Source organism: Streptomyces sp. NBC_00249 (assembly GCF_026342355.1).
Taxonomy (GTDB): Bacteria; Actinomycetota; Actinomycetes; order Streptomycetales; family Streptomycetaceae; genus Streptomyces.
Genome location: NZ_JAPEMV010000006.1, coordinates 56,249 through 111,929 on the forward strand (window position 1 = coordinate 56,249; position 55,681 = coordinate 111,929).

Below are 55,681 nucleotides of genomic sequence, written 5' to 3' on the forward strand. Positions count from 1 at the left end.
TGGGGTCCAGATGCATGCGTCCGCTGTCGAGGTCCCAGTCGAAGGTGCCCATGCGGTTGAGCGCGAGGCTCAGGTCGGGCCGCGCGGGCCAGTCGACCTCGGGGGGCCGTCCCCGCTGGTCCATGCAGCCAGGGTCTCACTCTTCCCCGACCGGCGGCATTCGGTGGGGAGACGGCCCTACCGGGATCCCGTGGTCCTGGCCCCGGTCCCCGGGTCCGGTCAGGGCATGGGTGGGGGTGGGCTCTGGGGGGTCGCGTCGTGGGCCAGCAGGGCGATCTGGACCCGGTTGTTGAGGTTCAGGCGGGTCAGGATCCGGGACACGTGGGTCTTCACCGTGGGCAGGGCCAGGCGGAGGGCGCGGGCGATCTCCGCGTTGGACAGGCCCTGCCCCACCGCCAGGGCCACCTCGCGTTCGCGTGCGCCGAGGAGTTGGAGGCGGGCCCGCGCGGCGCGGGCCCGGCCGTCGTGGCCCGCGTCGCCCGCCACCTGGTCGACGAGGCGGCGGGTGACGGCCGGGGAGAGCACGGGGTCGCCGGCGGCGACCGTGCGCAGGGCCGTGACGATCTCCTGCGGCGGGGTGTCCTTGAGGAGGAAGCCGGCCGCCCCGGCGCGCAGGGCCCGCAGGACGTGCGCGTCGGTGTGGAAGGTGGTCAGCACCGGTACCTCCGGCGCTCCCGCCCGGGCGCGCAGTGCCTCGGTGGCGGTCAGCCCGTCGACGCCCGGCATCCGGATGTCCATCAGCACCAGGTCGGGGCGGTGCCGGGCCGCGAGTGCGGGTACCTCCGCCCCGTCGGCGGCTTCTCGACGGTGAGGCCTTCGCCGGGCCGGCCGAGGACCCGTACGCGGTTGGGTGTGCGCGGCGCGTGCTTGCGTACGTTGGTCAGTGCCTCCTGCCCGCGCCACCCCGGGCCGAGGTCCTCGGGCACCGGGATCGACTGCGAGCTGACGGCGGCGAAGCAGGCCGCGAAGAGCAGGAGCCCGAGGTCGGCGGCCCAGTCGCGGGGGGGGTGCGGTGGATGCGGTCAATGTCCCGGAATCCACGCGCGCCCCGCGCGGCGGCGGGTGTCCGCGGGCGGAGCCGATACTTAAGTACGAGGGGCTGCGACCGAAGGCCGATCCGGGTCCGCGCCGCGCCCGCCTACGGTCGGGGCATGACCTCCACCCCTGCACGATCACCGCTGGCGGCCCTGTCGGGCCTGCTCTGTTTCGTCCTCGTCGTCGGCGGCGTGAGCGGCCTGCTGCACGAGTGGCTCGGCTGGATCCGTTTCATGGGCTTCGTCCGCTTCCTCGTGCCCGAGGGCTACGAGGTGTACGGGTACGTCGTGATGACCGCCCTCGGCGGCGCGGTGGGCGTGGCGGGCGTGGCGGGCGATGCCCTCGCCCGCCGGGGCCGCCCGTCCTGAGCCGCCCGCCGCGCGGGCAGGCCCGGCGGCCCGGCGAAGACCGGCACCGGCGGCCTGCCCCGCGCGTTCCGGCCGGGGTCACCCGCCGGTGAGCGGCGGCGTCAGCACTTGAGGGTGGTCGACGCGGCATCCACCGTCTGTTCCAGCTTCTGGGCCTGCGGCGTGATCGCCGTGACGGCGTCCTTGCCGGTGGTGTCCCCGGGGAGGTCCTCGTAGGCCTTCTTCAGGTCGTCGGCCGCGCCCTTGACCGCGTCACGCTTGGCCTCCTGCAGGGCGGCCCGGTTGGCTTTGACATTCTCCCAGTCCTTCTGGACGGCGTCGTAGGCCTCCTTGATCTGGTCCTTCGTCGCATTGGCCGGGTCGAGGGCGCGGAGCTTCGCCGTGTCCGCCTTGAGCAAGGCGAGGTCGTTGCACAGGGCACCGGCGGCCTTGGTGGCCTCTTCCGCGGGGCTGCTGTCGTCGGAGCAGGCGCTCAGACCGAGTGCCGCGGTGGCGCAGATCAGGGTGGTCGCCACGAAACGCTTCATGGAGGGGGGCCTTCCTCAACAGGATCCGCGCCGGCGGAGGGCCGTTCGGGCAGGATCCTTTCGGTCAAGTCCGGACAAACCTCGCACAGACCGTCGAGGTCCGCATCCGGTCGCCGGGGGTGCGCACGCCGCTCGCGCGCGCAGTCCCGTACCTGCCGCGACCTGCGGATTCACCCGTTCGGCCCACAAGTGCACGCCCCGCCCCGGTCGTCACCAGTGGCGACCGGGGCGGGGCTCCCGTCCGTGGTGCGGGGGTTGTCAGTGGGTGGCGCGGGTGCGGTCGGTGCACAGGGCCCAGATGACGAAGACGTCGATGGCGATGGACACCAGCGCCCAGATCGGCTGGTAGGGCAGCCAGAGGAAGTTGGCGACCACGCTGATGACCGCGAGGGCGACGCCCATGGCACGGGCCCAGGGGAGGCCCTTGAGGATGCCCACGCCGGTGACGACGAGGACGATGCCGAGGACGAGGAGGATCCATCCCCAGGCGCTGAGGTTGAACTTGAAGACGTAGTCGCCGACTTCGGCGTAGACGTCGTTCTCGGCGATCGCGGCGATCCCCTTGAGGATGCAGAGGATGCCGTCCAGCAGCAGGAGCACTCCGGCGAAGGCGACCCCGCCGGCCGCCCAGGGCGTGGGCGTGCCGTGGTGCGCCGTGCGGTCCGTGTTCTGCTGCGGGGTGCTCGGGGTCGCCCCCGGGGTGGTCGAGGTCATGCTCGCTCCTTGGTGACGGGCCGGCGGCTGCCGGGCCCTCGCAGAAGGGGGTTCACTGCTCTTCGGGCGCGTCCTGCTCCACCGGGACCGACGGCTCGGGGAGCTGGGGCTCGGGGGCCTGCGACGTCCGGACGGTCGGCGGCGCGGGCGGCACCGAGGGGGCCGGCGGGCGCGTGAACCGGGGTGCGGTGGGCGAGGTGCGCGGCCGCGTGGGCGGCTGGGTGGTGGCCGGCGCCGACCGGCGCGGCGCTGCCGAGGTCGAGGGGGCCGCGGTCGGCACCGGCGCGCTCCGCAGGACGGACGGCGGCGCCGAGGTGACCGGCGGGAGCAGCGCCGAGGACCGCGAGGGCGACGGCGACGGCGACCTGGTCACCTTCGGGGAACGGGACGGGGACGCGGACCTGGACGCGGGCTTCGACGCCTCCGAGGCCGACGCCGACGCCGAAGCGGAGGCCGAAGCGGAGGCCGCCTCCGAGGCCGAGGAGGCCGGCGGGCAGGACTCGCCCCGCTCACGGGCACGGGCGCACGCCTCCGCGGAACGGGAATCCGAAGCGGACGCCGAAGCGGAGGCCGAGGTCGAGGCCGAGGCCGAGGCCGAAGCCGAAGCCGAAGCCGACGCCGACGAGGCCGGCGGGCAGGACTCGCCCCGCTCACGGGCACGGGCGCACGCCTCCGCGGAACGGGGGTCCGCGGGCGAAGCCGACTCCGATGCGGACGGGTGGCCCGAGGACGCGGACTCCGAGGGAGTCGCGGACGTCGGCGCCGTCGGGGTGGCGGACGGGGACGCGGAGTCGGAAGGCGTCCTGGGCCCGGACGGTGACGTGGTCGGCGACGTGGACTGCGACGGCGACGTCGGAGGCCGCGAGGAGGCCGGCGGCAGCGGCGGGGTCGGCCCTACCGGCGGCGGCGTCGGGATCACCGGCGGGACGACCGGCGGGGGCACGGGCCTGTCGTTCTTGCCGCGGTGGTCGCCGTGCTCGCGCTGGAACCAGCGCCGGTCCTGGTGGTCGTAGACGACGAACTTGTTCACGACCTTCACCGACGGCGCGACGACGACGACCTGCGCCGGCCGGTACGCGGTCCACGGCTGGCCGTAGCGCTTCGGGTTCGCCTCCAGCGCGACGGGCGCGCCGAGCGGGTTGCCGCACGCGCACCGCACCCTGGGCACGCCCCGGTCGTCCACCAGGACGGCGGTGCCGGCCTGCAGGACGGCCTGGTAGCTGGTGGCCCTGCCGTCGCGGTAACCGTGGTTGGTGACGCGGGTGTCCGCCCGCAGCTGCACGGGGGTCAGGGAGCGCAGGTAGCCGGGTACGGCCGCCGGCTGGATGCCGAGGGCCGAGGCGAAGACGGCGTTCTTGGCGGGCTGTGCGGACAGGACGCGGATCTGCTTCTCCACGTCACAGCTGGCTATGTCCCGCGTGCCGCCGTAGAGGCCGGGGTCGGCGCCGCTGACACTGCGGGTGGCCGTCGCCGGGCTGCTGGCCGCCGCGCTCGTCGAGGGCTGCGGGAGCGGCGGGTTCTCGGGCGGCGGGGGTGCGTCCTTGGCCGCCGTCGACTCGGTGAACGGGTCGGGCCCGGACGCGGCGGCCGGCTGGAGGAAGACCTCGGCCCCGGCACGCTGCGTGGTCCCGTCCCCGCTGGGCCGGGTCAGCACCACCACCAGGGTCACGACCGCCGCCAGGGCCACGATCGCCGTGGCGAGCCGGGGCACGGACCGCCACCACGGTGCCTGCGGCGGCTGCCCGGCACCGCCGGAGGGCCCGCCAGGGGGCCCTCCGGGGGGTGCGGGCGGCGGCGGGGGCGGGGGGCCGTGCTGCCCGCCCGACAGGGGTCCCGAGGGCGGCCCGGTGGGGCGGCCGGACGACGAGGAGGACGGCGGCTGCGACCGCGGGGATGACGGCTGGTTCGGCTGTGGGGGCCGCTCGCCAGAGGGTTGCGTGGTCACGGGCTCTCCTCTTCCCCGGGCCGAGACCTCCGGCCCGAGTGGATGTTCCGCGGGGAATGTCCGAGTTTTTATCCGGAAATTTCCGGAGTTCTTGCATTCCTGCGGACCATTGTGTGCGCCGTCCGGGTGGTGGCCGCAAGCCGGGGGTGCCACGGTTGCAGGGTGAGCCTTACCTTTCCGAGGGCCTGGCGCGACACCCTCGTCGCCGTGGTGGCGGGCTTCGCGGTGATGACCGCGGTGGCCGCCGCCGGCCTGGCCTGCGCCGGGGCCGGCGACCTCCCGGGCGGGGCCTTCCCCCGCGTGGTGGCCGCGGTCGTGGTGATGGCGGCCGGCGGTTCGGTCGAGGTGTCCGGCGGGGCCGGAATGCTGGCCGGGGCCGATGCGAGCCTGTCCGTCCTGCCGCTCTCGGTGAGCCTGGCGGGCGCCCTCACCGCCGGCTGTCTCTTCCTGCGCCCACTACGCCATCACGCTGTGGTCCGAACGGGTGAACTCCTCGGCAGGGCAGCTCGGTTGACGCTGCTGTGGCTGGTCGCGCTGACCGTCTTCGCGCTCCTCGCCCGGCAGACCTTCGGGCTGGCCACCGGCGACTCCCCCCTCGGCGAGATCGGCGAACTCCTCGACTCCGCACCGACGGTGGGTTTCCGGGCGGACCTGCCCGCCACGCTCGCCTTCGGACTCCTGTGGATCCTGGGCCTGTTGCTGATCTCCCTGCTGGTCTCCCGCCGCGCCCCGCTGCCGCCGGAGCTGCTCCGCTTCCACACCGCCGTACGCCCGGCCGCCTTCGCGACGACCGTGCTGCTCCTCGCGTACGTCGCCCTCGCGCTGGCAGCCGGCCTCGTCGTGGCCGTCACCCAGGGGCACGCCGCCCGGACCATGGCCGTGCTGCTGCTCGGCCTGCCCAACCTGGCCTGGCTCGCCCTCACCCTGGGCATCGGCGGGGCGTGGAACGGCCGGGTCGAGGGGCCGTTCGGCCTGCCGATGCCGCAGCTCCTGGACCAGGTCCTGCGCGGCCCCGACCTGTCCACGATCGACGTGGCCTCGCTCGCGCAGCGGGACTCCCGCGCCTGGTGGCTGGTGGCGGTGGCGGCCGTGCTGCTGCTGGGCACGGGCGTGCTGGCCGCCGTACGCTCCCCCGCGCGGGTCCCCGCCTGGCGGCACGCCCTCCACCTCGCGGTGGCGCTGGCGCTGGCCACGCTGACGGTGTGCCTGCTGGCCCGGGTCCAGGCCCAGTTCGGGCTGTCGATCCTGGGCATCGGCGACGCCGACGGCCTGGGCGGCACGGTCGAGCTCACCCCGTCCCTGTGGCGTACGACCGCCCTCGCCCTGCTCTGGGGCGCTGTCGCCGGCTTCCTCGGCGCCCTCCTGGCCCGCCCCCTGCGCCACCGCGGCCCGGCGGAGACCACCCCGCCGTCCTGAACGGACCGCGTCGTCCTGAGCACACCGGCGGAACCGGCACCGGTCAGCGGCCGCCCCCGTCGGGCAGGCCCACGATGCGCGTGGGGGCATGCGGCAGGTCCTCTACGTCTCCCCCTCCGCCGGGGTCCGCACCCCCCGGCGGGGGCTGCGGCGCGGGCGGAGCCCCCGGTTCCCCGGCGACCGCGTAGGTGGCGAGCGGGCCGCCCTCCGCGTACATCCACCGCCGGGCCGTCGTGTCGTAGACCCACACGAACTCCCCGTCGATGACGATCCCGGCCCGCAGGCCCCGTACGGCGCGCCGGAACGCCTCACCGTCGGGGCCCGCCCCGGCGGCCCGCCGGTAGCGCTCCAATGCCTCGGCGGCCCGCTCGAGGAGGGGGCCGGGGTCCTCGGCGCGCGCCAGGGGCCGGCCCGCGGTCGGCGGCGGCTGCGGCACGGCCACCAGGAGCCGGCCGTCGACCCACGCGGACCAGCCGTTGGAGCACAGGACCTCCCCCCAGTCCCCGCTGCGGGACAGCAGCTGCACGGGGAGGAAGGCGTCCAGGGCCACGGTCGGCCGGGACACGTCCGGGTCCTCCCAGGCGGGCAGTCCCTCCTGGGGTACGACGTGGGTGGGGCGGAAGTCGTCGCCGAGCCCTGCCGGGCCGCTCGTGGGGAAGGACATCGCTGGAGCCTACTTCCGCATGATCGCGGGCTCGTGGCGGCGCAGCAGCCGCGCGACGAGCAGTCCGAACAGCGCCGAGAGGACGACGAGCATCCCGAGGTTCAGCAGCCACACCCCGCCGGAGTGGGCGAAGAGGGGGTCGTCGGTGAGCGGTCCCGGCACGATCGCGGCGAGGTCGATGGTGCCGGCCATCGCGCCGAGCGCCCAGCGCGAGGGCACGAACCAGGCCAGCTGCTCGACGACCGGTACGCCGTCGAGCTGGAGCAGCGCCCCGCAGAAGACCACCTGCACGATGGCGAGGAGGACCAGCAGCGGCATGGTGACCTCCTCCTTCTTCACGAGGGCGGAGACGAGCAGGCCGAGCATCATCGCGGTGAAGGCGAGCAGGGCGACGGCCAGGGTGATCTCCAGGAGCGGTGGCAGGAACACCCCGTGGCCGTCGGGTGCCCCGAGTTTCACGCCGAAGAGGCCGACGAGGGTGAGGACCACGGCCTGGGCGACGGTGATGGCGCCGAGGACCACCACCTTGGACATCAGGTAGGCGGATCTGGAGAGTCCGACGGCGCGTTCGCGCTGGTAGATGACCCGTTCCTTGACGAGTTCGCGCACCGCGTTCGCGGCTCCCGTCAGGACGCCGCCGACGCACAGGATGAGCAGGGCGTTGATGGCGGTCTCCTGGGTGAGGGCGCTGCCCGCGAGGGCGCGGGCCATGGCGCCCATCACGAACGGCAGCGCGATCATGATGGCGAGGAAGGTGCGGTCGGCGCCGAGCGCGGCGGCGTAGCGGCGGACCAGGGTGGACAGCTGGGACCCCCAGCTCTGTGCCTTGGGCGGGGCGGGGGCGAAGCCGGCGGGGCCGGGGGTGTCCCCGGCGGGCCGGGCGGGGCGGGCGGCGCCCGCGACGTAGGTGCGGAACTGCGGGGAGGCGGCGTACTGGCCGGCCCAGTCGCGTTCGCGGTCGTTCTCGAAGGCTTCGAAGGCCTCCGGCCACTGTTCGAAGCCGAAGAAGCCGAGGGTCTCGCCGGGCGGGCCGTACCAGGCGATGCGGCCGCCGGGGGCGAGGACCAGGAGCCGGTCGCAGACGTCGAGGCTGAGGACGCTGTGGGTGACCACGATGACGGTGCGGCCGTCGTCGGCGAGGCCGCGCAGCATGTGCATGACGGAGCGGTCCATGCCGGGGTCGAGGCCGGAGGTGGGTTCGTCGAGGAAGAGCAGGGAGGGCTTCGTCAGGAGTTCCAGGGCGACGGAGACGCGTTTGCGCTGGCCGCCGGAGAGGCTGTGGATGGGCTGGTCGGCGCGCTGCTGGAGGCCGAGTTCGCCGATCACCTCGTCGACGCGCGCCTGGCGTTCGGCGCGGGCGGTGTCCTGGGGGAAGCGCAGTTCGGCGGCGTAGGTGAGGGCGCGGCGGACGGTGAGCTGGGAGTGCAGGATGTCGTCCTGGGGGACGAGGCCGATGCGGCTGCGGAGTTCGGCGTAGTCGCGGTAGAGGTCGCGGCCGTCGTAGAGGACGCTGCCCTGGTCGGCGGGGCGCAGTCCGGTGAGGGCGCCGAGCAGGGTGGACTTGCCGGCGCCGCTGGGGCCGACGACGGCGAGCAGGCATTTCGCGCCGACGGGGAAGGAGACGTGGTCGAGGAGGGTCTTGCGGCCGTGGTCGACGGCGACGGCCAGGCCCTGGACGTCGAGGGAGACCTCGCCGCTGTCGACGTACTCCAGGAGCTGGTCTCCGACGAGGCAGAAGGCGGAGCGGCCGATGCCGACGATGTCGCCCTCGGTGATCGTGGCCCGCTCGACGGGGGCGCCGTTGAGGTAGGTGCCGTTGTGGCTGCCGAGGTCGGCGATCTCGTAGCCGCCGTCGGGGAGGGCGCGCAGTTCGGCGTGCCGGCGGGAGACGACGAGGTCCTCGATGACGAGGTCGTTGGCGGGGTCGCGGCCGATGCGCAGGGCGGCCCGGGCGGCGAGCGGCCGGATGCTGGTGGGGCTGCGGAAGGTGCCGGTGTGGGCCGGGTCGGAGACGCGCCGGGGTCCTGCCTCGGCGGCGGCCTGCGGGGTCCGGACGGCGAGAACGGCGCGCGGGCCGTCCTCGCCGCTGCCGAAGCGCAGTTCGCTGCCGGGGCCCACGGTGCAGACCTGCACGCGGTGGCCGTCGGCCCAGGTGCCGTTGGTGCTGCCGGCGTCCTCGAGGGTCCAGTGGTCGCCGTCGGGGCGCAGGGCCGCGTGGTGCCAGGAGACGCGGGCGTCGTCGAGGAAGACCTCGCTGTGGGGGTCCCGGCCGACGTGGTAGGTCCGGCCGGGGCTCATGACGGTGGAGCCCCTGGCGGTTTCCAGGACGAGTTCGGGCGCGGTCGCCGCACCGGGGCGCTGGACCATGGACCGATCTTCCCACGATCCTCCGCGACCGGCATAACCGCAGGTCAGAGCGCGCTTATAGGGAATGACAACGGTCCCCGTTGCAGCCTTTGCCGTATCCGTCGCGGTGCGCTTCACTTCACGCGTCGGATCGAACGGACGGGGGATGCCATGAGCGGGCACGACCACGCGCACGACCGTGTGCACGAGGAGGGCCGGCCGCACGACCACGCCGACCACACGGACCACGACGGCCACAGCGGGCCCGGCGGGCACGCGGACGGGCACGGACACGGACACGCCGGGCACAGCCACGGCGTCGACCCGGACGCCGACCGGCGCTGGCTGGCCATCGCCCTCGCCCTGATCGGCGGCTTCATGGCCGTCGAGGTGGTCATCGGTGTGATGGCGCAGTCCCTGGCGCTGATCTCGGACGCCGCGCACATGCTGACGGACGCCGTGTCGATCGTCCTCGCGCTGATCGCGATGCGGCTGGCGGCGCGCCCGGCGCGGGGCGGGTTCACGTACGGCCTCAAACGGGCGGAGATACTTTCCGCCCAGGCGAACGGGCTGACCCTCCTGCTGCTGGCGGTCTGGCTGGCGTACGAGGCGGTCCGGCGGCTGATGGATCCGCCCGCCGTGGAGGGCGGGCTGGTGCTGGTGACGGCGCTGGCGGGGATCGTCGTCAACGTGGGCGCGGCCTGGTGCATCTCGAAGGCGAACCGGTCCTCGCTGGCCGTGGAGGGCGCCTACCAGCACATCCTGAACGACCTGTTCGCCTTCATCGGGACGGCGGTGTCCGGTCTGATCGTGCTCACCACCGGTTTCGTGCAGGCCGACGCGATCGCCACGCTCGTGGTGGTGGTGCTGATGGTGAAGGCGGGCTACGGGCTGGTCCGCGAGTCCGGGCGGATCTTCCTGGAGGCCGCGCCGGCGCACGTGGACCCGGACGCGGTCGGCGACCGCCTGGTCGGGCACCCGCCGGTGACCGAGGTGCACGACCTGCACATCTGGACGATCACCTCGGGGCAGGCGGCCCTGTCCGCGCACGTGCTGGTGGAGCCCGCGGGCGACTGCCACGCCGTACGCCGGGACCTGGAGCGGCTGCTGGCGAAGGAGTACGGGATCACCCACACCACCCTCCAGGTGGACCACGTCCAGGACGCCCTGCTGTCCGTCGGCCGGGCGGGCGAGGGCCCGGCGGACGGCGACGGGCACTGCGCGGAGGCCCACGGGCCGGTCCACCGGCAGGGCCCGCACGCGCACTGACCCGCGCGCCGCTCCGGGCGCACGCCGTCCCCCGCGCGGCGCACGCCGGTCCCCCGCCCCGCGTCGCCGGGAGACCGGCGGGGCATGCATCACGGCATGACGGGACCGAAGAGGTACAAGCGCAGCGCCGGGCTGCTGCTGTTCCGCCGTACCGGCGGGCCGGGGGTCGAGGTGCTGCTCGGCCATATGGGCGGCCCGCTGTGGGCGGGGCGGGAGGCCGGCAGCTGGGTGATCCCGAAGGGCGAGTACGGGCCGGAGGAGGAGCCCCGGGACGCGGCCCGCCGGGAGTTCACCGAGGAGCTGGGGCTCGCGCCGCCGGACGGGGAGTACCTGCCGCTGGGCGAGGTGCGGCTGACCAGCGGGAAGCTGGTGACCGTCTGGGCGGTGGAGGCGGACCTCGATCCGGCGCTGGTGGTGCCGGGGACCTTCACGATGGAGTGGCCTCCGCATTCGGGGCGGGAGCAGGAGTTCCCGGAGCTGGACCGGGTGGCCTGGTTCTCCCCGACCGCGGCCCGGAAAAATATGATGACCGCTCAATTGCCTTTTCTGGACAGGTTGTTGCCACTCGTGGAGGGTTGACCCGACCTTTACTTGCCAACAAACCCCACCTGCGTGGACATTGCACTTATGACGAACGTCGTGCTGGTGGGAACCCTGGACACCAAGGGTGTCGAGTACGGCTGGCTGCGCGAGAGGCTGCTGCGCGCCGGCGTCGAAGTGGTGCTGGTCGACACGGGGATCATGGGAGAACCCCGGGTCCCCGCGGACGTACCGCGTGAAGCGGTGGCCCGGGCGGCCGGCACGGAACTGTCGGAACTGCGCGCGGCCGCCGACCGGGGCGCGGCCGTGACCACGATGGCCCGGGGCGCCGAGGCGGCCCTCTTACGCCTGCACGCGGAGGGCAGAGTGCACGGGGTGCTCGCGATCGGGGGCAGCGGAGGCACCTCGATCGCGACGCGGGCGATGCGGGCACTGCCCCTGGGCGTGCCCAAGGTGATGGTCTCGTCGATGGCGTCGGGGGACGTGGCCCCGTACGTCGGGTCCGCGGACATCACGATGATGTACAGCGTGGTGGACATCGCCGGGATCAACAGCATCTCGGCGCCGGTGCTCGCCAACGCCGTGGAGGCCGTCGCCGGGATGGCCAAGGGCTTCGCGCGCACCGCCCTGGAGCGGCGGCGCTCGCCCCGGCTCGGCGCGGGCGCCCGGCCGCTGGTCGCGGCGAGCATGGCGGGGGTGACCACCGTCGGGGTGGACGCCGCCCGGGAGCGGCTGACCGAGCTGGGCTACGAGGTGCTGGTCTTCCACGTCAGCGGCACCGGCGGCCGCACCCTGGAGACCCTGGCCGGGCAGGGGATCTTCGCGGGCGTGCTGGACCTCACCCTCAGCGAGCTCGCCGACGACCTGTGCGGCGGGATCCTCACCGCCGGCCCCGACCGGCTCAGCGCGGCCGGGCGGGCCGGGATCCCGCAGGTGGTGAGCCTGGGGGCACTGGACATGGTGAAGTTCGGGCCGCTGGAGAGCCTGCCGGAGCGGGCCCGCTACCGGCGGGTGCGCGTCCACAACCCGTCGATCACGGTGATCCGTACGACCGAGTCCGAATGCGCGGAGCTCGGGCGCCGGGTCGCCGCGAAACTCCGCGCGGCGACCGGGCCGACGGCGGTCTGCCTGCCGCTGCGCGGGCTGTCCACGCTGGGCGCCCCCGGCGGCCCGTACCACGATCCGGGCGCGGACCGGGCGCTGTTCACGGCGCTGCGCGAGGGGCTCCGGGGCAGCCCGGCCCGGCTCTACGACTACGACACCCACATCAACGACCCGGCCTTCGGGCGGGCGGCCGCCGACCGGCTGCACGCGATGATCGGCGCGGTGTCGGCGGCGGCCTGACGGGGCCCGGCGACCCCTCAGGTCACGGTTCGGCACGGGCCGCACGGTTGGGAACCGGCCGTGGCGGAAAGCACGTCCCAAGGTGGTGGCTGGTCGGGGGACGACCGGCCGGCCGCCTTCAGGGGGCCTGTGACGCCACGGACGGGGGCGACGATGAGCAACGGCTGGACCGTTCCGGGATACACCGAGGTCCGGGAGCTCGGCGCGGGCGGCAGCGGCCGCGTCGTGCTCGCCGTCCACGACGGCACCGGTACGCCGGTCGCGGTGAAGTACCTCGCCGACCGGCTGCGCGAGGACCCGGCCTTCGTCCGGGAGTTCCGCGCGGAGGCCCGGCTGCTGGGCGGGCTGGGATCCCCGTACGTGGTGGGCCTGTACGAGTACGTGGAGGCGCCGGGCGGCGCCGCGATCGTGATGGAGCTGGTGGACGGCATCTCGCTGCGCGCGGTGCTGAAGCAGTCCGGCCGGGCGGACGCCGAAGCGGCGCTGGTGGTCCTCAAGGGCTCCCTGCTCGGGCTGGCGGCGGCCCACCGGACGGGCGTCGTCCACCGGGACTACAAGCCGGAGAACGTCCTGGTCGCGGCCGACGGCTCCTCCAAGCTGGTGGACTTCGGGATCGCCGCCGGGCGCGGCACGACCCCGGGGGTGGCGGGTACGCCCGCCTACATGGCCCCCGAGCAGTGGCAGGGGCAGCCGGCCTCGCCGACGGCCGACGTGTACGCGGCCACGGCGACCTTCTTCGAGTGCCTGACCGGCCGCAAGCCCTACGACGGGACGAACTTCGCGGAGCTCGCCGTCCAGCACATCGAGGCGCCCGTCCCCGAGACCGAGGCCCCCGAGCCGGTACGCCCCCTCATCCGGCGGGGTCTGGCCAAGCTCCCGGAGCAGCGGCCGGAGAACGCCGAGGCCTTCGTGGCGGAGCTGGAGGAGCTGGCGGTGGCCGCCTACGGGCCGCAGTGGGAGGAGCGCGGGCAGCGCAAGCTCGCCGCGCTGGCGGCCCTGCTTCCGCTGCTGTTCCCCTCGGCCGCCCCGGCCGCCGAGGGCACCACGGCGCTCGCCACCACCTCGGTCGGCGGCCCCTCGGGCTGGGCGCCCGGGCGCACCGGCTGGTTCGCGGCCGGGCTGGCGCTGGTACTGGGGGCGCTGCTGGTGCTCACCACCGACGCCATCGGCGGCACCCCGCCGGGGGCATCGGCGCTCAGCACCTTCGCCACGACCAGCGCGGCCCCGCCCGGCCCCGGCCCCACCGCCTCCCCGACGGGATCCCCGTCGGCCACGGCCTCCCCGACCGCCTCGGCCTCGCCCTCGGCGAGCCCGTCCGCGCCGGCCTCCCCGACGCCCACGCCCACCTCCGGCCCGACGCCCTCGTACTCGCCGCCCGGCCCTTCGGCGAGCCCGACCCCGAAGCCGACCACGAGCCCCACGCCCAGCCCGACACCGACGCCCTCGCCGACGCTGCGGGTGACCACGCTCGACGTGTCCCTCAAGACCGGGGTCTACCGCGGCGAGGCCACCGTGTCCCTGGCCACCCAGGGCTCCGGCCCGGTCACCGTCGTCCTGGAATGGTTCCTCGGCGACGCGCAGGGCAGTCTGGCCGTCGCGGACGGCACCGACACGGTCGTCGTCCAGTCCGGCGCCCTGGCCCCGGTGGTGCAGAGCCACACCTTCACCCGGGGGCGCGGCTGCTACGGCGGGGTCCGCGTCACCACCAAGCCCGCCGCGGGCAGCGGCGCGGCATCCGCTTCCCAGGTGCTCCTGCGGTGCCAGGACCAGGAGGTCCCGCGATGAGCGGTCCCCGCGCCCCGCAGGGCGACGACGACTACAGCGCCACCGTCCTCGGCAGCCACTGGTTCACCGGACCGCCGCCGCCCGCGGACGCCGCCCCCGACCGGGTGGAGGGGTCGGTGCTGCGCTTCGGGCCGGGGGTGACGGCCGCGATGCCCGCGCCGTTCCCGGTACTGCCCAGCCCCGGCCCCGCCCCGGCTCCCGCCCGGCGCCGGGGCGCGGGCTGGCGGCGGTACACGCTGGCCGTGGTCGTGCTGGCGGCGGTCCTCGGCTACCTGGGCTGGCAGCGGTACGGGCCGGCCGTGCAGGTACGGGACGTGGCGGTCAGCACCGACCCGGCGGGGCCGGGCTGCGACTCGGCCGCCGATGTGGTGGCCGTCGTACGCACCGACGGGCGGCCCGGAGTCCTCACCTACCGCTGGGTCCGCAGCGACGGGACCCGCTCGGCGGACCTCACGGAGCGGGTGCCCAGCGGGCGCACGGAGGCCACCTTGCACCTGCTGTGGACCTTCCAGGGCGCGGGCAGCTACCCGGCGCGGGCCGAACTCCAGCTGATCTCCCCGGTGCGGCGCACGGCGGCGGCGGAGTTCACCTACCGCTGCCGGCCGTAGGCCACCTGGCCGTTCGGCCGGGGTGGGGGTGGCCGTCCGGCCGAAGCGGCGGCCGGTCGCCCGCTGGTTGACTCGTAGAGGTCGAGGAAGGCGTGCAGGACGCCTTCCTCCACCCGCGCGGGTCACGTTCCAGCCGGCGATCACCCCAACCGGAGCGTGGCCGTCCCGTACCGGATCACGAGTCCGTGCGGGAGGCCCGCAGCCGCTTTGGGGAGTGGCTGCGGGCCCTTTCGTCCCTCGCGCCCGGCGTTCGACCGGTTCAGAACCGCGCGTGCGCGGTGATGTCGGCCTCGAACTCCCCGGTCATCGCGGGGGTCACCGTCGGGCGGCACTGGGCGACGGCCGCCAGGTAGTCCCCGGTGGTCGCCCCGAGCTGCGCGGCCGCCGCGCCGCGTGCGCCCACCGCCTCCAGGTCCCGTTCGAAGGACACCTGCGCGGCGATCCGTGCGGCGTGCTCGATGTCGGCCGGGGTGAACAGTTCCGTCGCCGCCACCAGGGCCGCCACGTCCACGTCCCCGCGCCCCGCCGTGTAGCGCCCCCAGATCGCGGCGCGGGCTCCGGCGTCGGGGGTGCCGATCGGGATCAGGTAGTCGAAGCGGCCCGGCCGCAGGAAGGCCGGGTCCAGGGAGCGGATGGAGTTGGTGGCGCAGACCAACAGCCGTTCGCCGCCCTCCCGGAAGCCGGGTATCAGCTTGAGCAGCTCGTTCGTCACCCCGTGCATCCCGCCGGGGTGGGCGGGCTCGGTGCGCACGGGCGCGATCTCCTCGACCTCGTCGATGAAGACGAGCACCCGCTCCAGTTCGGCGATCCGGGCGAAGGCGTCGCGCAGGGCCGTGGCCAGGTTCCCGCCGTCGGCGAGGCGGGAGGGCAGCAGTTCCACGAAGGGCCAGCCCAGCCGGGAGGCGATGGCGCGGGCGAAGGTGGTCTTGCCGGTGCCGGGCGGACCGAAGAGGGTGATGGCGCGCGGCGGCCGCACCCCGTGCGAGGCGGCCCGTTCGGGCTCCGCGAGCGGCAGCACCACGCGCCGCTCGATGAGGTCCTTCTCCTTCTCCATGCCGGCGACCTTCGCCCACAGGTCGCCCTGGAGGAACCGGCCGCCGAGGTCGTCGAGGAGTCCGGCCGCCGGTCCGTGCAGCGGTTCGGTCTTCTCGAAGTAGGCGACGGCGGGCTGGCGGGTGTAGCCGGCGTTGAGCAGGCCCTCGCCCAGGAGGTCCTCCTCGGGCAGGACGTACGCGATCCGGCCGACGCGGGCCGCGATGAGCCTGCGCTCCAGCTCGACGAGGAGGGCGCTGGCCAGGCCCCGGCCGCGCCAGCCCGAGGCGATCGCGATGCGCATCACCCAGGCCCGCTCCCCCGTCACGCAGGCGAGGGCCGCGCCGATCGGGACGCCCTGGTGGACGGCGACCACGCAGGGCTGCCGGTCGGTGAGCGCGCTGATGCACTCGGCGAGGGAGAAGACGGACTCCTGGCCGAGTTCGGCCGTGGTGTCGATCAGGTGGACCACCGCTGCGAGATCGCTCTCGCGGTAGTCGTGGATGAGCCAGTTCACCGGGTACCGCCCCTCGTTCGTGCTCCTGCGGCGAGGCTAGGGGCGGCCGGGCCCTGCCATCACGCTCCGCCGTGCACAACAGGCGGTCCGGAAACCGTCCGTGTCGTCCATAGACTGGTGCTTTCCGCCCGAACGCCTGGCCGCGGATCGCACCGCGTTCATGCCTTGCCACATACGCGCGGGTGTACGAACGCCGGGCGTGACGGTCCGGGCCCCGCCGGGACGGATTCACAGCTGATTCATACGGAGTACCGGGCTCCGGACACAGTTTCGCCGGGGAGGCTCGGTGCATGATCCAACGCAACCTCCCCCGACCGGCCGGCCGCTCCCGGGCCCGGCGGGCGTCCCGGATCCTGCTCGCGCTGACCGCGATGGCCGCGCTCGTGAGCGTGGACGTCCCGGACGCCGCGGCCGTGCCCCCGCTCGGTGTCACCGTCGAGGCCGTGCCCGACACGGCGGCGGACCGGGTGGGCGCCCTCTTCGCGGGCGGGCTGGACGGCGGGCACTTCTGCACCGCGTCCGTGGTGCGCAGCGCGGGCCGCGACCTGATCGCCACCGCCGCGCACTGCCTCGGCCATCCGGAGGGCACCGTGTTCGTGCCGGGCTACCGCGACGGGAAGGCCCCGTACGGGGTGTGGCGGCTGACCGGCGTACGGGTGTCCCCGGCCTGGACCGACGGCGTGGAACCCGACGCGGACCTGGCCTTCGCGACGCTCGCCCCGCTGGACGGCGTACGCGTCGAGGACGTCGTCGGGGGCTTCCCGGTCGCCGGGCGGCAGCCGGAGGCGGTGACGGTGACGGTCCTGGGCTACCCGAGCGCCCAGGAGGCCCCGCTGCGCTGCGCGAACACCACCAGCCTGTTCACGGACACCCAGCGGCGCATCGACTGTCCCGAGCTGAGCGGGGGCACCAGCGGCAGCCCGTGGCTGGCGGGCGGCGCGCTCGCCGGGGTCCTCGGCGGGTACGAGGGCGGCGGCACCGTCCCGGAGGTCTCCTACAGCGCGGTGATGGGCGACGCGGCGCTGGAGCTCTACCGGGAGGCGGCGGGCGGGGCGGGCGGGGCGGGCGGGGCGGGCTAAGCCGGCGGGGGTTCGGCGCTCCACTCGATCGGTCTCCAGCAGGCGGCCCCGGGCGCGGACGTCCCGTCCCCCGCTCCGGGGCCGGGGAACCCCGGGGGCGGCGGGCCTACTCGGCGATCTCGGCCGGTGCCGCGAACCAGGTCGGCGCGTCCTGCTGGGCGCGGCGGATGCGGTCCACGGCGAAGGGCTCCAGCGGGGGCAGGGAGTCCGGTTCGAACCAGGCCACCTCCAGCAGCTCCCCGTCGGCGGGGCGGGCCTCGCCGCCGGTGGCCCGGCAGCGGAAGGTGATGTCCTGGAACTGGCAGACGTCGCCGTTGGGGTAGGTGATCGGTTCGAGCATCTGCACGAGGACGACCCGTTCGGGCACGCACCGCACGGCCGTCTCCTCGTACACCTCGCGCACCGCCGTGTCGGCGGGCTGCTCCCCCGGTTCGGCGATGCCGCCCACGACGGACCACCGTCCGGTGTCGGCCCGTCGGCCGAGGAGCACGCGGCCCTGGTCGTCGAGGACGATGGCGGTGACGCCGGGGAGCAGCAGCAGCTGCTGTCCGGCGCCCGCCCGGATGGCACGGATGAAATCGGGTGTGGTCATGCCCCGACCCTACGAGGCCGAGCCCGCCCGGCGGCGCGCGCGGATCCGGCGGAGGAGGACGGCGCCGAGGCCACCGGCGGCGAGCAGCAGCAGCGCGTACTCGGGCAGCGGGCCGAAGCGGGTGGCGGGGGTCTGCGTGGAGCGCAGCGGGATCTCGGCGACCAGCGCGTCGGCGGTGAACATCTTCGTCTGCGAGACGACCGAGCCGTCGGGCCGGATGACCGCGCTGACGCCGCTGGTGACGGGGACGAGGACGGTCCGGCTGTGCTCGACCGCGCGGATCCGGTCCATGGCGAGCTGCTGGTAGGTCATCTCGGTCCGGCCGAAGGTGGCGTTGTTGCTGGGGACCGCGATGACCTGGGCGCCGGCCTCGACGGTGGAGCGGACCGCGTCGTCGAAGGCGGCCTCGTAGCAGGTGACCATGCCGACGCCGGTGCCCGCCATGTCGAAGACTCCGGGCTCCTTGCCGGGTCCGAAGTCGCGGCGGACCCGGTCGACGTCGGAGCTGAAGAGCCGGACGAAGGAGCGCATCGGGATCCGCTCCCCGAAGGGCTGGATCTTGCGCTTGTCGTAGGTGTCCGTGGGGCCCTTGACCGGGTCCCACAGGATCATCGTGTTGCGCAGCGGCCCGGTCTCGGGGGCGAGGACGGAGCCGATGGCGACGGGTACGCCGATGGCCTTGACCGCGTTGTCGATGACGGCGTAGGCGTCGGGCTGGGTGTAGGGGTCGATGTCGGAGGAGTTCTCCGGCCAGACGACGAAGTCGGGCTTGGGGGCGCGGCCCGCCTTGACGTCCTGGGCGAGCTGGACGGTGCGGTTCGCGTGATTGTCCAGGACCTGGCGGCGCTGGGCGTTGAAGTCGAAGCCGGCGCGCGGGACGTTGCCCTGGATGACGGCGGCCACGGCGGTTCCGTCCTCGGCGGCGTCGGAGACCAGCGGGCGGGCGGCGAGGGCCACGCCGACCGGGGCGGCGACGGCGAGGGCGGCGAGCGCGGCGGTGCTGCGGCCGGGGTGGTGGCGGACGGTGCGCGCGAGCTCGTACAGCCCGAAACCGCACAGGGCGACGGCGAAGGAGAGCAGCGGGGTGCCGCCGAGCGCGGCGAGCGGGACGAGGACGCCGTCGGCCTGGCCGAAGGCCAGCTTGCCCCAGGCGAAGCCGCCGAAGGGGGCCCGGGCGCGCAGGGCCTCGTCCGCGACCCAGACGGCGGCGGCCCACAGCGGCCAGGCGGGCAGCCGGCTGACGAGGGCGATGCCGAGGCCGGCGAGGCCGATCAGGAGGGCCTCGAGGGCGACGAGCGCCAGCCACGGGACGGGGCCGACGCCCTCGCTGGTCCAGACGAGGAGCGGCAGCAGGTACCCGAGGCCGAAGAGGGCGCCGAGGCCGAAGCCCGCGCGGGCGCGGCGGCCGCGCAGGCAGCCGGCGAGCAGGGCGAGGGCGAAGGGGGCCAGCCACCACAGCGGGCGGGGCGGGAAGCTGACGTACAGCAGCACTCCGGCGAGGGCGGCGAGGACGGCACGCACCGCCCAGGCGCCCTTGCGCGGCCCGGGGGCGGTGCCTTCGGAGGCTGCTGTTTCGGTGGCGGTCCCGGGGTCCGCCTCGGCTCGGTCGGCGGGCCGCTGCGGCTCGCTCCCGGCGGCGCGGGTGACACTGCTGCTCATCTGGCGGAGTGTACGTCCCCGCACCCCAAGGACCGGTAAGGAGCCGCCGGGCCCCGGCCGGGAGCTGGGCCTAGCGGGCGAGGGTGCGCAGGTGGGCGCGGATGACGCGGACCGCGTTCTCGGCGTCGTCGACGGTGACCGTGAACAGTTTGCCGTCGCCGAGCCGCAGCTCCAGGCCTTCGCCACGGCGGACGATCACCGCCGTGCCCTTGTCGGGGCGCCAGCGGTAGCCCCAGCCGCCCCAGTGCTGGGGGGTGACCTTGGGGAGGAACTCGGCGGAGGTCACCTCGTCGAGGGGGATGCGCCGGCGCGGCACGCCGACGTAGCCGCAGCGCACCTCCACGGCCTCGGCGTCCACGGTGACGGACACGTGCACGAAGGCGAGGGTCCCGTAGAGGATGAGCAGTCCCGCGGCGAGGCAGCCGATCACCGCCATGAGCAGCGGAGCGATGCCGGAGGTCCAGGCGTAGTCGACGGCGAGCTCGATTCCGAGCGCCAGGCAGGCGGCACCGGCCACGGCGAGCAGCCACTGCACCCGGTTGGAGGCCCGGCCCGTCCAGAGCGGGCCCGGGGGGTGAACCGTCATGTCCAGCAGCGTACTCACGTTCCGGATCCGCGCCACCGTCCCTGCGCCACTCGGAGCAGCACCCCCTGCGGGCGGGCCTCAGCCGGGCAGCAGCCTGAGGAGGGCGTCGCGCAGGGCGGGGCGGCGGCCGGTGATGAAGCGGTGCAGGTTCCGGGAGCCGAAGGCGACGCGCTGCGCGCTGCGGCGGCGCTCGGCGTCGTAGGCGCGCAGCGCGGCCGGCAGCCCGGCCCGGCCGTGGGCGGCGACGGCGCGGGTGAGGGCCTCGGCGTCGAGGAGGGCGGTGCAGGCGCCCTGTCCGAGGTTGGGGGTCATGGCGTGGGCGGCGTCGCCGACGAGGGCGGTGCGGCCGCCGGTGACGAAGGTGGGGAGGGCGGGGTGGAGGTGGCGCATCTCGTACCGGATCCAGGTCGCGGGGTCGGTGCCGTCGAGCAGGCGCGGGATCGGGTCGTGCCAGCCGGCGAAGGCGGCCCGTACGTCCCCGGCCGTGGTGGCCTCGGGGACGGCGGCGTACCAGTTGGTGCGGCCGGGCTCGACGGGGGTCATGCCGAAGAACCGGCCGCGGCCCCAGGTCTCGCTGTAGGTCCCCGTCTCGAAGCCGGCGATGCCGATCCAGGCGACCGTGCCGACGGCGCGGACCGCGCTGCCTCCGCCGAAGCGGGAGGTGCGCACGGTGCTGTTGATGCCGTCGGCGCCGACGAGCAGGTCGGCGTCCTCGACGGAGCCGGGATCGGTGAGGCGCTGCCCGTACGCGACGGGCGGGCCGCCGAGGCGGTCGAGTTCGGCGAGCAGGGCGTCGATCAGGTGGGGGCGGGAGACGAGGAGTTCGGGGCGGCCCGCCTTGCGCTCGACGCGTTCGAGGGGGAGGGCGGCGAGCACGGTGCCGTCCGGGCGGCGGATGTGGGCGTGCCGGTACGGGACGGCCCGCGCGCGCAGGGCGGCGCCGAGGCCGAGGCGGTCGAGGGCGGTCTGGGCGGTGGGGTGGATACCGAAGGCCGTGCCGTAGCGCTCGGGGGCGGTCCGGCGTTCGAGTACGGTCACGGACCAGCCCGCGCGGCGCAGCCCCACGGCGGTGGCGAGCCCGCCGACGCCCGCGCCGACCACGACGGCGCGGCCGGTTTCACTGTCTCCGATTCTCATGGCGTGCCCCTCGATCCCTCACTCCGGTTTCCCCGGACGGACGTACGGAACCTCGGCACCACGAGCATTTCACCACAGCCGTGGTACCCCATCTGTGGTACCACGATTGTGGTTATGCTGGCAAGGTGAATCAGGACCGCAGGGACCGGCTGCGCGACGCGGCGATGACAGTGCTGGCGGAAGCGGGCGGGCGCGGGCTGACCCACCGGGCCGTCGACGCCGCGGCAGCGGTACCGCTGGGCACGGCCAAGAACTACTTCCCGAACCGCGACGCCCTGCTGCGCGCCGTGGCGGAGCGCTGCGTGGAGCGGTACCGGGAGCTCGCCGCCGGCCTGGCGGGGACCGGGCCGGGACCGTCCGGGCGGGCGGAGCTGGCGGCCTTCCTCGCCGGCCTGCTGCGCGACGTCGCCGGGCCCGGCCGGCCGCGCCTGCTGGCCTACCTGGAGCTCCAGACCGAAGCCACCCGGCGGCCGTGGCTGGCCGCGCTGCTGGACCCGATCGGCGCCGCCGACTTCGCGGCGTACGGCCATCTCCTCGCCGGGGCCGGACTCCCGGCCGGACCGGAGCGGGCCCGCGCCCTGACCCTCGCCCTGCACGGGGCGATCCCGCACCTGCTCGCCGGTGCCCCGCAGACCCTGGCCGCGGCCGGGCTGGAGGACCTGGAAGGGTTCACGCGCCGGGTCCTGGACACCGTCTGCCCGGGGAACGAAGCGTGACCGGCCGGCTCGACCGGGCCGTCGGGGCCGTCCTGGGCTCGGCGGCGGGCGACGCGCTGGGCGCGCCCTACGAGTTCGGACCGGCCGGTGAACTGACCGCACGGGGACGGGAGATGCTCAGCGGCGGCGGCTGGGACCCCGGCGAGGCCACGGACGACACACAGATGGCGGTCCTGGTCGGGGAATCGCTGCTGGAGTGCGGCGGCCTCGAACTGCCCGACGTCTTCCGGCGGTTCCAGCGCTGGGCGGCCGGACAGCCCAAGGACATCGGCCTGCAGACCGAGGACGTACTGTCCAGCGGCGAACCCTGGGACCTCGCGGCCGCCCTGCACTTCCAGGTCAACGCGCGGGCGGCGGGCAACGGTTCCCTGATGCGGGCCTCGACCTCGGCGGTGTACTTCGCCCCCGCCGGACGGGAGGCCACCATGGACGCCGCCCGGCGGATCGCGGCCCTCACCCACGGCGACCGGGCCGCCTGGGAGGGCACCGCCGTCCTGCACGAGCTGGTACGGACCGCCCTGGACGGAGACGACCCTCTGTCCGCGCTCCCCGCGGCGCTCGATGCGCTGGACCCGGACCACCGCGAGCGCTACGCCCGCGTCCTCGACCCGGCCTGGCACCCGGACCTGGCCACCGAGTTCAACGGGGCGGTGTGGCCCTGCCTCGGCTCGGCGGTGTGGGCGCTGCGCACCACCACCGGGTTCGCGCAGGCCGTACGGGCCGCCGTGGACCTGGGCGGCGACACCGACACCGTCGCGGCCGTGACGGGCACCCTGGCCGGTGCGGTGTACGGCCAGGGTGCGGTCCCCGAGGAGTGGACGGGCCCGCTGCACGTGCCCCTGCCCGGGTTCGGCGACCGGGTCCTGGACGCGGGAGCACTGCGCGCCCTGGCCCACCGGCTCGACGAAGCGGGCTCCCGCGCCGCGGCCGGGCCCGGCTGAGGGGCTGCGCCCGGGAGCCCCGGACGCCCCGGACGCCCCGGGGTCAGCCGCAGCCGCAGCCTCCGCAGCCCCCGCCGCCGCCACAGCCGCCGTCGCCCCCGCAGCCGCCGCCGGAGGCGGTGCCGCCGGACGCGGTGCTCGCCGAGGTGCCGGTGGCCGTCGCCCGCGTGCCCGCGCTCCGCTTGCTCGCCTTCTGCGCGCGCGAGCGCTCCCGTTCCGCCTCGGCCTCCCGGTCGCGCTGCCACTGCTCGCTCGCGCGGTAGGAAGAGCCCGCCGGGGTCCACGGGCCGAGATCGTGCCTGCGGCGCGGCAGCAGGGGCGACGCGGTCAGGGAGGAACGCAGGCTGGCGCCGTACTCGTGGACGCCGTACTCGAGGACGATCTCGGCGCCCTCCCGCGGCACCCCGTAGAGCACCGCTTCGAAGGGCTCGGAGCGGGGGTCGATGTCGTGCAGTCCGTCCTGGAACACCTTCTCCGGGCCGCCCGCCAGCAGCCGGCCCCCGCCCCCGGAGTCCGTCTCCTGGGGCCGGCAGGAGATCAGGGGGCGCCCCGAGGTGTCGTCGGGGTCCGGGTACAGCCAGAAATGCCCCGACCGTGCGATCCGTACGCCCACCACGAGGACGGGCTGCCGCTCCTCGTACAGCCGCCGCGCGGCCCGGTCGGCGCCCCAGCCCCAGCCCATCAGGGTGGTCCCGAGCACCAGCAGGGGCAGCGCGATGCGCTGCTGGCCGAGGGCGTCGTAGGGGACGGGCTCGCCGTGTCCTGCGAAGTCCTTGACGATGCCCTCGACGAGGATGAACGCGGCCACCAGACACAGGACGCCGCCGGCCATGAACGACCCGTCGCCGCGCCGTTCCAGCCCGCGGGGCAGGTTCTCCGGGGCCGGGAACCGGGCCGGCCCGGCCGCGGCGCGGGCCAGCCTCTCCTGCCTGCGGCGGGACCACAGCCGCAGCAGCGTCCCCGCCAGCGCCCACAGCGATACGCCGCACACCAGGAGGAGCCCGGCCTCCGCCGCGCCGCCGGACACCGCACCCGCCGGGAGGGTGAGGGCCGACTCCAGCGCGAGGAGTGCGGCGGCGGCCGCGGCCGCGCCGGGCAGGTAGCGGTACCAGAGCGGCAGCGCCACCAGCAGCAGCACGTCGGGGTAGGCCCGCCAGGCGGTACCGGCCGTGGCGGGGCCGTCGCCGCCGCGCAGGAGCAGCACCAGCGAGACGATCACGAGGACGCCGAGAAGCCAACTCCCGGCGGCAGGGGCGAAGACGACCGGGACACGAGCCTTCATCCAGCGCTCGGAATCCGGAACACCCCATGTACGTATGTCAGTTGCCGGTCTCACGCCGGCGGGGAGGTGCTTGGCGTAGGCAATCACGGACCCAGTATGCGAGCACGCCCGCAACGGGGGAACCGCAATATCCGCTCCGGGTCAGGCGCCGACGGCCACGTTCCGCTCCAGGCCCGCCAGCAGGCGCCCCTCGGCGTAGCGCAGCGCCGTCGCCGGCAGGGCGGAGGGCCGCCCGCTGAGCAGCACGGTCAGGCCGCCGGTGCGCGGCAGGCCGGGCTCGGGGGTGGCGCCGAGGCGGCGCAGCGCCTGCACGGCGACGGCCTCGGCGGAGCCGTGGTACGTGATCTCCGCTCCCCCGGTGCGCTCGGCGAGGGCGGCCCTGATGGGGTCCCCGACGAGCTCGTAGTGCGTGCAGCCGAGCACCACGTCCGTGACGTCGGGTGGGGTGAGGGCGGCCGCGGCGGCGACGGCGCGTACGACGGCGGCCTCGTCGGCGGCCTCGACGGCGTCGGCGAGCCCGGGGCAGGGCACCTCGGTGACCGTCGCCCCGGCCGCGAAGTCACGGATCAGCCCGCGCTGGTACGGGCTGCCGGTGGTGGCGGGGGTGGCCCAGATCGCGACCCGCCCGCCGGCGGCCGCGGCGGGCTTGATCGCCGGGACGGTACCGATGACGGGGATCCCGGGCTCCAGATCGGCCCGCAGGGTGTCCAGGGAGTGCACGGAGGCGGTGTTGCAGGCCACGATCAGCGCGTCGGGGCGCAGCGCGGCGGCGGCCCGGGCGACGGAGCGGGCCCGCTCCGTGAGGTCGGCGGGCGTACGCGGACCCCAGGGCATGCCGTCGGGGTCGGAGGAGAGCAGCAGATCGGCGTCGGGCCGCAGCCGACGCGTCGCGGCGGCCGCTGCGAGGAGGCCGATTCCCGAGTCCATGAGCGCGATCTTCACCTGGTCACCTTAGTCGACGCCCCCACCCCGCCACATCGCCGCCCCAACCGCCCGGAGCCCCGAACGGGCAGACACCGGGCACAGGCCCACCGGGATCCGGGCGCGACCCCGGGCGGGTGCCGGCAGCCCCGTGCGGGGGCCGGGGGCAGAGCCCCGTGCGGGGTCCGGGGGCAGAGCCCCGTGCGGGGTCCGGGGGCAGAGCCCCGTGCGGGGTCCGGGGGCAGAGCCCCGGTTTCGGGAAGGGGCGGGGTGGGGGAATGCCCCGCAGGGCCCGCACCCGCACCACCCCCGCCCCCGCCGCGGCAGCGCGCCGCGGCAGCGCGACGCGGCAGCGCGACGCGGCAGCGCGACGCGGCAGCGCGACGCGGCAGCGCGACGCGGACGACGAGGACGCCAGGATCCGCGACACGCCCCGCAGGGTCCGGCACACTGCGCCCATGGGCCTTCTCCTCACCGCCTGCGCCTCCCTCGCCGCCTGGCTCTGGCTCACCCTCGCCCAGGGCATGTTCTGGCGTACCGACGTCCGCCTGCCCCCGCGCACCGCCCCCGCCCACTGGCCTTCCGTGGCGATCGTCGTGCCCGCCCGCGACGAGGCCGAGGTGCTCCCCCGCAGCCTGCCCTCGCTGCTCGCCCAGGACTATCCCGGCGAGGCCGAGATCGTCCTGGTCGACGACGGCAGCACCGACGGCACCGCCGCGACGGCCGCCCGCCTGGCCGCCGAGTGCCCGGGGATCCCCCTCACCGTGGTGTCCCCGGGCGAGCCCCCGCCCGGCTGGACGGGCAAGCTGTGGGCCCTGCGCCACGGCATCGCGTACGCCCGCCACGCGCACGCCGTCGAGCCGGACTACCTCCTCCTCACGGACGCCGACATCGCCCACGAGCCCGACAGCCTCCGCGAGCTGGTCGCCGCCGCGACCTCGGCCCGTCTCGACCTCGTCTCGCAGATGGCCCGGCTGCGGGTGACGGGTTTCTGGGAGCGCCTCGTCGTCCCCGCGTTCGTGTACTTCTTCGCGCAGCTGTACCCCTTCCGCCGGATCAACCGTCCCGCCGCCCGGACCGCGGCGGCCGCCGGCGGCTGCGTGCTGCTGCGTACCGCGGCCGCCGTCCGCGCGGACGTCCCCGACTCCATCCGGCAGGCCGTCATCGACGACGTCTCCCTGGCCCGCGCCGTGCAGGCGACCGGCGGCCGGATCTGGCTCGGGCTGGCGGAGCGCGTGGACAGCGTGCGCCCGTACCCGGGGCTCGGGGAGCTGTGGCGGATGGTGTCGCGCAGCGCGTACGCCCAACTGCGCCACCAGCCGCTGCTGCTCGCCGGGACGGTGGCCGGGCTGGTCCTCGTGTACCTCGTCCCGCCGGCCGCGCTCGTCGCGGGGCTCGCGGCGGGGCGCCCCGCCGTGGCGTGGGCCGGGGGCGCGGCCTGGCTGCTGATGGCCGGCACCTATCTGCCGATGCTGCGCTACTACGGGCAGTCGGCCGTCCTAGCTCCGCTGCTTCCGTTCACGGCGCTGCTCTACCTCCTGATGACGGTCGACTCGGCCGTCCAGCACTACCGGGGGCGCGGGGCGGCCTGGAAGGGCCGTACCTATGCCCGTCCCAGCGATGTGCGAAACAGCTGAGATGACGTCATCCGAGGTCACCGCGTTGTGACGCTGCGTCAGCGACAAGTAGGTGCAACGGCCAACCGGTGAGTACGAGTCAGAACAACGTGGGACGCAAGTGACGAATCGTGCAGGTGAACGTCAAGTGAAAGCTGTGGCCCTGACCTGCGAATATGCAGGTCAGGGCGGTGTTGACGGAACCTCGCTATGGACCCGGTGAAGTCGTGGGCTTAACTTAGGTCCCATGACCTCCCCCCGCTCCACTTATGGCGGCGGTTACTACTCCGCGCCCTCCTTCACGGACACCCCCATCTACGACTCCCTCGTCGCCGAACGCGGCACTCCGCAGATCGCCCCGATCCGCGTTCCGGCCGCCTACGAGTCGCCCAGTGCCGGTTACTCGAGCGGTGGATTCCTGCCGGCCCTCGCCTCCTCCCTGCCCGCCCTGCCGCCCGCGATGCCGCAGCAGCAGAATCCCGCCTACGGCTACGCGTATCCGCAGCAGGCCGCCCCCCAGCAGCCGATGCCGATGCCCATGCCCCTCCAGCACGCGCCGGCTCCGTACATCCCCCAGCAGCAGCCGGTCGCGGCCCGCGTGGGGTACGTACCGCAGCCCCAGCCGCAGCAGCCCCGTCCGGTCGCCGCGGGCACCGGGTACGAGGCGATGCGCCCGGCGGCCCCCCGCCCGATGGCCGCTCCCGCGCAGGTCCCCTCGTACGAGGACCCGTACGGCCGCCAGTACCAGCAGGGGCGCGGCTACTGAGCAGAGCGCGGGGCCGGGGGGCGGGTCCGCTGTGCCCTGCGCGAAACCAGCTGGGGCGGCGGGCGGGGCGGCTGGCAAGATGCCCCCATGCCGAACTTGTACGTCCAGTCGCTCCACGTCCATCCCGTCAAGTCCGTGGCGGGAGTCGCGCCCGCTGAGGCGGTCGTGGAGCCCTGGGGGCTGTCCGGGGACCGCCGCTGGGCGGTCGTCGACACCGAGGGCACGGTCGTGACCCAACGCCAGCAGGCGCGGCTGGCCTTGGCCTCGGCGCGCCCGCTGGAGGGCGGCCGGGTCACACTGTCGGGGCCGGGCATGCCCGAGCTGGTCGTGGAGGTGCCGGAGCCGGGACCGCTGGAACCCGTCAGCCTCTTCGGCAAGAAGGTCGAGACGGTGGTCGCGGCGCACGCCGCCGCCGACTGGTTCAGCGCCTACCTCGGCCTGCCGGTGCGGCTGGTGCACATGGACGATCCGGCCGTGCGCCGGCCCGTGGACCCCGACTACGCGCTGCCCGGCGAAACGGTCAGCCTCGCCGACGGGTATCCCCTGCTGACGACCACCCTCGCCTCGCTGGAGGCCCTCAACGCGCTGATCGCGGAGGGGGACCATCCCGCGGAGGGCCCGCTGCCGATGAACCGGTTCCGCCCCAATGTGGTGGTCGCCGGCGCCGAGGCCTGGGCCGAGGACGGCTGGCGGCGCATAGCGATCGGCGACGTGGTCTTCCGCGGCGCGCGCGAGTGCGGGCGCTGCGTCGTCACCACCACCGACCAGGCGACGGCCGAGCGCGGCCGGGAGCCGCTGAAGACCCTGGCGAGGCACCGCAGGATCGGGAAGTCGCTGGCCTTCGGGCGGCAGCTGGTGCCCGTGAAGCTCGGCACCGTACGGGTGGGCGACGAGGTGCGCGTACTGGAGTAGGACGCGAACCTGCCGGACGCCGCGGGCGACGTACGACGTGCGACACGACATGCGACACGACGTACGACCGACCACCGACCGCGGCCGCGCATGGCACCCGGGTCTCGAGTGTCGCTCGGACCGCCCTTGACCAGGGCGGGCGGAATGACACCTTCGAGGGGCTCCGGGTGTCCACTGGAACCAACGGACCGGGCGGGGCCGTTGAAGATTTCGCGACGTGTGGGCATCCACGGGGCACGAGCACCGGATCGGGTGACAGGCGGCGCGCGCGTCCCGGAATGCGCGTCCACCGGGCATGCGGAAGGCTTGGACGCGCAGGCAGACGGATGGCTGGCGTAAGTAGGGGGAGCCGGGACCGTGCGGACAGCAATGGGAGTGTGGCGTTGGCGGCGCAATCCGCTGCGCCGGCCGACAGATCGTTTCGAGGCGTGGGTGGCGTTCGCCGCTCTGGTGTGCGTCCTGCTGGTGGCTCCGGCCGTCGGCTGGGTCGCGGGCCTTCAGGTGGACGGCACGCTGCAGCGGGCGGCGCGCGAGCAGCGGCACGAGCGGTATCTCGTACCGGCCGTGGTCGTCCGGCCGGAGGCGGGGCCGGTCGCCGGGGCGGAGGCGGATCCGGCGGCCCAGCGGCAGACGCCGGAGCGGACGCGGATCGTGGCCGCGTGGACCGCGCCCGACGGCAGCAGCCATGAGGGTACGGTCCCGGCGGCGGAGGAACCGCCCCGTCCCGGCGACCGGTTCCGGATATGGACCGACACCCGGGGGCGGCTGGTGGGGCAGCCGCTCGACCCGTCCTCCGCGTCCTTCCACGCGGGGATGGCCGGGCTGGCGGCCGCACTGACGGCGGCCGCACTGGTGGAGACGGTCCGGCGGCTGGTCGTACGCCGGCTCATGCATCGGCGGTACATACGGCTGGACCGCGCGTGGGCGGCGGCCGGGCCCGACTGGGGCCGTGCGGGCGCGGGCAGCTGACCTGGCAACTCACCGGCCCCACGCGCGCTACGGTGGAGCCGGGGACCGCATCGGTCACTTCAGCCGCTGCGGACGGCACGACTGTGAACGGCAACGCTGTGAACGGCAACGCCGTAACCGGCGCGGCTGTGAACGGCTTCAGTCGCTTCGGCCGCCCCGGCGGCGCGAGTACGAGGGTGGGGGCACGACAGCACCATGGCTCAGGGCACGGTCCAGGTGACACACGGCGGGGCCTCGCGTTGGCGGCGGCGCTCGGGTGAGTATCCGACGCTGAGCGCGGCGCTGGCCGCCGCGGGCGACGGCGACGTGCTGTCGATCGCGCCCGGCACCTACCGGGAGAACCTGGTCCTGCGCCACGCCGTCACCCTGCGCGGGCCCGAGGGCGCCGTCGCCGGGTCGGTGCGGATCGCCCCGCTCGACGGGGTGGCGCTGACCGTGCGCGCCTCCGCCGTCGTGCAGGACCTGTACCTGGAGGGAGCGGACGGGGCGGCGCCCGCGCTCCTCGTCGAGGACGGCTCCCCGGAGCTCACCGACCTGCGCGTGCACACCCGTTCGTCGGCCGGCATCGAGGTGCGCGGCGGGGCCCGGCCCCTGGTGCGCCGGTGCACGGTGGAGAACCCGGCCGGGATCGGCATCTCCGTCCTGGACGGCGGCGGCGGGGTCTTCGAGGAGTGCGAGGTCGTCGCGGCCGGGCAGGCCGGGGTCTCGGTGCACGGCGGGCACCCCCGGCTGGAGCGCTGCCGGATCCACCACGCCACGGGCGCGGGCATCGCGGTCACCGGCGAGGGCTCGGGCCTGGAGGCGCTGGGCTGCGAGGTGTACGAGATCAAGGGCGCCGGGGTGCGGATCGCGGCGCGCGCCGCGGCCCGGCTCACCGACTGCGCGGTGCACCGCACCTCCGCCGACGGGGTCACCCTCGACACCGACGCCGTGCTCAGCCTCGCCGGCTGCGACATCCACGACATCCCGGAGAACGCGGTGGACCTGCGCTCCCGTTCGGTGCTGACCCTCAGCAGGACCACGGTCCGCCGGTTCGGGCGCAACGGTCTGTCGGTGTGGGATCCGGGAACCAGGGTCGATGCCGAGTCCTGCGAGATCCACGACAGCACGGGCGACTATCCGGCAGTGTGGATCAGCGACGGCGCCACCGCCTCCCTGGACTCCTGCCGTGTGCACGACGTGCCGGACGCACTGTTCGTACTGGACCGGGGTTCGCGGGCCGATGTCGTCGACAGCGACCTCTCGCAGGTCCGCAACACCGCCGTGTCGGTCAGCGACGGGGCGACGGCGCAGCTCGACGACTGCCGGATCCGCGAGGCGGGCACGGGCGCCTGGTTCCGGGACCACGGCAGCGGCGGCACCCTCGCCAACTGCACGATCGACGGTGTGCAGACGGGTGTGATCGTCACCAAGGGCGCCGATCCCGTCCTGGAACGGTGCACGGTGAGCTCGGCCGCCGAGGCCGGGTTCTACGTGTCGGCGGGCGGCCGCGGCACCTTCACGGCCTGCCGGGTGTCGGGCAGCGCCGGCTTCGGCTTCCACGTCATCGACGGCTGCCGCACCACCCTCGACCGGTGCCACACCGAGCGCTGCGCGCGCGGGGGCTACGAGTTCGCGGAGGACGGCCCGCTCGCCGAGGGCTGCACCAGCGACGAGTCGGGGCCCCGGCTCGCCGCGCAGGCGGCGGGCGGCGGGCAGGCCGGGGCGCAGGCGGGGATCCGTACGGTCTCCGCGGCGCGTGACTCCGTAGGGCAGGCCGCGCAGGTGCCCGCGCCGCGGCCGGCCGACGTGGCGGGTCCCGGGGCGGTGGCGGCGGACCCGGCGGCGCGGGGTTCGGGCGAGGTCCTGGGCCAGCTCGACGCGCTGGTGGGCCTGGACAGCGTCAAGCGCGAGGTGCGCGCGCTCACCGACATGATCGAGGTGGGGCGCAGGCGGCAGCAGGCGGGCCTCAAGGCGGCCTCGGTGCGCCGCCATCTGGTGTTCACGGGCTCCCCCGGCACGGGCAAGACCACCGTCGCCCGGCTGTACGGGGAGATCCTCGCCTCCCTGGGGGTGCTGGAGCGCGGGCACCTGGTCGAGGTGTCCCGAGTGGACCTGGTCGGGGAGCACATCGGGTCCACCGCGATCCGTACGCAGGAGGCCTTCGACCGGGCGCGCGGCGGGGTGCTGTTCATCGACGAGGCGTACGCGCTGGCCCCGGAGGACTCGGGGCGGGACTTCGGGCGTGAGGCGATCGACACGCTGGTGAAGCTGATGGAGGACCACCGGGAAGCCGTGGTGGTGATCGTCGCCGGGTACACGGCGGAGATGGAACGGTTCCTGACGGTCAACCCGGGGGTGGCGTCCCGGTTCTCACGGACCATCACCTTCGGCGACTACGGCCCGCAGGAGCTGCTGCGGATCGTGGAGCAGCAGGCGGAGGAGCACGAGTACCGGCTCGGCGAGGGCACCGAGGAGGCGCTGCTGGCGTACTTCACGGAGCTGCCCAAGGGCCCGGCCTTCGGCAACGGCCGTACCGCGCGGCAGACCTTCGAATCGATGGTGGAGCGGCACGCGGGCCGGGTCGCGCAGCTGGCCGAGCCGAGTACGGACGAACTCACCCTGCTCTTCGCGGCGGACCTTCCGGTCCTGCCGGGCCTGCCCGCTCAGCCCGCTCTGCCGGCGCCTTGCTGATCCGCTGGGCGGGCAGTTCCCTCGCGTTGTCGTGTACGTCGGCCCGCGCGGCGGCGGCCAATCGCGCGAGGAGCGCGTCGCGTTCGGTGGTGAAGGCAGGATCGGCCTCGTAGTCGCCGTGCCCGAGGATCGGCGCGGGCAGCGGGTGGCGGGGGCTGCGTCCGTAGGCGAGCGGATCGGCGAGGGGGCCCCGGTCGACGGGCTCCGCGCCGTCGGCGGCGACGGCGACCGGGCCGCCGATGGGGTCGGTGGCCCGCCACAGGTTGCGCCAGCAGTCGAGGTCCCGGTGCAGGGCGGCGAGCGGGCCGGGACCGAAGTAGGCGGGGAACCAGCGGCCGTAGAGCCGGGCCAGCGGGGAGCCGTAGGTCAGCAGCGCGACGCGGCGGCGCACCTCGGGCGGCAGCTGCCGGACGGCGGCGGCCGCGAGGACGCTGCCCTGGGAGTGCCCGGAGATGACGAGGCGGCCGCCGGTGCCTCCGGTCCAGGCGGCCATGCGCCAGGTGAGGTCGGGGACGGCCCGCTCGGCGTAGCAGGGCGGGGCGAAGGGGTGGGCGGCGCGGGGCCAGAAGGTGCCGACGTCCCACAGGATGCCGATGGTGCGGCGGGCGGCGGGGTCGCGGTAGGCGCGGCGGCCCCAGGTGACGAAGGCGGCGATGCCGAGGCCGATGAGCCAGGACCCGGTGTCCTGGGCGGCGCGGGCGGCGGCCTCCAGCAGCGGGTGGGTGCCGCGCGCGGCCTCGCCGGGGACCTTGCCGCTGAGCCAGGCCCCGGCGAGGGCGCCCGCGCCGAGCAGCAGGGTGATGCCGGAGACGGCCCCCACGAACCAGGGCGCCGAGTCGGTGAGCGCGGCGGCGGCCCGGGCCCCGGCGATCCGGCGGCTGCGGGCGGGGTCGGGCCGCTCGCCGGGGTACTCGGCGGCGACGGCCCTGGCGGTCCGGCGCCGGGTACGGGCGGCGCGGGCCCCGACCCCGGCGGCCAGCAGGGCCAGGGCGAGCAGCATCGGCGGCAGGACGGCGGCCTGCCAGGACAGCAGGACGGGCGGCCCGGCCAGCCGGGCGCCGGCCATGCCGGGAGTGGCGTCCCCGTCGAGCCAGTCGGCGACCCGCTGGGCGACCCCGCCGGACATGACCCCGCCGAGCGCGCACCCGAGCACGGCGACGGCGGGCCCGCCGAGGCCCCCGAGGGCGGTGCCGGGACCGGATGCCGCCCGGGGCGCGCCCCGGTGGAGGCGGCGGGCGACGACGGCGAGGGCGAGCACGCAGCAGCCCTGGCCGAGCATGAGCACCCCGAAGGCGAAGTCGCCCAAGAGCCGTCCGGTGGAGGTCCAGCCGGGGCGCGGCCAGGCGGCATGCGCGAGGACGCCGGCCAGCAGCACGAGGGCGCCGCCGGGCAGCAGGGTGACGGCGGCCCGGTCGAGCCGGTGGTCGGGCCGGGCCTCGCTGCGGCCGCGCCGGCAGACGACCCGGACGACGATGACGGCCCCGACGGCGAGCAGCCCCTCCACCGCCCAGCCGGCCGCCTGGAGGAGGGGGCCTGTGCCGTCGGCGCGGTCGTGGCGCAGGGTGGGCGCGGCGACGGCCGCCGCGACGGTGAGCAGCCCGGCGGCGGTATGGGCGGCCCGCAACCGCGCCACGATCCGCCGCCCGTACCAGAACCCGGCCGCCCCGAGCCCGGCGTCGTCGACATCGGCGGCGTCGCCCGGGGCGACGTCGGCCGAGGGCGTGCCCGGGGTGAGGGGGCCGGGGGGTGCCGTGGGGGGTGGCTGGGATTCGTAGGCGTTCCAGGTGCGGGTCGACAGGAACCAGAGGAGGCCCGTGAGGGCGGCCGGGACCAGGGCCGCGAGGGCAATGCGGCGGCCGGGCTGGCCCCACCGGCCGCCGGGGCGCAGGAACCCGAGCCAGGAACGGGACGCGGTGCAGGACGCGTTGCCCGCGCACTGCCAGGCGAACAGGTCCAGCGCGACCTCGCAGGCGGCGGCGACCAGCAGGACGGTGAGGCTGAGGGCGAGCAACCGTACGAGGAGCCCGTACGCCCGCACGGCCCGCGGCGAGGCCCCGGCGGGCCCGGCGGCGGGGCGGGCCCAGTGGGCGAGGTTGGCCACCATGAAGGGCAGGAGCAGCAGCCACAGCGCGCGGGCGCCGTTGCCCGAGGTGAGCCGGGACCAGCAGTACGCCTCGGGCACGGGCCGGCCGGCGTAACGCGCGGGGTGCGCCTCGGCGTCGGCGTCCTCGGCCCGCCGGAACACGGCGGCGGTGGAGTCCCCGCTGATCCGGACGGTGTGGGGATCGCCGAGCAGTTCCCCGGGCGAGGCCCCGGCGACCCCGTGCACGAACAGTTCGAGGGAGAGTGCCGGGGCAGCGCCCTCAGCGATCCGGGGCGGCGCACCGCCGCCCCAGCCGGCGCCGGGGGGTGTCGGGGTGGCGGGGTTCTGCATCGGAGTCTCCGCGCGTCGGGGCCTGTGGGCGGCGGGCCCGGGGTGTCGTCGAAGTCCCGCCCGGCGGCGGCGCCGCTGTGGCGGGGCCCCTCCAGCATCTCGCGCGGGGGCTCCGCTGCCCAGGCCCCGTACGCGTGACGGGCGGGCCGCCGCAGACATCTGACGGGGCGCCAGATAGGGTGGCGCGGCCGCACGTTCACGCCGCACCGCAGGGGGTACCGCCATGACCCGCCGACTCCGCCCCGTGGAGCTGGACTTCGCCGCCACCGCGCCGACGCGCCTGGTCTTCACGGCCACCACCGCGGCCGCGCCCGACTCCGTGTACCGGGCTCTCGCCGAGGAGGTGTCGGGCTGGCCGAGCTGGTTCGGCGCGGTCACCCTGGCGCGGCCGACGCGCGGCGGCGCGGGCCGGGAGATCGGGCTGCGCGGCGGGGTGCGCTTCCAGGAGACCGTCATGGCGGCGGATCCGGAGCGGCGCTACGCCTACCGGGTCGACGAGACCAACGTGCCGGGCGTACGGGCCCTGTTGGAGGAGTGGCGGCTGACCCCCGAGGGCTCGGGCACGCGGGTCCGCTGGACCTTCGCCGCCGACGGCCCGGCCCCCTTCCGGCTGGCCCTGGCCGCCGCCCGCCCGGGCCTCGGCCACTCCTTCCGTACGGCGGTCCGCGCGCTGGACGGCCGGCTCGCCACCGGACGGCCCGGCGCGGGGCACTAGGCCCTGTCGTCAAAGTGGCGCCTGGCCCGCGACGCCCGGCACCGCACCTCGCCACCGGACGCCGCGGGCCTGACCGGCGCCACTTTGACGACATGACCTAAGGCCAGTGCCGGGCGGCTCGGGCCGGGTCAGATCGCGGGGTACCGGGCGGCCTTGTTCCCGTAGCCGCCCGCGCTCCACACCCGGACGCGGAACTCGTGCAGGCTCATCGCCGGGCCGAGCGTGAAGTGCGCCGTACCGCACCGGGCGCAGTACCAGCCGGCGGACCAGGCCCGGTCGGCCGCGGCCCGGCCGGGCCGGGAGCGCCGCCGCCAGATCGCCTTGCGCAGGGCCGAGCCGGCGAGCAGCAGCAGGCCGGCCGCGAGGGTGGCGCCGGAGATCCACCCCAGCACCGGGTAGGCGGAGTCGACGACGAAGTGGCCGTCGCCGTTGCCGGTCGCGACGAACCGCGTCGCCAGGTCCCGCTCGAACCACATCCCCGCGAGCGCCCCCCAGATGAAGGTGCCCACCGAGATCACCAGCAGCGACGCCGCCCAGCAGCCGGCGTTCTCGCCGTCGGGTGCGGGCGGGGCCGGGGCCAGGGCCTGGGCCAGCGCCGAGTTCTCCTCGGCGACGGAGACCTTCTGGTCGTCGCCGGTGCCGGTCTCCTCCCGGCGGGTGGACTTCGCGCCGAGGTAGGCGGCCGTCACGCCCAGCACGCGGTCCCGCAGGCCGCATCTCGGGCAGGCGGCCACGCCGCCGCCGCTGCCCGCGGCGTCGTCGTCGGCCACCGCTTCGTCGGCCACCACGCCGTCGGCCACCACGCCGTCGGCCACCACGCCGTCGGCCACCGTACCGTCGCTGTCCGCCATGACGTCCCCCCGGATCCGGCGCGCGCTCACGCGCCGGCACAGCCTAGCCAGCCGACTGCCGCCCGGCCAGGGGGAGTTCGTGGTCCGCGTACCGGCGGGAGGGACGGACTACGCCGTCGGCTCGCGCCACTCCCCCGTCGTCAGCAGCGTCTCCAGCGTCTTCGCGTAGGGCGCGATGTCGAGTCCCTGCGCCGCGAGCCACTGGTCCGAGTAGTACTTGTCGAGGTAGCGGTCGCCGGGGTCGCAGAGGAGGGTGACGACGCTGCCCGTGCGGCCCGCCGCCACCATCTCGGAGATGATCTTCAGCGCGCTCCACAGGCCGGTCCCGGTGGAGCCTCCCGCCTTGCGCCCTATGGCCTGTTCGAGGGCCCGGCAGGCGGCGACGCTCGCCGCGTCCGGCACCTTCATCATGCGGTCGATGGCGCCCGGTACGAAGCTCGGCTCCATCCGGGGCCGGCCGATGCCCTCGATGCGCGAACCGCAGTCGCTGCTCGCGTGCGGGTCGCTGCGGGTCCAGCCGTCGAAGAAGCAGGAGTTCTCGGGGTCCGGGACGCAGACGCGGGTGTCGTGCTGCATGTAGTGCACGTAGCGCGCGATGGTCGCGGAGGTGCCGCCGGTGCCCGCGGTCGCCACGATCCACGCGGGCTCGGGGTAACGCTCCAGGCGCAGCTGCTGGTAGATGGACTCGGCAATGTTGTTGTTGCCGCGCCAGTCCGTGGCGCGCTCGGCGTAGGTGAACTGGTCCATGTAGTGGCCGCCGGTGCGGGCGGCCAGCTCGGCGGACTCCTCGTACATCTTCATCGAGTCGTCGACGAAGTGGCATTCGCCGCCGTGGAATTCGATGAGCCGGCACTTCTCGGGGCTGGTGGTCCGCGGCATGACGGCGATGAACGGGACGCCGATCAGCTTGGCGAAGTAGGCCTCGGAGACGGCGGTGGAGCCGCTGGAGGCCTCGATGACGGGGCGGCCCGGGCGGATCCATCCGTTGCACAGCGCGTACAGGAACAGGGAGCGGGCCAGACGGTGCTTCAGGGAGCCCGTCGGGTGCGTGGACTCGTCCTTGAGGTACAGGTCGATGCCCCACTGCTCGGGGAGCGGGAAGCGCAACAGGTGGGTGTCGGCGGAGCGGTTGGCGTCCGCCTGGACCTTGCGTACGGCTTCTTTGAGCCAGGCGCGGTAGTCCGTGTCGCTGCGGTCGACGTCGACGGTCGTCGTCGCGTTCGAGGCCGTCGTACCGGTGGTACCGGTGGGACCGGTGGTGCTCATGCGCCTTGCTCCTTTGTCCGTTCCGTGGCCCCCCACTTTCGCAATGTACCCCTCCCACCTGCGCAAATGATTGCTTTGGGTCTCTATGCGGATCGCTTTAGTTCGCGTTCGGTTGCACTCCGGGCGACCGTGGGTGACCCTGGTGGTGCGTCACCGAGGGTGCAGCACCCGTAACAATGATGTCGGGGAGTCGCAGCCGTGATCAGTCATTCCCGCAGGCACTGCGTCGTGGAACTGCAGGCCTTGCCCGCGCGGATCGGTCAGGTCCGCCGAATCGTTTCTGCACAACTGCGCCACTGGCAGCTCGACCCGCTCATAGACCGGGCTGCGCTGGGCGTGACGGAGCTGCTCAGCAACGTCCACCGCCATGCGCAGCCCGACAAGGTGTGCACGGTCGAGATCGAACTCCGCCTCGGACGGCTCACCGTCTCCGTCCACGACAGCGATCCGCGGCTGCCCGTACGGCGCGAGACGGCCGGCCTGGAGACCTGCGGGCGGGGGCTGGCCCTGGTCGAGGCGCTCAGCGAGGCCTGGGGGGCGCGGCCCCTGGAGAACGGTCCGGGCAAGGTGGTGTGGTTCTCCCTCCGGGCGGCCCCCACCGCGGCGGCGCCGCTCCGTACGGTCCACCTCGGGGCGAAGAAGCCCGTACGGGAACCCGCGCGCCCGGTGCTCGCCGCCGTGGACGCCGGGCCCGTGGTGACCGGCGTGCCGGTGTCGGTCTCGGCCGGTCCCAGGCCCGGCTGACACCCCCGCGGCCCCACCGCACCCCCTCGAACCGGCACCGCCCCCGACGCCCGGCCCGTCCTCGGCGTCGGGCAGCCGGGCCCCGGGCTCCGCGGCGGGCGCGCACCTCGGGCCACCTCACGCCGCGCTCGGGCCGCCTCGGTCACCTCCCGCCGCACTGGCCGCCTAGGGCCGCCCCCTGCCGCCCTCAGGCCGCCGCAGGCCGCCGTCGGCCCCCTTCAGGCCGCCGCGCCCAGCGTCCCCAGCGGGTCGTCCAGCACCGGCTGCCAGGCCAGCTCCGCCGCCCCGACCAGGCTGTTGTGGTCGAGGGTGCACGGCAGGATCGGCACGCCGCCGCTGCGCCCCCACAGGCTGCGGTCGGCGACCACCGCGCGCAGCCGCTCGGGGTCGGCGTGGAGCAGCTCCCGGTGCAGGCCGCCCAGGATGATCCGGTCCGGGTTCAGGATGTTCACCAGCCCGGCGAGGCCCAGCCCGAGCCGGTCGATGAGCTCCTCGGTGGCGGCCCGCACGCCCGGGTCTGCGTACTCCGTGCGCAGCAGGTCACGGGCCTGCTGGAGCAGCGACACCTCGGGGCCGGGGATGCGGCCGGCCGCCGTCAGGAAGGCCAGCGGGTCGGCCTCCACGTCGAGGCAGCCGCGGCTGCCGCAGTGGCAGGGGCGGCCTTCGGGGTTGACGGTGAGGTGGCCGACCTCCAGGGCGAGGCCCGCGCTCCCGCTGTGCAGCCGCCCGTCCAGCACCAGCGCCCCGCCGACCCCGCGGTGCCCGGTGGCCACGCACAGCAGGTGCTGCGCGCTGCGGCCCGCGCCGTGCCGGTGCTCGGCGAGCGCGGCGAGGTTGACGTCGTTGCCGGTCAGGGCCGGTCCGTCGATCCCGGCGGCCTTGACGCGCTCGGCGAAGATGGCCCGTACGGGAGAGCCGGCCGGCCAGGCCAGGTGGAGGGGGTTGAGGGCGGTGCCCTCGGGCTCCGCGACCGCCGAGGGCACCGCGAGGCCCGCGCCGACGCAGCGCCGCCCGGACTCGGCGAGCAGCGCGGCGCCCGCCTCGACGACCGCCCCGAGCACCTGCGCGGGGTCGGCGGAGACGGTGACCTTGCCGGGTGCGGTGGCCACGATCCGCCCGCCGAGGCCGACCAGCGCCGCCCGGAAGCCGTCCGGGTGCACCTGCGCGGCCAGAGCCACCGGGCCGTTCTCGTCGACGGCGAGCCGGTGCGAGGGGCGGCCCTGGCCGCCGCCGGCCCCACCGGGACGGGAGTCGACGCGGATCAGGCCGAGCGCCTCCAGTTCGGCGGCGACGGCTCCGGCGGTGGCGCGCGTGACGCCGAGCTCGGCCGTCAGGACCGCACGCGTCGGGGCCCGGCCGGTGTGGACGAGCTCCAGCGCCGGGCCGAGCGCGCCCCGGCCCCGCTCCAGCCGGGTCCTCGCGGAAGCCGAGGCGGCGGCGGAGGCGGACGCGGCGGCGGACGCGGCCTCGGCCCCGGACACCGGCGAGGAGACCGAGGCCGCCGGGGCCTCCGGCGTCGTCGCGGAGACCGTGGACACATCCCCCACCCGCGGCGGGGCCCCGTTGCCGTTCATGTCATGGATCCTCGCATGATCGGGAGGCCCCGGACGCCCGTCTACGGCCCGAGGCCGCCGACCCGCAGTGTGATGTTGAGCCGCCCGGTCAGGCCGAGGTCCGGCGGCCCGGTGCCGGGCAGGACCTTCGGCACCCCGTGGTGGGCCAGTCGGCTCGGGCCGCCGAAGACGAACAGGTCCCCGCTGCGCAGCTCCACGTCCTGGTACGGGCGTCCGCGCGTGGCCGTGTTGCCGAAGCGGAAGAGACAGGAGTCACCCAGGCTGAGGGAGACCACCGGGGCTCCGGAGCGCTCCTCGGCGTCCCGGTGCATGCCCATCCGGGAGTCGCCCGTGTAGAAGTTCACCAGGGCGATGTCGTACTCCTCCCCGGGCGGCGGGGGCGTTCCGTAGGCGTCGGTGACGGCCCGGTGTCCCAGCTCGGAGAGCCAGGCGGGCATCGGCTTGACCGGGGCGCCGTCGCCGTCGACGGCGGTGCGCGCGTATCCGTACGGGTACCAGTGCAGGCCCAGGCACACCTGCCGGGCGGTCATCGTCCCGCCCCCGGGGGTGCGTACGGTCCGCAGTCCGGCGGGCGGGCGCGCCCACGCGCGGCAGGCGTCGAGCAGCTCGCGCTGGCGGCGCGGGCCCAGCCAGTCGGGCAGGTGGACGGCGCCGGGTGCGATCCCGGTCCGCTCGCGCGCGAAGAGTTCCCCGTTCACCCCTCCATTGTCGGCGGACCTGCTGGCAGACTCGCGACATGAAGATCACCGAGTACGTGGAGACCCTCGCGCGGGAAGGCGAGCTGCTCGCCGAGGCGGCCGAACGGGCGGGGACGGACGCCCCGGTGCCCACCTGTCCCGAGTGGCGGGTGGCCGGCCTGCTCCGGCACACCGGTGCCGTGCACCGCTGGGCGGCCGGGTACGTGGCGGACGCCCGGGTGGAGCCCGTGGAGTTCCCGGAGGCGCCGGAGCTGGCGGGCGCGGAGCTGCTGGCCTGGTTCCGGGAGGGGCACGCGGCGCTGGTCCGGACCCTGACCGAGGCCCCGGCGGACGTCGTGTGCTGGACCTTCCTGCCGACGGCCCCGCCGTCGCCGCTGGCGTTCTGGGCGCGGCGGCAGGCGCACGAGACGACCGTGCACCGCTTCGACGCGCAGGCCGCGCTGGGCATCGGCTTCGGCGCGGTGGCGCCGGAGTTCGCGGAGGACGGCATCGACGAGCTGCTGACCGGCTTCCACGCCCGGCCGCGCAGCCGGGTGCGGACCGAGGAGCCGCGCGTCCTGCGGATCCGGGCGGTCGACACGGGCGCGGTGTGGACGGTGCACCTGTCGCGCGAGCCCGCCCGTACGGTGCGGGGCGACACCGGCGAGCCGGCGGACTGCGAGCTGACCGGTGAGGCGGCCTGGCTGTACACGGCCCTGTGGAACCGGCTGCCGCTGGCCGGCCCCGGGGTGGGCGGCGACGCTTCGCTGGCCCGGCTGTGGAGCGGGACGGCCGGAATCTGATGCCCCCGCGCCAGGGCTCCTTGTCGGGGGCGGCGTGCGCTGGGACCCTGCCCGGTATGGGCAGGCGCGGCAGTGCGGAGCGGGACGCGGTCACCGTCGAGATCGGCTACGCGTTCGTCAGCGCGTGCTTCGCCGCGGCGCTGGTCTTCGCGGCGGTGTACGGGGCCGCGCCCGCCCTGGGTCTGTCCCGCGCCGCGCACGGGTTCCTGGAGGTCGCGGGCGGGGTGCTGGCCGGGGTGGTGTTCCTGCTGCGGGTCGTCCACGTCCTGTGGCGGTTCGGCCGGCGGGGGAATCCGGATGCGCGGGGGACGTCCGGTTGACAGGGTGGGGGCATGAAGTCCCAGCTCCGACACGGTTCACGCGCCGCGGCCCGCCCCGGGCCCCGCGGCGTCCTGCGGGCGCCCGGCCCGCCGCGCTCCCCGCACCGCCCGCACACCGCCGTCCCCCTCGTCCGTCGGGAGGCGCACGGTGGCTGACCTGATCACCACACCCGTCGACGCCGCCCTGCTGCGCGGCGCCCTCGACGTGGAGCGCACGCCGCGCGGCGTGCTGCCGCACCGGCTGCCCGCGCGGGCGCGCGCCCAGTTCCCCGACGCCTACCTGGCCACGGTCGAGACCCAGCCGTCCGGGGTGCGGCTCGTCTTCCGCACCCGGGCGACGGTCGTGGAGCTGGACGCGCTCCGCACGAAGAACGCCTACCAGGGGGCGCCGCCCCGCCCCGACGGCGTGTACGACCTGCTCGTGGACGGCCGGCCGGCGGGGCGGGCCGCGTCGAACGGCGGCAACGTCCTGCTGGTGGACCTGGCCACCGGCGCGGCGCAGACCCTGCCCGGCCCGGTCGGCACCGTCCGCTTCGACGGCCTGCCCGACCGGGTGAAGGACGTGGAGATCTGGCTCCCGTACAACGAGGTCACCGAGCTCGTCGCACTGCGCACCGACGCCCCCGTAGAGCCCGCGCCGGACCACGGGCGCCGGGTGTGGCTGCACCACGGCAGCTCCATCAGCCACGGCTCCGACGCGGCGAGCCCGACCGCGATCTGGCCGGCGCTGGCCGCCTCGCTGGGCGGGGTGGAACTGGTCAACCTGGGGCTGGGCGGCAACGCCCTCCTCGACCCGTTCACCGCGCGCGCCCTGCGGGACACCCCGGCGGACCTGATCAGCGTGAAGATCGGCATCAACATCGTCAACACGGACGTGATGCGGCTGCGCGCCTTCGGCCCGGCGGTGCACGGTTTCCTCGACACCATCCGCGAGGGGCATCCCACGACCCCGCTGCTGGTGGTCTCGCCGGTCCTGTGCCCCCTCCAGGAGGACACCCCGGGGCCCATCACCCCGGAGTTCGACGGGCAGAAGCTGAGCTTCCGGGCGCTGGGCGACCCGGCGGAGGTCGCCGCCGGGCGGCTGACGCTCAACGTGATCCGCCGCGAGCTGGCCCGCATCACCGCCGAGCGCGCCGCCGACGACCCGCACCTGCACCACCTCGACGGCCGCGCCCTCTACGGCGAGGCGGACTTCGCCGAGTTCCCGCTCCCGGACGGGCTCCACCCGGACCCGGCGGGGCACCGCCGCATCGGGGAGCGGTTCGCCGGGCTGGTCTTCGGCTCGGGCGGGCCGTTCGCCGGCTGAGGGAAGGTTTCGCCACCGGTGGCGACGGCGGTGGCTCAGCCGAGGGTCGCGGCGTACGAGGTCTGGGGACGGAACTTCCAGGCGGGGGCGGCGTTCCAGGGGTTGGGCATGACGGTGCTGGTCGCGAAGGCGTAGCCGGCGCCGCGCTCGAAGGCGGTACGGAGGGTGGCGCGCATCGCGGAGGCGTCGGGGACGTCGTGGACGAGGTGCCAGAACGCGGTGCCGCTCGGGTCGAGTTCGGCGCCCGGGCGGTAGCCGGTGGCGGCGTTGAACACGTTGCCGCCGAAGGGGCCGGCGGAGGTGTACGCCGCGTAGGTGTCCTCGAAGGTGACGAAGACGTCGGCGGTGCGGCGGCCGGGCTCCAGGTAGCAGTCGGCGATGGGGGTGCCCGGGTTGTTCACGACCAGGTCGGGGGCGTCCGGGTCGACGGCGTGCATCGTGTCCTCGACGTAGCGGCGCAGTTCGGCGTAGCGGTCGCGGGTGGCGTTGGCGGGGCCGCAGTCGCGGCTGACGACGTCGAAGAAGATGCCGTCCACGTGGAGGCGGCCGTCGGCGGCGGCGTCCGTGGGCCTGAGGTAGTTGTCGACGGAGGCCTTGATCTCGGCGAGGTCCCGGTTGCCGTGGTCGGTGTGGACGTAGCCGAGGACCTTGGTCCGCTCGCCGGTGGCGGTGGTGCCGGCCCGCAGGGCGTCGGCGCGGGCGCGCCAGGGGGCGTCGAAGGGGGCGTCGCCGTTGCCCGGGTTGAGGACGACCACGGAGGCGGCGGGGCCGGTGGCGGTGAGATCGGCCAGCACCGGGTCGTCGGCCCAGACGTAGGCGGGCACGGCTATCTCCAGGCCGCGCACGCCGGGCGGCCGGGGGGTGGGCCTCACGGACGGTGCGGGGGCGGCGGGTGCGGCGGCGGACGGTGAGGCGGGGGCGGGGGCGGGGGCTGGGGCGGGGGACGCCTGGGGTCTCTCCCCGGGAAGGCGGGCCGGGGTGCGCGGCCCGTCGGCCGACGCGTCCACCGCGGGGGCCGGGGCCGCCAGTAACCCGGTCAACAGGACGGCGTACAGGGCCTTCACGGCGCGGGCGCGGGCCATGCGTGTTCCTCCGGCGGCGGGACGGGAGCGGGGACGGGGCAGGGGCGGAAGGCGGGACCCGTCGAACACTAGACGCGCGAAAAGTCGATGAAAGCCGAACGACTCACTTTGGTGTGAGGAACAGAAAAGCGATCTGTCACCTCATCATGCGAGCCTCCGTCAGACGGCCGTCAGCCCCACCCCGTACGCCAGCCGGTCCACCGCGTGCGCGAAGAACAGGTCCCGTTCCTCGACGACCCGGTTGAACTGGCCGAACAGCTCGAAGGAGAGGAGCCCGACGAGCTGTGCCCAGGCCCCGACGAGCGCGGCCGTCACCTCCGGAGGCAGACCCTCCGCGAAGTCCGCGGTCATCCGGGCGGCTTCGGGGCGCAGGGCGTCGGGCAGGGGCGGCAGGGCGAGGCCGCGGCCGTCCCCGTAGGCGGCGCGGAGGATCCCGATGAGGATGTTCGCGACGCGGGAGGCCGGGCCGACGGTGTCGGGCGGGGCGCTGTAGCCGGGGACCGGGGAGCCGTAGATGAGCGCGTACTCGTGCGGGCGCTCCAGCGCCCAGCCGCGGACCGCCTCGCAGACCGCGGTCCAGCGGGCGCGGGGCGGGGCCCCGGCCGCGACCGAGGCCGCGTCGGCGTGCTCGGCGGCGGCGCCGATGCTGTCGTAGGCGTCGATGATCAGGGCGGTGAGCAGGTCGTCGCGGCTCGGGAAGTAGCGGTAGAGGGCCGAGGAGACCATGCCCAGTTCGCGGGCGACGGCGCGGAGCGAGAGTTTGGCCGCCCCTTCGGCCGCGAGGGCGCGGCGCGCCTCGTCCTTGATGGCGGCGGTGACCTCTATGCGGGCCCGTTCCCTGGCCCCTCGCACGGTGCTCATGCGGCCCAGTCTGCCAGGAGGGCGGAGCACTGCCCAAATTTCGGAGCATCGCTCACTTCAGAGAGCACTGCTCTTGTTTTGGTACGCCGATCCGTGCACACTGATCTCAAGCGAGAGCACCGCTCTCCCTTTCCGCCCCGGAGGCCACCGTGAACGCGCCCACCCCCTACTACGTCCAGGGCAGCCCGCTCGGCATCCGCTTCAACGCCCTCCTCGGCAAGCTCGCCCGCTTCGGCGTCAGCCTCGCCGGCACCGCCGAGCTCTCGGTCCGCGGCCGCACGTCCGGCGCGATGCAGCGGATCCCGGTCAACCCGCACACCTACGGGGACGCCCAGTACCTGCTCTCGGCCCGCGGCCACTCCCAGTGGGTCCGCAACATGCGGGTGGCGGGCGGCGGCGAACTGCGCGTGGGCCGCAAGGTCCGCACCTTCACGGCCACCGAACTGACCGACCCGGCCCAGAAGGCGGCGGTCCTGCGCGCCTACCTGGAGAAGTGGGGCTGGGAGGTCAACCGCTTCTTCCAGGGGGTCACGGCCAAGTCCTCGGACGCCGAGCTCCAGGCGGCCGCCGGCGACCACCCCGTCTTCCGCATCACGCTCGCGGACTGACCCCGCCCTCCGCGCCCTCCGGCGGATCACGCCTCAGGTTCGAAGGGGCGCAGGTCGTAGAGGTAGGACCGGTCGCCCTTGAAGCTGCGCCAGACGGTGGCAGGGGGTTCGGGCGCGTCACGGTCGAGGTCGACGTCACCGGCAGCGTTCAGGGGATGGGCGGTGACGAGTCCGCCGGCGATCTCGCAGTGCCAGCCCTCGTCCGGCCCCCAGACGCACCACACCTGACCGTCCGTCCGGCGGTAGGCGGGCCGGTCGTGGCGCTCGCCGTCGCGTTCGAAGCGGTGGCGGAGCCCGTCGACGTGGCGGACGAAGGTGAAGGATTCAAGAGCCGTCATACCTTCGGCACCGTAGGCGAAAGGACCACCCGTGGCGAAGGGGTTCCCGTGCGCTCCGAGGCGCTCCGGTGCCTTCCGGGCGCGGAACGCCCCGCCACGGCATGCCTGTCCGCCCACGGAACAGGCATACCGCCGCCAGGCCGTCTAGTCGGCCGTGCCCTTGCGGGCCCCGCGGGCCTGGCGGGCGTCCAGCAGGTGGAGCGCCTTGCGGGCGAGCGGGTACGTACGGACCATGTCGGCCAGGGTCATCGAGCCCCGGGTGATGCGCGCGAACGCCAGCCAGGCGGGCCGGAATCCGGTGATCGCCGCGTGCAGCATGCCCGGACGGGACTCGAAGACCGTCAGCATCCGCTTGCCCACGCCCATCTCCACGCCCAGCCCGGCCTTGACCGCGAAGGCGTAGTTCAGGGCCTGGCGCCGCGCGTCGACCGCGTCCTGCGCCTCGGAGATCTTCACGGCCCACTCCCCCGCGAGCCGCCCCGAGCGCAGCGCGAAGGAGATGCCCTCACGGGTCCACGGCTCCAGCAGTCCGGCCGCGTCCCCCGCCACCAGCACCCGGCCGCGCGAGAGCGGGGACCCGGGCTTGCGGCAGCGGGTCAGGTGCCCGGAGGAGACGGCCGGTTCGAAACCGGCCAGGCCCAGGCGTGCGATGAAGTCGTCGAGGTAGCGCTTGGTTGCCGCGCCCTCGCCCTTCGCCGAGATGACCCCGACGGTGAGGGTGTCGCCCTTGGGGAAGACCCAGCCGTAACTGCCGGGCAGCGGACCCCAGTCGATGAGGACCCGGCCCTTCCAGTCCGCGGCCACCGTGGGCGGGACCGGGATCTCCGCCTCCAGGCCCAGGTCGACCTGGTCCATCTCCACCCCGACGTGCGCGCCGATCCGGCTCGCGCTGCCGTCCGCGCCGACCACGGCCCGGGCCAGTACCGTTTCGCCGTCCGCGAGGACCACGGCGACCGTGCGCCGGTCGGGCACCGCCGCACCGTGCTGCTCGACGCGGGTGACGGCCGTACCCGTGCGGAGGGTCGCGCCGGCCTTCTCCGCCTCCGCGACGAGCGCCGCGTCGAACTCGGGCCGGTTGATGAGCCCGAACAGCATGCCCTTCGAGCGGCGGGTGCGGGTCAGCTTCCCGTCGAGGGAGAAGGTGACCGCGTGGATGCGGTCCTTGAAGGGCAGGACGAAGCCCGGCGGCAGGGCGTCCCGCGAGGGGCCGATGATGCCGCCGCCGCACGTCTTGTACCGGGGCAGTTCGGCCTTCTCCAGCAGCAGGACGCGCCGGCCCGCGGCGGCCGCCGCGTGCGCCGCCGACGCTCCGGCCGGTCCGGCGCCGACCACGACGACGTCCCACACCTCTCCTTCGCGCTCGGGCTCGCCCCCGCCGTCCGCCGGGACCGCCGCCGGGACCGCCGCCGTGTCCTCGGCCGCGACCTCCGCCGGCTCCTCCGTCCCCTCCGGCACCGCCGGGGCGGCCCCCCCGGCCGTGCCCTGCTCCGTGCCCTGCTCCGTGCCCGGTTCCGCCCCCTGAGCGGCCTGCCCTGCGCTTGCGCCGTGTACCACGTCGTCGCTGCTCACGATGTGCTGCTGCTCCTGATCACGCGTTGCTCCGATGCCGTGGAAATCCTACGGCGCCAGTCGGCCCCGGCCCTCTGTGCGAGGATCGGGACTGGCTTTCGCCTTGCTTTTCGCCGTACCCCGGCACCTACACCAACGTCGCACCCACGAGGAGCGTGCCCATGTCCCAGAATCCGATCGCCGAGACCATCGCCTCGCTGATGCCCCGCGCCAAGGCGGAGCTGGCCGAGCTGGTGGCCTTCCAGTCGGTGGCGGACTGGGCCCAGTTCCCCAGGAGCGAGAGCGAGGCCGCCGCGAACTGGGTGGCCGACGCCCTGCGCGTCGAGGGCTTCCAGGACGTGGAGCTGCTCGACACCCCCGACGGCACCCAGTCCGTGTACGGATTCCTCCCCGGCCCCGAAGGCGCCCCGACCGTCCTGCTGTACGCGCACTACGACGTGCAGCCCCCGCTGGACGACGCCGCCTGGATCTCCCCCGCGTTCGAGCTGACCGAGCGCGACGGCCGCTGGTACGGGCGCGGCGCGGCGGACTGCAAGGGCGGGTTCATCATGCACCTGCTGGCGCTGCGCGCGCTGAAGGCGAACGGCGGCGTGCCCGTCTCCGTGAAGGTGATCGCCGAGGGCTCGGAGGAGCAGGGCACCGGCGGCCTCCAGCAGTACGCCGAGGCGCACCCGGAGCTGCTGGCCGCCGACACGATCGTCATCGGCGACGCCGGCAACTTCCGCCTCGGCCTGCCGACGGTGACGGCCACTCTGCGCGGCATGACCCTGCTCAAGGTCAAGATCGACACCCTGGGCGGGAACCTGCACTCCGGCATGTTCGGCGGTGTCGCCCCCGACGCGCTCGCCGCGCTCATCCAGACGCTGGCCTCGCTGCGCTCGGCCGACGGCTCCACGGCCGTGGACGGTCTGGCCTCGGACGCGGTGTGGGAGGGCCTGCAGTACCCGGAGGCGGACTTCCGCGCCGACGCGAAGGTGCTGGACGGGGTCGAGCTGATCGGCGAGGGCACGATCGCGGACCGGCTGTGGGCCCGTCCCGCCGTCACCGTGCTCGGCATCGACTGCCCGCCGGTGGTCGGCGCGACCCCGTCGGTGCACGCGAGCGCGGGCGCGCTGATCAGCCTGCGCGTGCCGCCGGGTGTCGACACCACCGAGGCCATCAAGCTGCTGGAGGCGCACATGGTGGCGCACACCCCGTGGAAGGCGCGTCTGGAGCTGGAGGTCGTCGGTCAGGGCCAGCCGTTCCAGGCGGACACCACCAGCCCGGCGTACGCGTCGATGCGCGCCGCCATGGAGGTCGCGTACCCCGGCCAGGAGATGCAGATCAGCGGCATGGGCGGGTCGATCCCGCTGTGCAACGCGCTGACGTCGCTGTACCCGGAGGCGGAGATGCTGCTCATCGGGCTCAGCGAGCCGCAGGCGCAGATCCACGCGGTGAACGAGAGCGTGTCCCCGGAGGAGCTGGAGCGGCTGTCGGTCGCCGAGGCCCTCTTCCTGGTGAACTACGCGGAGTCCAAGCGCGGCTGACGCCGTAGCGGTACCCGGTCCCGTACGCCCAGGGCGCAGTGCGCCCTGGGCGTACTCCGCTCCTGGTGAAGTCGCGTGCGGGGGCCGGGCGCCGGCGGCTACGTTCGCCGTATGGATCTTGTCGAAGTGCTCCCGAACCGGCTCCACATGCTCCGCTTCCCGATCGGCCAGGCGTACCTCTGGCAGGACGGCGAGGCCCTGACGCTCATCGACGCGGGCTCGGCCGGGTCGGCCGACACGATCGAGGGGGCGATACGTTCCCTCGGGCTGGATCCCGCGCGGCTGGAGCGGATCGTCCTGACGCACTGCCACGGCGACCACATCGGCGCGGCCGGTGAGCTCGCCGCCCGCTGGGGCGCGCACGTACTGGCCCACCGGCTGGACGCGCCCGTGATCCGCGGCGAACGGCCCGTTCCCGAACCGGTGCTGCTGGACTGGGAGGTCCCGCTGTACGAGCACGCCCTGGCGAACGTGCCCGAGGCCCCGCCGACCCCGGTGGACCGGGAGCTGGAGGACGGCGAGGTACTGCCCTTCGGCGACGGGGCGGTGGTGGTCCACGCCCCGGGCCACACCCCGGGCAGCATCGGCGTGCACCTGCCGCGCCACGGGGTCCTCTTCACGGGGGACTGCGTGGCGGGGGTGGGCCAGGTGATGCTGGGCGTCTTCAACGTCGACCGCGAGCAGGCCGTCGCCACGTTCCGCCGGCTGGCCGCGCTGGCCCCGGCCGTGGCCTGCTTCGGCCACGGCGACCCCTGGACGACCGACACCGCGACGGCACTCCGCGAGGCGGCGGAGGCCGTCCCGGCGACCGCCTGACACCGCGCTCACGGCGGGGCGCGGTACGCCGCCTCTCGGCCCAGCGGGCCGATGCCGCCCCGGCCCACGCTCACGGGGTGGGCCGGCCCGCCTCCAGGTACAGCGGGCAGCCCCGCTCGCGGGCGCGCAGGGCCCAGCGGAGCCGTTCGAAGCGCTGCGGCGGCAACAGTCCGGCGGCCTCCGCCTCCGTGACGAAGCGCCAGGCCCGCAGTTCCGGTCCGGGAAGCCGCAGCCGGGCGATCCGGTCCCGCTCCAGCCGGCCGCCGTCGAACAGCAGCCGCAGTCCGCCGTAGGCCGGGGCGCGGGGCGGTTCCCAGTCGACGACCAGCAGCGCCGGCATCCGGTCCAGCGTCAGGCCGAGCTCCTCCTCCACCTCCCGTACGCCGGCGCAGGCCGGGGCCTCGCCCGCCTCGACCACCCCGCCCGGGAACTCCCAGCCCGGCTTGTACGTCGGATCCACCAGGAGGACCCGGTCCTCGTCGTCGAAGAGCAGCACCCCCGAGGCGACGGTCTCCCGTGTCGGCTCAGGGGTCTGCACGATGTCGCAGAGCCCGGCCGTGTCCGTGCGTACGGCTTCGGCGATGCGCTCCGCCGTCTCCCGTACCGTCAGCCGCCCGTTGTCGATGACGTGCGCGTCGGCGGTCAGCCAGCCCAGCGCCTGCTGGTAGACGGGGATGTGGTCGTACGCCCACTGCCTGACCCGTACGTCGGCCACCTCCGGCGCCCCCGGCTCCTGCCGGGTCGCGATCCGCTCACGCAGGATCGTTTCCTCCGGGGCGAGCAGCACATGGCGGACCGTGATCCGGCGGGCCGCGAGCGCGCCGAAGATCTCGTCGCGGTACTCCTGCTTCAGCAGGGTCATCGGCACCACCAGCACTCCGCCCAGCTCCGCGAGCATCGCCGCCGCCGCGTCCACGACGAGCCGCCGCCAGCTCGGCAGGTCCTGGTAGTCGGTCACCTCGGCGAGACGTTTGTCCGGCAGGAGCCGGCGCAGCACGTCGCCGATGAGCTCCGGGTCGTACACGGTGCCGTCCGGCAGGAGTGCGGCCAGCTCGCGGGCCGTACTGGTCTTCCCGGCACTGAACGTGCCGTTGATCCAGACAATCACGTCTACCCCTCTCCCCATGGCTCGTCTCCGAAGCCCCCAGTGGCTTGCCCGCCCCACCCTGCCACGGAAACCCGCTCACGGGCCGAGTGCTTATCCTCAAGGGAAGAGCCGAGGTCAGCCCGCCGCCCGCGCATCCGTCGCACCGTCACCTCCGGAGGTTTCCCCACCGTGCCGCAGACCCGCCGCCCGTCCGAGCCCCGCTACGGCAACAGGCCGACCATGAAGGACGTGGCGGCCCAGGCAGGCGTGGGCCTGAAGACGGTCTCCCGGGTCGTCAACGGAGAACCGGGGGTGACCCCCGACACCGAGAGGCGGGTCCAGGAGGCCATCGAAGCGCTCGGCTTCCGCCGCAACGACAGCGCCCGCGTGCTCCGCAAGGGCCGTACGGCCACGGTGGGGCTGGTCCTGGAGGACCTGGCCGACCCCTTCTACGGTCCGCTCAACCGGGCCGTGGAGGAGGTGGCCCGTACGCACGGCGCGCTGCTCATCAACGGGTCCAGCGCCGAGGACCCGGACCGGGAGCGGGAGTTGGCGCTCGCGCTGTGCGCCCGCCGGGTGGACGGGCTGATCGTGATCCCGGCCGGGGACGACCACCGCTACCTGGAGCCGGAGATCCGGGCGGGCGTGGCGACGGTGTTCGTGGACCGGCCGGCGGGCCGGATCGAGGCGGACGTGGTCCTCTCCGACAGCTTCGGCGGCGCACGGGACGGGGTGGCGCACCTGATCGCGGGCGGCCACCGGCGCATCGGCTTCATCGGCGACCACCCCCGCATCCACACCGCCACCGAACGCCTGCGCGGCTACCTCGAGGCGATGGCGCGGGCCGGGCTGCCGGTGGCCGAATCCTGGGTGTCCCTGGGCTCGACGGCCCCGGAGCGGGTGGCGGGGGCGGCCGGCGCGATGCTGACGGGGCCGGAGCCGGTCACCGCGCTCTTCGCCGGGAACAACCGGGTCACCGTCACCCTCGTACGGGTCCTCGCGGCGCTCCCACACCCGGTGGCGCTGGTCGGCTTCGACGACTTCGAGCTCGCCGACCTGCTGCGCCCGGGCGTCACGGTGGTCGCCCAGGACCCGGCGGCCCTCGGCCGGGTCGCCACGGACCGCCTCTTCCAACGCCTGGCCGGCACCCCCCTCCCCCCGTCCCGCATCGAACTCCCCACCCGCCTCGTCCCCCGCGGCTCGGGCGAACTCCCCCCGGCCGGCTGACGTCCCGCGCCTACTGCTGTGGCCGGAGAGGTTTGCCGGGTCGCGGTGTCCGGGGCGGTACCTCGCAAGGCGGAGGGCCGCCGCTCGTACTGGACGTACTCGGGTGGCCCGACAACGCAGCGAGGTGCCGTGCCGGGCGCCGCGACACGGTGAACCTTTCCGGCCACAGCACTAGCCGGGCGGCGGTGGGCCGCCCGCCCCCGCCAGCTGGTCGCCGAGCGGGCTGCGCCGGTACAGGACCAGCCGCCCGTCGCGGGCCCGCGTGACCAGCCCGGCGGCGTGGAGCACGCGCAGGTGCTGGGACACGGCGCTGGGAGTGACGCGGAACCGGCGGGCGAGCTCGACCGTGGGCAGCGGCTCGTCGAGGGCGCTCAGCAGCCGCGCCCGGGGAGCGCCGAGCAGCGCGGCCAGCGCGGGCGCGTCGGCCGCGGGCGCCGGGCTCCACAGCGTCGCCACTCCGCGGCTCGGGTACACCAGGAAGGGCGGTTCGTCCGCGCTCACCGGGGGCGCCGGTTTGTGGGCGAAGACGGACGGGACGAGCAGCAGCCCGCGGCCGTGCGCCTCGACGTGGTGGTGGCCGATCATCCGGTCCACGGAGAGGACTCCGTCGTGCCAGCGCAGGTCGGGGTGCATGCCGGCGAACAGCCGGCGGGCGCCGCCCAGGGCCAGTTGGCGGGCGCGGTAGGTCATGTCCGCTTCCAGCAGCGACCGCATCTGCGGCCACATCGGTTTGACGGCGACCTCCCAGTAGCCCGCGAGGACCTCGCAGACGGCGTCGCGTACGGCGAGCACCCGTCCGTCGTCGGCGCTCGCGGCGCCCGCGAGGGCGGCGGGCAGGGGGTCGGGGGCGTGGGTGGCGAGCAGGTCGCGCCGGACGAGGGCGGGCGGGGTGGCGCGGACGACCGCCAGTTCCTCCTCGAAGGTGGGGTCGAAGCCCGCCGGCCGGGGCGTCAGGAAGTCCGGGAGGGTGCGCCGCTGCGCGACCAGCGCCAGCAGCAGGCCGGTGTCGAGGGTGCCGAGGCGGCCGAGGACGGACCTGCGCCACGGAAGGTGCAGCGCGGAGAGCCCCGGTTCGCGCAGCACCCGCAGACTGAAGACGGCCTCGCCCAGGGGGGAGACGGCGAACCGCGTGTCGGCGAGGTCCTCGACGCCGAGCCCGAAGCTGATCATTAAGCCCCAGGCTACATCGGTTGGCCGTGGGGCGAAGGTGCCGTGGACTTCGGCACATGACACACACAGCGGGCCCGCGCGCCGGGTTGAGCCGCAGGACGGTCCTGATCCTGGCGTTGACCTGTGCCGTCGCCGTGGGCAACATCTACTTCCCGCAGGCGATCAGCCCCCTGATCGCCGAGGGTCTGGGGGTGTCCCCCGACCGGGCGTCGCTGGTGGTGACGGCCATTCAGATCGGTTACACGGCCGGGATGTTCCTGCTGGTCCCGCTCGGCGACCGGCTCCCGCACCGGCCGTTCCTCGTCGTCCTGCTCGCCCTGACCGGCGCGGCCCTGCTCGCCGCGGGCTGCGCGCCCACCCTGCCCCTGCTCGTCGCCGCCTCCGCGTCCGCCGGGGTCGCCACGGTGGCCGCGCAGGTCATCGCCCCCATGGCGGCCGGCCTGGTGGCCCCCGACCGCCGTGGAGCGGTGATGGGAACCCTGCTCAGCGGTTCCATCGGAGGCATGCTGCTGGCCCGCACCTTCAGCTCGGTGCTCGCCGAGCGGCTGGGGTGGCGGGCCCCCTACCTGGCGGCCGCCGTCCTCGTCCTGCTCCTCGCCGTGGTGCTGGCCCGCACCCTCCCCGCCACGGCCCCGCCCGCACGCGTCCCGTACCGGACGCTCCTGGCCGACTCGCTGCGGCTGCTGCGCACGGAGTCTCAGCTGCGCCGTTCCTGCCTCTACCAGGCGTGCGTGTTCGGGGGCTTCTCAGCGGTCTGGACCTGCCTGGCGCTCCTGCTGACGGGTCCCGTGTACGGCCTGGGCACCCAGGCGGTGGGAATGCTCGCCCTGGTCGGCGGGGTCACCATGTTCGCCACTCCGCTCGCCGGCCGCCTGGTCGACCGGATCGGGCCGGACCGGGTGAACCTCGGCTGCCTGACCGGCGTCCTCGTCTCGGCCCCGGTCCTGGCCCTGGGGGCCTCGGGCGGCGCGGCGGGGCTGGCGGCCCTGACCGCCGGCACGCTCCTGCTCGACCTCGCGATGCAGTGCGGCTCGGTCGCCAATCAGGCGCGGGCGTTCGGCGTGCGCCCCGATGCCCGCAGCAGGCTCAACACCGCCTACATGAGCTGCGCCTACCTGGGCGGAAGTGCCGGTTCCTGGCTGGGCGTACGGATCTACGGCCCGGCCGGGTGGCGGGGTGTGTGCGTGCTCGTGGCCGGGCTCGCCGTCGTGGCCCTGGCCCGCCACCTCGTCCGCCGGCCGGCCCGCAGGGCGGCCGGCGGACGGGGTCAGGCGGTCGCCGTCAGGGTGGCCGAGCGGCGGGGGATGGCGAAGGCGTCGAGTTCGGCGCGGGTCAGGCCGGTGAGGGCGGCGACCTCCTCGGCGCCGACCGCGCCGCAGTCGAGGCCGCGGACCAGGTAGCCGGCCAGGGCCTTGGCGGTGGCGGGCTCGTCCATCACGTCGCCCTCGATCTTGGCGACGTACGCCTTCAGGCGCGCGGCCGCGGCCTCCAGGCCCTCGCGGTAGAAGGTGAACACCGCCGCGTAGCGGGTCGGCAGGTGCGCCGGGTGCATGTCCCAGCCCTGGTAGTAGGCGCGGGCCAGGGCGCGGCGGGTGAGGCCGTAGTGCAGCCGCCAGGCCTCGTGGACGTGCTCGGTGGTGCCGATGGGCAGGACGTTCGTCGAGCCGTCGGAGACGCGTACGCCGGTGCCGGCGGCCGCGACCTGCATGATCGCCTTGGCGTGGTCGGCGGCGGGGTGGTCGCTCGCCTGGTACGCGGCGGAGACGCCGACGCAGGCGCTGTAGTCGAAGGTGCCGTAGTGCAGGCCGGTGGCGCGGCCCTTGGAGGCCTCGATCATCCGGGCGACGGTGGCGGTGCCGTCGGAGGCGAGGATCGACTGGCTGGTCTCGATCTGGATCTCGAAGCCGATCCGCCCCGTGCGCAGGCCGCGGGCCGTCTCGAAGGCCTCCAGCAGCTCGACGAAGGCGGTGACCTGCTCGGCGTAGGTGACCTTGGGGAGGGTCAGGACCAGGTTCTCCGGGAGGCCGCCGTGGGCGAGGAGGCCGGACAGGAAGACGTCCGTGGTGCGGATGCCGCGGTCGCGGACGTTGGACTCCATGCACTTCATGCGGATGCCCATGTAGGGGGCGTTGGTGCCGTTGGAGTACGCCTCGGAGATCAGGCGGGCGGCGCGGGCCGCGGCCTGGTCCTCCTCCTCGTCGGAGCGGACGCCGAAGCCGTCCTCGAAGTCCACGCGGAGGTCCTCGATGGGCTCGGAGGCGAGCTTGGCGCGGACGCGGTCGTAGACGGGGACGGCCAGCTCGTCGGAGATGCCGAGCACCTTGGCGAAGGTGGCGGCGTCGGGGGCGTGCTCGTCGAGGGCCGCGAGGGCCTGGTCGCCCCAGGAGCGGATGGTGTCCGCGGCGAAGACGTCACCGGGTACGTAGACCGTGTGGATGGGCTGACGGGTGCCGGGGTCGCCCGGGTAGTGACGCGCGAGTTCCGCGTCCACCGGCGCGAGGGAGGCGCTGATGCCCTCGCTGACCGCGCCTGCGAGGCTCGTCGCCACCTTCTCCTGCTGACCCATCGTGCACTCTCCTCTTTTCCGCTTCACGGAAGCTTAGATCCGCATAGCAGAATTTAGTCACGGGGTTCCGCTCAGTCAATGGTCCCTCCGCAGTCCTGGACAAACGACCCGGGGCCGCGTGGTGACAATCACCACACGGCCCCGGAGAAGTGAAGCTACGAAGAGAAGCGCAGGTCAGCCCT

Annotated in this window: 51 protein-coding genes and 3 pseudogenes (2 of these 54 cut by a window edge); 26 read left to right on the top strand and 28 right to left on the bottom strand. The window is 75.0% G+C overall.

The window, feature by feature from the left end; all coding sequences use genetic code 11:
- The 3 genes and pseudogenes from OOK31_RS24970 to OOK31_RS24980 all read right to left on the bottom strand — a co-directional run.
- Positions 1-124, bottom strand: the start of a protein-coding gene (locus tag OOK31_RS24970; RefSeq protein ID WP_267089579.1) for a SpoIIE family protein phosphatase. Its footprint begins 1,991 nt before the window's first position; 124 of the gene's 2,115 nt are visible here — the first part of the coding sequence; its start codon is at positions 122-124; the stop codon falls past the left edge of the window.
- 95 nt (positions 125-219) lie between these two features.
- A pseudogene (locus tag OOK31_RS24975) lies at positions 220-801 on the bottom strand (response regulator); the annotation flags it as partial.
- The gene (locus OOK31_RS24980) at positions 738-926 is read right to left on the bottom strand and encodes a hypothetical protein (protein ID WP_267090033.1); all 189 of its coding nucleotides are present in this window, start codon (positions 924-926) and stop codon (positions 738-740) included. The pseudogene OOK31_RS24975 and the gene OOK31_RS24980, both read right to left, overlap by 64 nt.
- A 225-nt stretch (positions 927-1,151) precedes the next feature.
- On the opposite strand from OOK31_RS24980, the gene OOK31_RS24985 reads away from it, so the two are divergent.
- Positions 1,152-1,403 (top strand): hypothetical protein, encoded by a 252-nt coding sequence (locus OOK31_RS24985; RefSeq protein WP_267089580.1) that lies wholly within the window; start codon positions 1,152-1,154, stop codon positions 1,401-1,403.
- Positions 1,404-1,504: 101 nt separating this feature from the next.
- Here OOK31_RS24985 and OOK31_RS24990 read toward each other — a convergent pair whose 3' ends face one another.
- Both OOK31_RS24990 and OOK31_RS24995 read right to left on the bottom strand, forming a co-directional pair.
- Positions 1,505-1,930 (bottom strand): hypothetical protein, encoded by a 426-nt coding sequence (locus OOK31_RS24990; RefSeq protein WP_267089581.1) that lies wholly within the window; start codon positions 1,928-1,930, stop codon positions 1,505-1,507.
- 258 nt (positions 1,931-2,188) lie between these two features.
- A complete protein-coding gene (locus OOK31_RS24995) occupies positions 2,189-2,644 on the bottom strand; it encodes a hypothetical protein (protein ID WP_267089582.1) in 456 nt (151 codons plus the stop codon).
- Positions 2,645-2,817: 173 nt separating this feature from the next.
- Here OOK31_RS24995 and OOK31_RS25000 point away from each other — a divergent pair, with 173 nt between their 5' ends.
- Complete coding sequence (locus tag OOK31_RS25000; protein ID WP_267089583.1) at positions 2,818-3,657, top strand: hypothetical protein; 840 nt, start codon at positions 2,818-2,820, stop codon at positions 3,655-3,657.
- A 17-nt stretch (positions 3,658-3,674) separates the two neighbouring features.
- Here OOK31_RS25000 and OOK31_RS39430 read toward each other — a convergent pair.
- Positions 3,675-4,742: pseudogene (locus tag OOK31_RS39430) on the bottom strand (DUF6777 domain-containing protein); the annotation flags it as partial.
- A gap of 9 nt (positions 4,743-4,751) precedes the next feature.
- Between OOK31_RS39430 and OOK31_RS25005 the strand changes: the two are divergent.
- A complete protein-coding gene (locus tag OOK31_RS25005; RefSeq protein ID WP_267089584.1) occupies positions 4,752-6,005 on the top strand; it encodes a streptophobe family protein in 1,254 nt (417 codons plus the stop codon).
- Between the two features lie 43 nt (positions 6,006-6,048).
- Here the strand turns inward: OOK31_RS25005 and OOK31_RS25010 are convergent, their stop codons facing one another.
- Together OOK31_RS25010 and OOK31_RS25015 are read right to left on the bottom strand one after the other, a co-directional pair.
- On the bottom strand, positions 6,049-6,669 hold the full coding sequence (locus OOK31_RS25010; RefSeq protein WP_267089585.1) for a hypothetical protein: 621 nt from the start codon (positions 6,667-6,669) through the stop codon (positions 6,049-6,051).
- A gap of 9 nt (positions 6,670-6,678) precedes the next feature.
- Positions 6,679-9,036: an FHA domain-containing protein gene (locus OOK31_RS25015; RefSeq protein WP_267089586.1), complete on the bottom strand. Its 2,358-nt coding sequence runs from the start codon at positions 9,034-9,036 to the stop codon at positions 6,679-6,681.
- Between the two features lie 150 nt (positions 9,037-9,186).
- Here OOK31_RS25015 and OOK31_RS25020 point away from each other — a divergent pair, with 150 nt between their 5' ends.
- From OOK31_RS25020 to OOK31_RS25040, 5 genes are all read left to right on the top strand, one after another.
- Positions 9,187-10,284 carry a cation diffusion facilitator family transporter gene (locus OOK31_RS25020; RefSeq protein WP_267089587.1) on the top strand — a complete coding sequence of 366 codons (1,098 nt, stop codon included), beginning with the start codon at positions 9,187-9,189 and terminating at the stop codon, positions 10,282-10,284.
- A 96-nt stretch (positions 10,285-10,380) separates the two neighbouring features.
- Positions 10,381-10,863: an NUDIX domain-containing protein gene (locus OOK31_RS25025; RefSeq protein WP_267089588.1), complete on the top strand. Its 483-nt coding sequence runs from the start codon at positions 10,381-10,383 to the stop codon at positions 10,861-10,863.
- Positions 10,864-10,911: 48 nt separating this feature from the next.
- The gene (locus tag OOK31_RS25030; protein ID WP_267089589.1) at positions 10,912-12,168 is read left to right on the top strand and encodes a Tm-1-like ATP-binding domain-containing protein; all 1,257 of its coding nucleotides are present in this window, start codon (positions 10,912-10,914) and stop codon (positions 12,166-12,168) included.
- Between the two features lie 153 nt (positions 12,169-12,321).
- A complete protein-coding gene (locus OOK31_RS25035; protein ID WP_267089590.1) occupies positions 12,322-13,953 on the top strand; it encodes a serine/threonine-protein kinase in 1,632 nt (543 codons plus the stop codon).
- Positions 13,950-14,561: a hypothetical protein gene (locus OOK31_RS25040; RefSeq protein ID WP_267089591.1), complete on the top strand. Its 612-nt coding sequence runs from the start codon at positions 13,950-13,952 to the stop codon at positions 14,559-14,561. Before OOK31_RS25035 ends, OOK31_RS25040 begins: the two co-directional genes overlap by 4 nt.
- 259 nt (positions 14,562-14,820) lie before the next feature.
- On the opposite strand, the gene OOK31_RS25045 is transcribed toward OOK31_RS25040, so the two are convergent.
- A complete protein-coding gene (locus OOK31_RS25045) occupies positions 14,821-16,110 on the bottom strand; it encodes an ATP-binding protein (protein ID WP_267089592.1) in 1,290 nt (429 codons plus the stop codon).
- 290 nt (positions 16,111-16,400) lie between these two features.
- On the opposite strand from OOK31_RS25045, the gene OOK31_RS25050 reads away from it, so the two are divergent.
- A complete protein-coding gene (locus tag OOK31_RS25050) occupies positions 16,401-17,189 on the top strand; it encodes a serine protease (protein ID WP_267089593.1) in 789 nt (262 codons plus the stop codon).
- A 106-nt stretch (positions 17,190-17,295) separates the two neighbouring features.
- Here OOK31_RS25050 and OOK31_RS25055 read toward each other — a convergent pair whose 3' ends face one another.
- From OOK31_RS25055 to OOK31_RS25070, 4 genes are all read right to left on the bottom strand, one after another.
- The gene (locus OOK31_RS25055; protein ID WP_267089594.1) at positions 17,296-17,781 is read right to left on the bottom strand and encodes an NUDIX domain-containing protein; all 486 of its coding nucleotides are present in this window, start codon (positions 17,779-17,781) and stop codon (positions 17,296-17,298) included.
- 9 nt (positions 17,782-17,790) lie between these two features.
- The gene (gene lnt / locus OOK31_RS25060) at positions 17,791-19,440 is read right to left on the bottom strand and encodes an apolipoprotein N-acyltransferase (protein WP_267089595.1); all 1,650 of its coding nucleotides are present in this window, start codon (positions 19,438-19,440) and stop codon (positions 17,791-17,793) included.
- 70 nt (positions 19,441-19,510) lie between these two features.
- Positions 19,511-20,026, bottom strand: a complete 516-nt coding sequence (locus OOK31_RS25065) for a hypothetical protein (protein WP_267089596.1) — start codon at positions 20,024-20,026, stop codon at positions 19,511-19,513.
- A 78-nt stretch (positions 20,027-20,104) separates the two neighbouring features.
- Positions 20,105-21,163 (bottom strand): NAD(P)/FAD-dependent oxidoreductase, encoded by a 1,059-nt coding sequence (locus OOK31_RS25070; RefSeq protein ID WP_267089597.1) that lies wholly within the window; start codon positions 21,161-21,163, stop codon positions 20,105-20,107.
- Between the two features lie 125 nt (positions 21,164-21,288).
- Between OOK31_RS25070 and OOK31_RS25075 the strand changes: the two genes are divergently transcribed.
- Positions 21,289-21,879 (top strand): TetR/AcrR family transcriptional regulator, encoded by a 591-nt coding sequence (locus OOK31_RS25075; protein WP_267089598.1) that lies wholly within the window; start codon positions 21,289-21,291, stop codon positions 21,877-21,879.
- Positions 21,876-22,820 carry an ADP-ribosylglycohydrolase family protein gene (locus OOK31_RS25080; RefSeq protein ID WP_267089599.1) on the top strand — a complete coding sequence of 315 codons (945 nt, stop codon included), beginning with the start codon at positions 21,876-21,878 and terminating at the stop codon, positions 22,818-22,820. Before OOK31_RS25075 ends, OOK31_RS25080 begins: the two co-directional genes overlap by 4 nt.
- Positions 22,821-22,863: 43 nt before the next feature.
- Here the strand turns inward: OOK31_RS25080 and OOK31_RS25085 are convergent, their stop codons facing one another.
- Complete coding sequence (locus OOK31_RS25085; protein ID WP_267089600.1) at positions 22,864-24,102, bottom strand: hypothetical protein; 1,239 nt, start codon at positions 24,100-24,102, stop codon at positions 22,864-22,866.
- Positions 24,103-24,243: 141 nt separating this feature from the next.
- Positions 24,244-25,044: a glutamate racemase gene (locus OOK31_RS25090; protein WP_267089601.1), complete on the bottom strand. Its 801-nt coding sequence runs from the start codon at positions 25,042-25,044 to the stop codon at positions 24,244-24,246.
- A gap of 437 nt (positions 25,045-25,481) precedes the next feature.
- Between OOK31_RS25090 and OOK31_RS25095 the strand changes: the two genes are divergently transcribed.
- From OOK31_RS25095 to OOK31_RS25115, 5 genes are all read left to right on the top strand, one after another.
- On the top strand, positions 25,482-26,660 hold the full coding sequence (locus tag OOK31_RS25095; RefSeq protein WP_267090006.1) for a glycosyltransferase: 1,179 nt from the start codon (positions 25,482-25,484) through the stop codon (positions 26,658-26,660).
- A 226-nt stretch (positions 26,661-26,886) separates the two neighbouring features.
- Positions 26,887-27,405, top strand: coding sequence for a DUF6643 family protein (locus tag OOK31_RS25100; protein WP_267089602.1), 519 nt, complete (start codon positions 26,887-26,889; stop codon positions 27,403-27,405).
- Between the two features lie 87 nt (positions 27,406-27,492).
- Positions 27,493-28,317 carry an MOSC domain-containing protein gene (locus tag OOK31_RS25105; protein ID WP_267089603.1) on the top strand — a complete coding sequence of 275 codons (825 nt, stop codon included), beginning with the start codon at positions 27,493-27,495 and terminating at the stop codon, positions 28,315-28,317.
- A gap of 357 nt (positions 28,318-28,674) precedes the next feature.
- A complete protein-coding gene (locus OOK31_RS25110) occupies positions 28,675-29,286 on the top strand; it encodes a hypothetical protein (RefSeq protein WP_267089604.1) in 612 nt (203 codons plus the stop codon).
- A 195-nt stretch (positions 29,287-29,481) separates the two neighbouring features.
- Positions 29,482-31,959: a right-handed parallel beta-helix repeat-containing protein gene (locus OOK31_RS25115; RefSeq protein ID WP_267089605.1), complete on the top strand. Its 2,478-nt coding sequence runs from the start codon at positions 29,482-29,484 to the stop codon at positions 31,957-31,959.
- Here the strand turns inward: OOK31_RS25115 and OOK31_RS25120 are convergent.
- Complete coding sequence (locus tag OOK31_RS25120; RefSeq protein WP_267089606.1) at positions 31,883-34,393, bottom strand: hypothetical protein; 2,511 nt, start codon at positions 34,391-34,393, stop codon at positions 31,883-31,885. The genes OOK31_RS25115 and OOK31_RS25120 overlap by 77 nt on opposite strands.
- A gap of 223 nt (positions 34,394-34,616) precedes the next feature.
- Here OOK31_RS25120 and OOK31_RS25125 point away from each other — a divergent pair, with 223 nt between their 5' ends.
- Positions 34,617-35,108 (top strand): SRPBCC family protein, encoded by a 492-nt coding sequence (locus OOK31_RS25125; protein WP_267089607.1) that lies wholly within the window; start codon positions 34,617-34,619, stop codon positions 35,106-35,108.
- A gap of 128 nt (positions 35,109-35,236) precedes the next feature.
- Here the strand turns inward: OOK31_RS25125 and OOK31_RS25130 are convergent, their stop codons facing one another.
- Positions 35,237-35,989 carry a hypothetical protein gene (locus OOK31_RS25130; RefSeq protein ID WP_267089608.1) on the bottom strand — a complete coding sequence of 251 codons (753 nt, stop codon included), beginning with the start codon at positions 35,987-35,989 and terminating at the stop codon, positions 35,237-35,239.
- A gap of 78 nt (positions 35,990-36,067) precedes the next feature.
- A complete protein-coding gene (locus OOK31_RS25135) occupies positions 36,068-37,225 on the bottom strand; it encodes a PLP-dependent cysteine synthase family protein (RefSeq protein WP_267089609.1) in 1,158 nt (385 codons plus the stop codon).
- Positions 37,226-37,423: 198 nt separating this feature from the next.
- Here OOK31_RS25135 and OOK31_RS25140 point away from each other — a divergent pair, with 198 nt between their 5' ends.
- Positions 37,424-37,969, top strand: coding sequence for an ATP-binding protein (locus OOK31_RS25140; protein WP_267089610.1), 546 nt, complete (start codon positions 37,424-37,426; stop codon positions 37,967-37,969).
- Positions 37,970-38,187: 218 nt separating this feature from the next.
- Here OOK31_RS25140 and OOK31_RS25145 read toward each other — a convergent pair whose 3' ends face one another.
- Together OOK31_RS25145 and OOK31_RS25150 are read right to left on the bottom strand one after the other, a co-directional pair.
- On the bottom strand, positions 38,188-39,543 hold the full coding sequence (locus OOK31_RS25145; RefSeq protein ID WP_267089611.1) for an ROK family protein: 1,356 nt from the start codon (positions 39,541-39,543) through the stop codon (positions 38,188-38,190).
- 41 nt (positions 39,544-39,584) lie between these two features.
- Entirely contained in the window at positions 39,585-40,241 is a 657-nt protein-coding gene (locus OOK31_RS25150) for an alpha-ketoglutarate-dependent dioxygenase AlkB (RefSeq protein WP_267089612.1), read from the bottom strand.
- 38 nt (positions 40,242-40,279) lie between these two features.
- Between OOK31_RS25150 and OOK31_RS25155 the strand changes: the two genes are divergently transcribed.
- From OOK31_RS25155 to OOK31_RS25165, 3 genes are all read left to right on the top strand, one after another.
- Positions 40,280-41,023, top strand: coding sequence for a maleylpyruvate isomerase family mycothiol-dependent enzyme (locus OOK31_RS25155; RefSeq protein WP_267089613.1), 744 nt, complete (start codon positions 40,280-40,282; stop codon positions 41,021-41,023).
- Between the two features lie 56 nt (positions 41,024-41,079).
- Positions 41,080-41,343, top strand: a complete 264-nt coding sequence (locus OOK31_RS25160) for a DUF6332 family protein (protein ID WP_267089614.1) — start codon at positions 41,080-41,082, stop codon at positions 41,341-41,343.
- 157 nt (positions 41,344-41,500) lie between these two features.
- Positions 41,501-42,649 (top strand): GDSL-type esterase/lipase family protein, encoded by a 1,149-nt coding sequence (locus OOK31_RS25165; RefSeq protein WP_267090007.1) that lies wholly within the window; start codon positions 41,501-41,503, stop codon positions 42,647-42,649.
- 35 nt (positions 42,650-42,684) lie between these two features.
- Here the strand turns inward: OOK31_RS25165 and OOK31_RS25170 are convergent, their stop codons facing one another.
- Both OOK31_RS25170 and OOK31_RS25175 read right to left on the bottom strand, forming a co-directional pair.
- Positions 42,685-43,731: a spherulation-specific family 4 protein gene (locus OOK31_RS25170; RefSeq protein WP_267089615.1), complete on the bottom strand. Its 1,047-nt coding sequence runs from the start codon at positions 43,729-43,731 to the stop codon at positions 42,685-42,687.
- A 159-nt stretch (positions 43,732-43,890) separates the two neighbouring features.
- Positions 43,891-44,592 (bottom strand): TetR/AcrR family transcriptional regulator, encoded by a 702-nt coding sequence (locus OOK31_RS25175; protein WP_267089616.1) that lies wholly within the window; start codon positions 44,590-44,592, stop codon positions 43,891-43,893.
- A gap of 149 nt (positions 44,593-44,741) precedes the next feature.
- On the opposite strand from OOK31_RS25175, the gene OOK31_RS25180 reads away from it, so the two are divergent.
- Positions 44,742-45,200, top strand: coding sequence for a nitroreductase/quinone reductase family protein (locus OOK31_RS25180; protein WP_267089617.1), 459 nt, complete (start codon positions 44,742-44,744; stop codon positions 45,198-45,200).
- 26 nt (positions 45,201-45,226) lie between these two features.
- On the opposite strand, the gene OOK31_RS25185 is transcribed toward OOK31_RS25180, so the two are convergent.
- Both OOK31_RS25185 and OOK31_RS25190 read right to left on the bottom strand, forming a co-directional pair.
- Positions 45,227-45,538 carry a hypothetical protein gene (locus OOK31_RS25185; RefSeq protein ID WP_267089618.1) on the bottom strand — a complete coding sequence of 104 codons (312 nt, stop codon included), beginning with the start codon at positions 45,536-45,538 and terminating at the stop codon, positions 45,227-45,229.
- Between the two features lie 144 nt (positions 45,539-45,682).
- On the bottom strand, positions 45,683-46,885 hold the full coding sequence (locus tag OOK31_RS25190) for a geranylgeranyl reductase family protein (protein ID WP_267090008.1): 1,203 nt from the start codon (positions 46,883-46,885) through the stop codon (positions 45,683-45,685).
- Positions 46,886-47,268: 383 nt separating this feature from the next.
- Between OOK31_RS25190 and OOK31_RS25195 the strand changes: the two genes are divergently transcribed.
- Positions 47,269-48,633, top strand: coding sequence for a dipeptidase (locus OOK31_RS25195; RefSeq protein ID WP_267089619.1), 1,365 nt, complete (start codon positions 47,269-47,271; stop codon positions 48,631-48,633).
- Positions 48,634-48,744: 111 nt separating this feature from the next.
- The gene (locus OOK31_RS25200; protein ID WP_267089620.1) at positions 48,745-49,449 is read left to right on the top strand and encodes an MBL fold metallo-hydrolase; all 705 of its coding nucleotides are present in this window, start codon (positions 48,745-48,747) and stop codon (positions 49,447-49,449) included.
- Positions 49,450-49,519: 70 nt separating this feature from the next.
- Here the strand turns inward: OOK31_RS25200 and OOK31_RS25205 are convergent, their stop codons facing one another.
- A complete protein-coding gene (locus OOK31_RS25205) occupies positions 49,520-50,557 on the bottom strand; it encodes an NUDIX domain-containing protein (RefSeq protein WP_267089621.1) in 1,038 nt (345 codons plus the stop codon).
- A gap of 219 nt (positions 50,558-50,776) precedes the next feature.
- Here OOK31_RS25205 and OOK31_RS25210 point away from each other — a divergent pair, with 219 nt between their 5' ends.
- On the top strand, positions 50,777-51,763 hold the full coding sequence (locus tag OOK31_RS25210; RefSeq protein ID WP_267090009.1) for a LacI family DNA-binding transcriptional regulator: 987 nt from the start codon (positions 50,777-50,779) through the stop codon (positions 51,761-51,763).
- A 171-nt stretch (positions 51,764-51,934) separates the two neighbouring features.
- Here OOK31_RS25210 and OOK31_RS25215 read toward each other — a convergent pair whose 3' ends face one another.
- Positions 51,935-52,933, bottom strand: coding sequence for a helix-turn-helix transcriptional regulator (locus OOK31_RS25215; RefSeq protein ID WP_267089622.1), 999 nt, complete (start codon positions 52,931-52,933; stop codon positions 51,935-51,937).
- Positions 52,934-52,989: 56 nt separating this feature from the next.
- On the opposite strand from OOK31_RS25215, the pseudogene OOK31_RS25220 reads away from it, so the two are divergent.
- Positions 52,990-54,162, top strand: a pseudogene (locus OOK31_RS25220) (MFS transporter); the annotation flags it as partial.
- A gap of 38 nt (positions 54,163-54,200) precedes the next feature.
- Here OOK31_RS25220 and OOK31_RS25225 read toward each other — a convergent pair.
- Positions 54,201-55,499, bottom strand: coding sequence for an aldolase/citrate lyase family protein (locus tag OOK31_RS25225; RefSeq protein ID WP_267089623.1), 1,299 nt, complete (start codon positions 55,497-55,499; stop codon positions 54,201-54,203).
- Positions 55,500-55,673: 174 nt separating this feature from the next.
- Positions 55,674-55,681, bottom strand: partial view of an electron transfer flavoprotein subunit alpha/FixB family protein gene (locus OOK31_RS25230; RefSeq protein ID WP_267089624.1) — the end only. It continues 955 nt past the right edge of the window; only the last 8 of its 963 coding nucleotides appear in the window; the start codon falls outside the window, past its right edge; its stop codon occupies positions 55,674-55,676.

Excerpts from the sequence above, each read along its gene's own strand:
- OOK31_RS25015 (WP_267089586.1), bottom strand. The coding sequence starts at position 9,036 with ATGGTCCAGCGCCCCGGTGCGGCGACCGCGCCCGAACTCGTCCTGGAA.
- OOK31_RS25120 (WP_267089606.1), bottom strand. The coding sequence starts at position 34,393 with ATGCAGAACCCCGCCACCCCGACACCCCCCGGCGCCGGCTGGGGCGGC.
- OOK31_RS25070 (WP_267089597.1), bottom strand. The coding sequence starts at position 21,163 with ATGAGAATCGGAGACAGTGAAACCGGCCGCGCCGTCGTGGTCGGCGCG.
- OOK31_RS25215 (WP_267089622.1), bottom strand. The coding sequence starts at position 52,933 with ATGATCAGCTTCGGGCTCGGCGTCGAGGACCTCGCCGACACGCGGTTC.
- OOK31_RS25055 (WP_267089594.1), bottom strand. The coding sequence starts at position 17,781 with ATGACCACACCCGATTTCATCCGTGCCATCCGGGCGGGCGCCGGACAG.
- OOK31_RS25170 (WP_267089615.1), bottom strand. The coding sequence starts at position 43,731 with ATGGCCCGCGCCCGCGCCGTGAAGGCCCTGTACGCCGTCCTGTTGACC.
- OOK31_RS25160 (WP_267089614.1), top strand. The coding sequence starts at position 41,080 with ATGGGCAGGCGCGGCAGTGCGGAGCGGGACGCGGTCACCGTCGAGATC.
- OOK31_RS25225 (WP_267089623.1), bottom strand. The coding sequence starts at position 55,499 with ATGGGTCAGCAGGAGAAGGTGGCGACGAGCCTCGCAGGCGCGGTCAGC.
- OOK31_RS25125 (WP_267089607.1), top strand. The coding sequence starts at position 34,617 with ATGACCCGCCGACTCCGCCCCGTGGAGCTGGACTTCGCCGCCACCGCG.
- OOK31_RS25040 (WP_267089591.1), top strand. The coding sequence starts at position 13,950 with ATGAGCGGTCCCCGCGCCCCGCAGGGCGACGACGACTACAGCGCCACC.
- OOK31_RS25085 (WP_267089600.1), bottom strand. The coding sequence starts at position 24,102 with ATGAAGGCTCGTGTCCCGGTCGTCTTCGCCCCTGCCGCCGGGAGTTGG.
- OOK31_RS25030 (WP_267089589.1), top strand. The coding sequence starts at position 10,912 with ATGACGAACGTCGTGCTGGTGGGAACCCTGGACACCAAGGGTGTCGAG.
- OOK31_RS25185 (WP_267089618.1), bottom strand. The coding sequence starts at position 45,538 with ATGACGGCTCTTGAATCCTTCACCTTCGTCCGCCACGTCGACGGGCTC.
- OOK31_RS25210 (WP_267090009.1), top strand. The coding sequence starts at position 50,777 with ATGAAGGACGTGGCGGCCCAGGCAGGCGTGGGCCTGAAGACGGTCTCC.
- OOK31_RS25105 (WP_267089603.1), top strand. The coding sequence starts at position 27,493 with ATGCCGAACTTGTACGTCCAGTCGCTCCACGTCCATCCCGTCAAGTCC.
- lnt (WP_267089595.1), bottom strand. The coding sequence starts at position 19,440 with ATGAGCAGCAGTGTCACCCGCGCCGCCGGGAGCGAGCCGCAGCGGCCC.
- OOK31_RS25025 (WP_267089588.1), top strand. The coding sequence starts at position 10,381 with ATGACGGGACCGAAGAGGTACAAGCGCAGCGCCGGGCTGCTGCTGTTC.
- OOK31_RS25035 (WP_267089590.1), top strand. The coding sequence starts at position 12,322 with ATGAGCAACGGCTGGACCGTTCCGGGATACACCGAGGTCCGGGAGCTC.
- OOK31_RS25145 (WP_267089611.1), bottom strand. The coding sequence starts at position 39,543 with ATGAACGGCAACGGGGCCCCGCCGCGGGTGGGGGATGTGTCCACGGTC.
- OOK31_RS25200 (WP_267089620.1), top strand. The coding sequence starts at position 48,745 with ATGGATCTTGTCGAAGTGCTCCCGAACCGGCTCCACATGCTCCGCTTC.
- OOK31_RS25095 (WP_267090006.1), top strand. The coding sequence starts at position 25,482 with ATGGGCCTTCTCCTCACCGCCTGCGCCTCCCTCGCCGCCTGGCTCTGG.
- OOK31_RS25135 (WP_267089609.1), bottom strand. The coding sequence starts at position 37,225 with ATGAGCACCACCGGTCCCACCGGTACCACCGGTACGACGGCCTCGAAC.
- OOK31_RS25195 (WP_267089619.1), top strand. The coding sequence starts at position 47,269 with ATGTCCCAGAATCCGATCGCCGAGACCATCGCCTCGCTGATGCCCCGC.
- OOK31_RS25100 (WP_267089602.1), top strand. The coding sequence starts at position 26,887 with ATGACCTCCCCCCGCTCCACTTATGGCGGCGGTTACTACTCCGCGCCC.
- OOK31_RS25175 (WP_267089616.1), bottom strand. The coding sequence starts at position 44,592 with ATGAGCACCGTGCGAGGGGCCAGGGAACGGGCCCGCATAGAGGTCACC.
- OOK31_RS25115 (WP_267089605.1), top strand. The coding sequence starts at position 29,482 with ATGGCTCAGGGCACGGTCCAGGTGACACACGGCGGGGCCTCGCGTTGG.
- OOK31_RS24995 (WP_267089582.1), bottom strand. The coding sequence starts at position 2,644 with ATGACCTCGACCACCCCGGGGGCGACCCCGAGCACCCCGCAGCAGAAC.
- OOK31_RS25065 (WP_267089596.1), bottom strand. The coding sequence starts at position 20,026 with ATGACGGTTCACCCCCCGGGCCCGCTCTGGACGGGCCGGGCCTCCAAC.
- OOK31_RS25020 (WP_267089587.1), top strand. The coding sequence starts at position 9,187 with ATGAGCGGGCACGACCACGCGCACGACCGTGTGCACGAGGAGGGCCGG.
- OOK31_RS24985 (WP_267089580.1), top strand. The coding sequence starts at position 1,152 with ATGACCTCCACCCCTGCACGATCACCGCTGGCGGCCCTGTCGGGCCTG.
- OOK31_RS25050 (WP_267089593.1), top strand. The coding sequence starts at position 16,401 with ATGATCCAACGCAACCTCCCCCGACCGGCCGGCCGCTCCCGGGCCCGG.
- OOK31_RS25010 (WP_267089585.1), bottom strand. The coding sequence starts at position 6,669 with ATGTCCTTCCCCACGAGCGGCCCGGCAGGGCTCGGCGACGACTTCCGC.
- OOK31_RS24990 (WP_267089581.1), bottom strand. The coding sequence starts at position 1,930 with ATGAAGCGTTTCGTGGCGACCACCCTGATCTGCGCCACCGCGGCACTC.
- OOK31_RS25155 (WP_267089613.1), top strand. The coding sequence starts at position 40,280 with ATGAAGATCACCGAGTACGTGGAGACCCTCGCGCGGGAAGGCGAGCTG.